Below are 56,016 nucleotides of genomic sequence, written 5' to 3' on the forward strand. Positions count from 1 at the left end.
TTCGCCTTCGGGGTGGACGTGCAGGTAGGCGAGGTCGCCGGAGCGCAGGGCGACGAGGTGGCCGTAGGCGCCGAGGTAGGGCTCTAGGTCGGTGACGGGCTTGCCGTCCTTCACCACGCTCAGCGTCAGGCCGGTCATCGTGCCGGCCGTGAGCTTGCCGTCGAGAGTGACGGCGTAGCCGTCGACTTCGGCCGTGGTCTTCTGGGGCGGCAGCTCACGCGGCTGGTAGGGGCCGGCGACGGCGAGGTCCGCGCCCAGGGTGAGGGGCTTCGCGCCTGGTGCCGCGGGGGTGAAGTCGGCGAAGACCCGGTAGTCGCCTGCCGCGGGCAGGTCGACGGGGGTGCTCCAGGTCCCGTCCGACCCCAGGGTGGGGTGTAGGTGGCGGAAGGTGTTCAGGTCACGTGAGGCGACGATGAGGTGCAGGTCCTTGTCGTGGGCCCTGGCGTAGTCGGTGACGGCTTCGCCGGCCTCGTCCTTGATGGCGAAGCGCAGTGGGGCTTCCTGGCCGGCGGCCAGGCGCGGGGTCAGCAGGGCGAGGGTGTAGCCGTCCTGGGAGATCTGCAGTCCGCCCGGGAGGGGCGGCGTCGCTCCGGTGTGCTGGTCGCCGTGGTTCATCGCGTTGCTCTCCTGGTGTGCGGCGGCGTGCGCGGCGCTGGGGGTCTTGCCGGTGACCGGGTTCGGCTACTGCTCCTATGCCGTAGGCGCTGGTGAACGTCAGGGCGAGGGCTGCACCGTAGAGGCCGATCTTGGCTGTGGTGTTCATGGTGGTCTCCCGTGTCGTGCGTGGGCCGGACGGCGCGCTGAAGGTTCTCGATTGACCAGAGCATACCCCTAGGGGGTATCAGTGCAGCTGAGGGGGTTTGCACAGCCTGCGCCTGCGCTCCTTCCGCGCCGGCAGCTGAGCCCATGCCGCAGACGCCCCCACGCGTCCTATGGGCTCGTGGACGACGTCGTTGCTGTCGAAGGCCAGGAGGTGGTCGGGGCCGGCCGTGGTCAGTACGGAGCCCCGGGTACCGCCTGGGAGGGGGCCCATTCGGTCCAGGATGTCCCGTCGCCACCGGAGAGAACCTTGCCGTCTGCAGTGAGGGCGATCAGCCGGCCGGGAGTCGGCTGCTCCACGGCGGCCAGGGCCGGTGCGCCGGGAACAGGCCGGAAGGCGGCACCGCTGTCGGTGCTGTGCAGCAGCCCGTCGCGGCGGGTCGCCCACACCTCCTGCGGCGGCCCGGCGAGGTCACCGGCCGGGATCTTCGACGCCGCTCCCACGTGGCGCCGGCGTCCCTGCCGGCCCAGATCTGCGAGGTCTGGCTGTCGAGGCGGTACAGCGGTTCCCGGGCCGGCATCGCTCGTCGCGCCAACCTTGCCCTGCGCGGGCGCGGTGTCGGGACTCGAACAGGCGGTCAGCAGCAGGGCGCCGGTCGCCGCGGCGGCCGCGAACGCGGCTGTGCGGAAGTGGATGGTCCTGTGTGAGGTCCAGAGCGCTTGAAGGGGAAGGGCTGGCCGACCCGCGTGCGGGCAGCCGTTGCCGGATGCCCGCACCCGAGGTGTGCTGATGCGGCTCAGCTCTTCCCGAGGAGGGTGTTCATCCGGGCGATCTCCGCGCCCTGGGACGTGATGATCGCCTGGGCCATGTCCTTGGCGGGCTGGTAGGTGCCTTCGGCCTGCTCGGTCTTGGCCATGGCGACGGCGCCTTCGTGGTGCTTGACCATCAGCGTCAGGAAGGCGGTGTCGAACGCCTTGCCCGAGGAGGCTCCCAACTGCTTCATTTCTTCGGCCGTCATCATCCCGGACATGTCGTGCCCCTCGTGGCCGGCGCCCCCGGCCGGGACCTGCTCGCCCCAGGACGTGAGCCAGCCGGAGAGCGTCTTGATCTCCGGATCCTGGGCCTTCTTGATCTCATCGGCCAGCTTCTTCACCTCGGCCGACTCGGCGCGCGTCGCGGCGAGGTCGGCCATCTCGATGGCCTGACGGTGGTGGGGGATCATCCCCTTGGCGAACGCGGTGTCGGCGGCGTTGTGGTCGCCCTGCTGCGCGGGGGCGGAGGCGGACGGGGAGGCGGCGTCGTGCCCGTTGTGGGCCGAGCCGCTGTCACTGCCGCTGCCTCCGCAGGCGGCGAGGACGAGGGCGGCGGTAGCGGCCGCGGTGACGGCGGTGGCGCGGCGGATCAGGGAACACTTGAGGCTCATGGTGCAACTCCTGCTGTGGGGCACGCGCGTCTGCGGGCGTGCGGAGGTAGGGCGGGGCCGGGAGGCTGGCCGGCTCTCCGGGGGCCGGGCATGCCGGGGCCGCCCTATATGCGCAGGAGTTGCAGTTCGCTCAGGGACGGCGGTGCCCGTCCGCAGGCGGTGGCGCCGGGGATGACCCCGTGCGCGAGGACCGTCTCGGCCTCGGCGTGGCCGGGCAGGACGGCGGGCGCGGGCAGAACCGGGGCGCCGGCCGTGCCGGTGGCGGCACACGTCGCATCGGCGTGCTCGGCATGCGCGCCGCCTCCGCTGCCTGCCGGATCGTCGGCATGGACGCATCCGTCCTGGTGTGCGGCCTCGTCGGCGATCGCCCCCTCGTGGCCGGCGGCCGACGCGTGGTGGGAAGTGGCCGCCGCGTGTGCGGCGGCCGACGCGGGGGCCGGCCCCAGGCCGTGCATGGCCACCAGGCCCGTAAGCACGGTCAGGACGAGTAGCAGGTGGGAGCGCAGTCCGAAGGGCTGCACCGCTCGCACCACCTGGCCGTCCATGTCCGCATCGTAAGGCAAAGGCGCCCCATTGGCGGAGGGCGAGCCGAGGGCCGGATGGCTACCCGTTCCGCAGGCACAGGCCGGCCTCGCCTCGGGCATCGTCAACACCACCTACCAGGTCGGCTCCGCCCTCGGCCTCGCCGCCCGGACCGCCCTCGCCACCTCCCAGGGCGCGGGCACACTCGGTGGCCAGGCCGCCCACACCGACGGGTTCAGCGCAGCCTTCCTCGCCGCCGCGGGCGCCCTGGCCCCCCACCCTCATGCGCGGCAAGCGGCAGAGCCCGCCGGTCGAGACGGCCACCACCGAGGGGGGCGGCACAGCCTCGGCACGCCGGCAACTGACCAGAAGGAAAGCGAGGGGGCCCTGTCACGCCCTCGGACCTCCTTCCGGGAACGCGGGCGGGCGGGCGGGCGGGGCGGTGCGTCAGAGGCCCCGACGGAGGATCCACCAACTCTCTTGCAGATACCCCTGGGGGGTATACAGTGGTGATGTGAGCCCGCGGGGGCGGGGTCACACTGGACGGGATTGGGGATGACGGTCATGGATCACAGCGCACACCACACCAGCACCGAACACGACCACGCCGCGTACCAGGCGCACGCGGGTCACGCCGGGCACCAGATGGGCGGGGTGACGTGGGGGGCCGCAGCGAAGGCGACGCTGCACTGCCTGACCGGATGCGCCATCGGCGAGATCCTCGGCATGGTCATCGGCACCGCCCTGATGTGGGGCAACGTCCAGACGATGATTCTGGCGATCACCCTCGCGTTCGTGTTCGGCTACTCGTTCACGCTGTTCGCGGTCCGCCGGGCAGGCCTGGACTGGAAGAGCGCGATCAAGGTGGCGCTGGCCGCGGACACCGTCTCGATCGCGGTGATGGAGCTGGTCGACAACGGCATCATCGCCCTGACGCCCGGCGCGATGGACGCCCACCTGTCGGACGCCCTGTTCTGGACGGCGCTGCTGGGCGGCTTCGTCGTGGCCTTCGTGGTCACGACGCCGGTCAACAAGTGGATGATCGGCCGCGGCAAGGGCCACGCCGTCGTCCACGCCTACCACTGACCACAGCCGTACGGCACCGCGCCCGGCCGCACTCTCACGGTGCGGCCGGGCGCGTTCGCATCCGGGGGCGTTAGCTGGAGATGTACCCGGGGCTTCGACGGCGGCCGCCCGGGATCCGCCGGCCTCGCGGAGAACGGAGGCGCCGACGATGTCCAGCACCGTCAAGGACATGCTCGCCACCTACCCGGCCGACCTCGGCGAAATCGACCAGGCCAAACTCACCACCTGCATCGAGGAGTGCATCGCCTGCGCGCAGGCGTGTACGGCGTGCGCGGACGCCTGCCTGTCCGAGGGCATGGTGGGTGACCTGACCAAGTGCATCCGTACCGACATGGACTGCGCCGACATCTGCACCGCCACCGCCGCGGTCCTCTCGCGGCACACCGGCTACGACGCCAACATCACGGCAGCCATCCTCCGAGCGTGCGCCATGGCCTGCAAGGCGTGCGGCGACGAGTGCGCCAAGCATGCCGACATGCACGAGCACTGCCGCATCTGCGCCGAAGCCTGCCGAAGCTGCGAGCAGGCATGCAACGAACTGTTCTCGGCCCTCGCCTGAGGCTCGCACCGTCATCCGTCCCCCCCCCGGCAGGTCGGGGGCGACGGACCCCTTCGTCCGAGGGGACACAGGCCCCACGGGAGGCCCACGGCCGACGTGACGCCATGCTCCCCGGCAGGGTTGTGGCCCGGGCGACTCGTAGCGCGCCGCAGGCCACGCCCACCCCGGGGCGCCGACCGGCGCGGCAGCCCTGAACGCTCCGGACCGGGCCGCCGAGCACAGCCACGAGGCGCCCGACCCGCCCTCCCGCCCAAAAGCACACCGACGACCACCAGGATGCTCCGGAGCCCGATCACGCGGCTCCCCCGTGTGTGTCGGGCCAGCCCCAACAGGGCGCCGCGCTGCCCGCCCCGTTCGAGGCCCTGACCATCCGCGGGCCTCCGTACCCGTATGCGTCCGCCGCCGCTCACCCTGTCCCGGCCCTCCGGGCATCTACCCCCGTGCCGGACCCAGCGGTCCTCCGGATCTCAGCCTTCACGCCCGCCGACAGGTCGATGACCTGTGGGGCATACACGTGAGCCGACGACGCCATGCACCAGCGGCGGTTCAGCCATGCCGTGCGATGCGCCTTGGTCGACCTGCGATGACGCGCGAACGCGCAGCGATGGCCGGCTCACGTTGCACCGTGCCCGACGGGTCCGATCTTCGGCCCCGTCCTGCCCGCCTGCCTCGTTCGAGAGCCCCAGGCCCCACTGAACTCCCCTTGAAGGGTCCGTTTCGTCTTCCTCGCCCAGTCTCACCACGACGACCCCGCCCGCCGCCCCGGCGCAGCCGACCCGCAGCCGGCGCCGTTCCCGCAGCAGGCGGGAAAGCGCCTCTCTGCCGTGGCGCCATCTCGGCTACGTCCGTTACTGCGTGGGGCCGGCCTCATCAGCGGAGCCGTCGTCCACCACCCCATGGCCCCCGCGCGGCCCCAGGTGTCTGACCAGTCGATGGCCGGATCGATCCGCTGCCAGACCTGATGCGACCCTCTGGGCGCCCACATTGCCTGCGCTCAGGCCAGCCCCTGGCGGGTCAGCGCGGCTGCGGAATCTGGTCCCGCTGGCGGCGGCGCCCGTATCGGGTCACCCCGCGCGGCTTGAACACCGACAGGGCGGCCGCCGTCAGGAGCACCAGCAGAGCGGCGGCCGCGTCCGCGATCAGCTGGATGCGCATGCCCTCCAGCTCACCGCCCGCGAGGGCGGCCCGGGCGGCCGCGTCGGCCAGGTGTCCGACCGGCTGCATGTGGACCAGCAGCAGAACGGTCGCGACCACGGTGATCAGCAGCTTCGCGATGACCCAGTAGTGCCGCAGCAGCCCCCACACCGTGCCGAACGACTGCACCACCCCGGTCAGCAGAGAGGCGACGCTGAACGGGACGATCACATACCAGCCGATCACGTCCATGGCCAGGTATGCGCCCCGCACCGTCTGGGGCGCGCCGCTGGTCAGCCCGGCGACGGCGAGGGCGAGGAAGGCCGCGACCGCGCCCAGCCAGCCGACCGAGGCGGTGACGTGAAGCGTGAGCGTCAGCTTGCGCAGCCGCGGCGGGAGCGGGGTCACGGCGTATGCCCCGTCATGCCGCCGCCCGCCAGGTGCACCATCACGAACACCGCGACCAGCACGATGGCGATCGTCGCGGAGACCTTCACCCAGCGCGGTGTCCCCTCCGCGTCGGGACGGTTCGGTGAGCCTGCCATGACGCCCTCCACGGATGACGGCTGCGGGATGGGATGGCCCCGCGCGGTGTTTTGCGAGACAGTCTGTCTCTGGTCAAGACTGAGTGTATCTCCTGTGGGCGTCCGTATCCTGGGTGGGTGCCGAAGCTGTGGAACGAGACGATCGACGCGCACCGCGCCGCCGTGCGTGAGGCGATCCTGGACACCACCGCGAAGCTGGTGACCGAGGGCGGGCTGCGGTCGGTGACCATGTCACAGATCGCCGAGCGGACCGGCATCGGCCGCGCGACGCTCTACAAGTACTTCTCCGACATCGAAGCTGTCCTGCTGGCCTGGCATGAGCGGCAGGTCGCAGCCCACCTCCAGCAGCTCTCGGACATCCGGGACCAGGACGGCACGGCCGTGGAGCGCCTGACGGCCGTGCTGGAGGCGTTCGCCTCCATCGCTCGGCAGCGGCACGGCGGCGAACTCGCCGCCCTCCTGCACCAGGGCGAACACGTCACCCACGCGGAGCGGCACCTGCAGGGCATGCTCCAGCACCTGATCGCCCAGGCCTCCCAGCCCGGTGACCTGCGCTCAGACGTCCCGCCCGCCGAGCTCGCCCAGTACTGCCTCCACGCCCTGACCGCGGCGGCCGCCCTGCCCTCCCAGGCTGCCGTGACCCGCCTGGTCGCTGTCACCCTCGACGGCCTGCGCCCCAAGAGGGCGGCACCTGATCGCTCCGCAGAGTAGCCACTCGGGCTGAGCCGTGCTGATCGGAGAGCAGCCCTTCGGCCCGCTCCTCCAGGACGGCTGAGCGCGGCGGAGACGTACTCGGGCCGGCCCCGCTGGGGAAGAGCTGCGTCAGCTAGCCGCCGAGTTGGCCGGCGGTCGCCACGACGGGGATCGGGATTTCGAAGTGGACGGTCCCGTAGCCGCCGTGCTCGCCGGTTGCGCGGGCGTCGCAGACTTCGTCGGCCATGCTGCGCCAGAAGGCTTCCGCGCCGGGGATGTCGACGTTGGTGTGCAGGTAGATGGCGTCGTAGCCGGGCACCCCTGCGGCGAACTCGCAGGCTGTCCTGACCATGGCGCGGGCCAGTCCGTGCCTGCGGTGGTCCGGGCGTACGTACACCCGCAGGAGCTGCGCCGTGCGCCCCGAGGGGTAGCGCTCGGTGAGCCAGTGCGGATGCGGGGGGTGCCTGGGACCGCGGGAGTTGAGCGCGGTGGTGCCGACCACCTCTTCGCCCAGGACCGCCACGACGAGGGTGTGGCGCGGATGTGTGAGGTAGGTGCCATCGATGTCGACGACGTCATCGTGCCACTGGGGTACGTACCCGTAGTCGAACTCCCGGTAGAACGTGTCGAGCATGACGCTCCGCGCACCGGGCGCGTCTCCCCGCCGGGCGTGCCGTACCACGTACGGCCCGATCTGCTGCCACTGCTTCAGGTCTCTCACGGCTCGGTGGCTCCCTTCCGTCGCTCCGATCTCGTGAGCGGCAGGCTATCGGAAATCCACCCTATTGGAAATGAAAACGATTTCAGGTAGCTTCCTCCTCGGTTCGGTGCGGTCGCCTTCCGTCAGGCGGTCGCCTCGCTGGTATGCCCACCGGTCGTGACGGCATTTTGAGAGGAAGTCCCTTGGCGCATCTGCTGGTTGTCGAGAGCTGGGTGGGGTCGATGAGCAGGCTGCTGCCCAGGGCGATCGGGGAGGGCGGGCACGAGTTCACCTTCGTCACCCGGGACCTCCACCACTACCTGCGCGGCGCCGGATCCGAGGGCACGCACCCGCTGCTGGCGGCGCGCAACATCATCACCGCGGACACCAACGACATGGAGGTGCTGCTGCCCCACCTGGAGCGCCTGCACGCGGTGCTCGCCTTCGACGGGGTCGTCTCCTCCTGCGACTACTACCTGCCTGCCGTGGCCCGGATCGCCGATCGGCTGGGCCTGCCCGGCCCGGCTGCCGAAGCCGTCGAGGCTGCCTGCCGCAAGGACCTGACTCGCCGGGCGCTGGCCGGGGCCGGGGTGCGTGGCCCCCGCTTCGCGCTCTGCGCGGACACGGGACAGGCCGCGGCCGCCGCCCGGGAGATCGGGTATCCACTGGTGGTCAAGCCAGTGGACCTGTGTGCCGGGATGCTCGTACGAGAGGTTCGCGACGAGAAGGAGCTGGAGGCGGCCTGCCGGGCGCTGGAGGAGTTCCCGGTCAACGCGCGCGGACAGGACCGCATGCCCGTCGTCCTTCTGGAGGAGCTCCTCACCGGGCCCGAAGTCAGCGTCGAGACCGTCACCTTCGGCGGTGTCACGGGCGTGGTCGGGGTCACGGACAAGAGCATCGGCGGGGCGCCCGCCTTCATCGAGACCGGTCACATGTTCCCGGCGGGCATCGCGCCGGAGTCGGAGCGTGGAGCGGTCGACACGGCGGCGGCCGCGATCAAGGCCCTCGGCCTGGACCACGTCGTGTGCCACACCGAGATCAAGCTGACCCCCGAGGGCCCCAAGGTGGTGGAGGTCAACCCCCGGCCCGCAGGCAACCGCATCACCGAACTCGTCCGGCACGTGACCGGCATCGACCTGGCTGCCGCCTGCGTGGACGTGGCCCTCGGCCGCCTGCCCGACCTCACGCCGCGCCCGACCGGCGTGCACAGCGCCGCCATCGCTTTCCTGCTCCCCGACACCACCGGCACGCTCACCGGCATCGAGGGCGCGGACGAGGTCCGCGCACAGCCCGGGGTGCTGGAGTTCACCCTCGCCGAGCCCGGCCGGGCTGTACGGGCCGCGACCAGCAACAACGAGTACCTCGGCCACATCATGACCGCCGACACCCAGGGCGGCGGCGCCCGGGAGGCCGCCGAGCGGCTCCTCGCGCACCTGCACCCCTGTTACGAGTCGACGTCGGCGGTGCCCGCATGACCACGCCCACCCTGCACGAGCCCGCGGTGCGCACCGTCGACCAGCTCATGGAAGCGGTCCGGGCCGGGGCCTACGGCCCCGACCCCGCCCAGGAGCGCATCGCGCTCGCCTTCACCACCGCCCAGGCGGTCCGCCATGCCGGCCGCAGCAGCGGTTACCGCAACGAGGTGCTCAGCCTGCGCCTGGACGCGGCCGTCGGATCCTGCGCCGTGGAGCCGGGCGCCCTGCCTGCCGCAGCACTCGACGACTGCGTCGGTGCCTCGGTGGCCGAGCTCCTCGATCACTCGATGCTCCCCGTGCGGGTCGCCGCGCTCGACGCGTACCTGAGCCATGTGCGCCCCCACACTCCCGACCACGGCGCTCGCCCTTACGCCCTGCCGGCGGGCAGCTCCCTGCACCGGTCCAGAGCCCGCGCTCGCGCCGTGGTGGATCTGCTGCCCACGACCGGGATCCGCCGGGTCCTCGTCATCGGCGTGGTCAACTCCCTGTTGGAACAGCTGCGTGCGCGCGGCCTGGGCTACGTGCCCTGCGACCTCAAGGGCGGCACCACCGAGTGGGACGAGCCCGTACGGAGGGATGCCCTCGCGGAGCTGGAGCACTGCGATGCCGTCCTCGCCTCCGGCATGACCCTCGGGAACGGCACCTTCCAGCCGCTGCTCGACCATGCCGCCGCGAGCGGCAAGCCCCTGGTCATGTTCGCCCAGACGGGCAGCGCGGTTCTCCCGCGCTTCCTGGGTGCCGGGGTGAGCGCCGTGTCCGCCGAGCCCTACCCCTTCTTCTGGCTCGACGGCGGCCCGGGAGTCATCCACCGCTACGGAGGCACCCGGTGACCCTCGCACCCCCGCTGTACCGCCCCCCGGCCCACAGCGCGAACCCGGAGCTGCTGACCCTGGTCGGCCGCACCCCGCTCGCGCGGATCCGTACGGAACTTCCCTACGCCCACCCGGGCTTCTGGGCCAAGCTCGAATGCCTCGGCGCCGGCGGGATGAAGGCACGGTCCGCCATGTCCATGCTGCGCGGTGCCCGGCAGCGCGGCGAACTGCGCCCGGGCGCCACCGTGGTCGAATCCACCTCCGGAACCCTCGGGGTCGGGCTCGCCTTCGCCGGACAGGCCCTCGGCCACCCGGTCGTCCTCGTCGGTGACCGCGAACTCGAACCCTCCATGCGCCAGTTGCTCCGCACCTACGGTGCACAGCTGGAGCTGGTGGAGCAGCCCGCCCAGGAAGGTGGCTGGCAGGCAGCCCGGATCGCCCGGCTCCGCGAGGTCCTGGCCCGGACACCGGATGCCTACTGGCCCGACCAGTACAACAACCCCGACAACGCCGCCGGCTACCTCTCCATGGCCGCCGAACTCTGCGGACAACTGGACCACTTGGACGTCCTGGTGTGCAGCGTCGGCACCGGCGGGCACAGCGCCGGGCTCATCGGCCCGCTGCGCCGCCGCTGGCCGCGGCTGAAGGTGATCGGCGTCGACTCCATCGGCTCCGCGATCTTCGGCCAGCCCGCCCGCCCCCGCCTGATGCGCGGGCTCGGCAGCAGCATCCACCCGCGCAACGTCGCCCACCACGCCTTCGACGAGGTGCACTGGGTGGGCCCCGCCGAAGCGGTCGACGCCTGCCGCAGGCTCGCCCGTACCAGCTTCGTCAGCGGCGGCTGGAGCACCGGCGCCGTCGCCCTCGTCTCCGCCTGGGCCGCCCGCGTGGAAGCGGGCGCGGTCGTCGCGACGGTCTTCCCCGACGGTCCGCACCGCTACCTCGGCACCGTCTACGACGACGACTTCTGCCACGCGCACGGCCTTGACCGGGCCGAACTCGCCCTGCGCCCCTTGGAGATCGCACATCCGCACGCGACCGAGGCGATCGGCTGGACCCGCTGCCGCACCGTCCTCGACCCGCTCGCCGCCGCCCGGCCGCACCTGCCCGCACCGACGCGGGGAGATGCCGCATGAGACTCACCTGGCACACCGCCGAGCTGGAACTGGCCGAGCCGCTGCGCATCTCCCGCTCGGTGATGGCCCGCCGCGACGCGGTCTGGGTCGCGATCGAACACGGCGGCCTGACCGGCTGGGGCGAGGTCGTCAGCAGCGACTACCTCGGCCTGCCCACCGCCCGCATCGTCCGGCACCTCACCACGGCGCGCCCCGGCGTCGAACGCCTGCCCGACCCCGAGACCGCGTGGGACGAACACATGGCCGTTTCGTGGCCCGGCCTGCCGGAGCTGCCGGCCGGTGTGCTCGCCGGGCTGGAGGCGGCCCTGCTCGACCTGGTCGGCAAGCGGTCCGGCCGGCCCGCCCACCAACTACTGGGTACGCACACCGCACCGGCCGCGCAGACCACCCGTACGATCGGCATCACCGCCCCCGTACCGGCCGCCGCGCAGGCGGCCCGGCTCGCCATGAGCGGCTTCACCGCCCTCAAGGTCAAAGCCGGATCCCCTGATCCGGCCGAGGACCTCGCGCGCGTGGAGGCCGTACGCACCGGAGCCCCCGAGGCGAGTCTGCTGCTCGACCCCAACGGAGCGTGGACCGAACGGCAGGCCCTCGACCTGCTCCCGCGCTTCGCCGCCCTCGGCGTCACCGCCGTGGAACAGCCCATCGCGCCGGGCAGCCCCGACGCGCTCGCCCGCGTGGCCAAGGGGTCCCCGATCCCCGTCATCGCCGACGAGGACGCGGTCTCGTACGAGGACGCCGTGGCTCTCGCCGGACTGGTCCACGGCCTCAACGTCAAGCTCGCCAAGTGCGGCGGCGTACGGGCCGCCCTGCGCATCCACGACGCGTTGCGCGGCACCGGCACCGACCTCATGCTCGGCTGCCTCACCGCCAGCTCGCTCGGCATCGCCCCCGCCGTGCACCTCGCCGACCGGGCCCGCTGGGTCGACCTCGACGGACATCTGCTGCTCGCCGACGACCCGTGGACCGGCATCGGGGGCACGGACGGCACCGTACGTGCCGCCGACCGGGCCGGACTCGGCGTCAGCCGTACTCACACGGCGGTCGTCCGGTGAGGATCCTCAGCTCGATGCGGGGCTTCCCGCTCGCCGTACGCCTCCTCCTGGTCAACCAGCTCGGCGTCAACACCGGCTTCTACCTGCTCATCCCGTACCTCGCCACCCACCTCACCGACGACCTGGGGATGTCGGCCGCCGTCGTCGGCATCGTTCTCGGCCTGCGCAACCTCAGCCAGCAGGGCCTGTTCCTGATCGGCGGCTCGGCCGCCGACCGGCTCGGCGCCCGCGGCGTGATCATCGCGGGCTGCGGGCTGCGCACGGTGGGATTCGGCGCGTTCGCCCTCGGCGACAGCCTGCCGCTGCTGATCGCCGCTTCCATACTGAGCGGGCTCGCGGGGGCCCTCTTCAACCCCGCCGTGCGGACGTACGTCGCCCAGGAGGCCGGCGAGCGCAAGGCGGAGGCGTTCGCGCTGTTCAACGTGTTCGCCACGGCCGGGGCGCTGCTCGGCCCGCTGCTGGGCACACTGCTGCTGCTCGTGGACTTCCGGGCCGCCGCAGTCACCGCGGCCGGGGTGTTCGCCGTACTCACGCTCGCGCAGTTCCTGGTGCTCCCGGCACGGGAGGTACCGGCCCCCGATTCGGGTGTCCTCGCCGACTGGCGCGAGGTGGCGGGCAACCGCCGGTTCCTGCTCTTCTCCCTCGCCATGGTCGGCATGTACGGCCTGGAGAACCAGCTCTACCTGCTGCTGCCCCGTGCGGCGACCGACGCCTCCGGCTGGGGCGGCTCGGTCGGCCTGCTGTTCCTCGCCGGGACCGTCGCCAACCTGCTGTTCCAGCTGCGCATCACCCGCGCCCTGAAGGCCCGGGGGAGCAGGGGCCGTTGGATCGCCACCGGGCTGGGCGTCATGGGCCTCGGTTTCCTGCCCCCGATGCTCGTCGCGGGCGCCGCCACCGCGCACCCCCTGCGCCTGCTGCCGGTGCTCGCCGGGGCCCTGCTGCTGCACCTCGGCGTGATGATCGCCTCGCCGTTCGTGATGGAGCTGATACCGGCCTTCGGCCGCGACAGCCTGACCGGCACGTTCTACGGCCTCTTCTACGCGGTCTCCGGGGTCGCGGCCGCCGCCGGCAGCGCGGCCATCGGCTGGTCCATGGACACCGCGGGCCACACCGGCCTGACCTGGCTGCCCTACGGCTGCTGCCTCGCCCTGGGCCTGGCATCCGCAGCGGGCGTCGCACACCTCCAGCGCCGAGGGGTGCTGCCGGCAGGGCAGGCACACGATCCGACGGCCCCCGCTCGCCCCGACCGGCCCCGAAGCGAGACGCGATGACAGTGACGACAAGCAGCAACCTGCTCACCGACCACCCCGAGCTCTACGAGGAACGCTTCCCCGACCCCGAACGGCTCGCCGCCCGCTGGACCGAGGACGTGCTGACCCGCCACGGCGCCGGCCCCCGCGTCCTCGATGTCGGATGCGGCACGGGCCGTGACGCCGCCTGGCTGCACCACATGTCCGGGCGCGAGGTCACCGGCATCGACACCTCGCGGGCCATGCTGGCGCACGCGGGCGCGCACCACCCCGGCCCCGCGTACCGCCTGGCCGACATGCGCGACTTCGACCTCGGAGCGACCTTCGACGCGATCGTCTGTCTGGACAGCGCCCTGCTCTACTGCCACACCAACGAGGACCTCGCCGCCTTCCTCGCCCGCTGCCGCGCCCACCTCACCCCGGGCGGACTCCTCGTCGCGGAGATTCGCAACGGGGCCTTCTTCCTCGGCAACACCGAACTCCTCGACGGCCCGCGCACGAACACTTTTGCCTGGCGCGGTACCACGTACACCTCCCACACCACCCTGTGGATCGATCACGGCGCGCAACTCCTGCGCCGCCGCAGGACCTGGACCGCCGACGACGGCTGCCCGCAGGAAGAGCAGCGCTCCGCCTGGCGGCTCCTCTTCCCGCAGGAAATCCGGTACTTCCTCACCACTGCCGGCTTCGAGGTCCTCGCGCTGCACGACGGCCCCGGCCCCCGCACCGAACCGCCGTGGAGCGAAGGCGAGGCCCCGCGCGGGACCACGAGTTCCGACCGCCTCCACCTCGTCGCCCGGCTCAGGCCCCACCCCAGTAACGGAGACATCCCCGCATGAACGACGCCCGCTCCACCCTCGCCCGCAGAGGATTCCTCGTCGCCACGGGCGCCACCGTCCTCGCCTTCACCGCGGCCTGCGGCACCGGCGCCACCACCCCGGACGACAAGAACGCCGGCGACGGAGCTCCCCAGCAGGGCGGCCGACTGCGCGCCGCCTTCGCCGGTGGTGGCGCCAACGAGACCCTCGACCCGCACGCCGCCAACCTGTTCGTCGACGCCGCCCGCGCCAAGGCCCTGTTCGACAAGCTCGCCGACTTCGGCGCCGACCTCGCCGCCGTCCCCAGGCTCGCCGAGCGCTGGGAGCCCAACGACACCCTCGACACCTGGCGCATCACCCTGCGCAAGGCCGTCTTCCACGACGGCCGGCCCGTCACAGCCGAGGACGTCCTCTACAGCTACCGCCGGATCGCCGACCCCAAGGCCACCTTCCGGGCCAAGGCATCGCTGGAGCCGATCGACCTCGACGCGAGCCGTGCGGTGGACGCCTCCACCATCGAGTTCAAGCTCAAGCGCCCGTACGCCGAATTCCCCAACGTCCTCGCCGCGTTCGGCGCGTACATCGTGCCCAAGGAGGCCACCGCCTTCGACAAGCCCATCGGCTCCGGACCGTTCAGCTTCGTCTCCTTCAAGCCGGGCAGCTCCCTCGTCGTCAAGCGCAACGACGCCTACTGGGACGGCGCCCCCCACCTGGACGAGCTCGAATTCATCGTCGCCGGCGAGGAGTCGGCACGCGTCAGCGCCCTGCTCGGCGGTCAGGTCGAGTACGCCCACGAGCTGAACCCGGCCACCGCCCGCACCCACGAGGGCAAGGGAAAGATCGACATCGTCCGCCTCCCCGGCAGTGCGATGCAGGGCTTCGTCATGAAGACGGACCGACCGCCGTTCAACGATCCCCGGGTCCGCCAGGCCTTCTTCCTCATCGCCGACCGCAAGGAACTCGTCGACGGGGCCCTCTCCGGCGCCGGAGAGATCGGCAACGACCTCTTCGGCAAGGGCTACCAGTACTACCCCGCCGGCCTTCCGCAGCGCGCCCAGGACCTCGACAAGGCCCGCGCCCTGCTCAAGGAGGCCGGGGCCGAGGGGCTCAAGGTCACCCTCGACACCGCGCCCGCCGCCACCGGCTTCGTCGAGGCCGCCGGCATCTTCAAGGAGCAGGCCGCCAAGGCCGGAGTCACCGTCGAGGTGAAGGTCGGCAACAAGGACACGTACTGGAAGGACATCCTGAGCAACGGCACCTTCGCCTCCTACCGCTCGGGCGCCATGCCCATCGAGTCCCACATCTCACAGCGGCTGCTGACCGGCTCCACCACCAACGCCACCAAGTGGCAGCAGAAGGACTTCGACGACCTCTACCAGCAGGCCCAGTCCACCCGCGACGTCACGCAGCGCGGCGCCCTCTACGAGCGGATGCAGCGCCGACTGTACGACGAGGGCGGCTTCCTGATCTGGGGCTTCGCCGACTGGATCATCGCCACCGCCCCCAAGGTGCACGGGGTGTCGAAGCAGGCACCCGCCAACACCCTCGACTGGGCCCGTTTCGACAAGATCTGGATGGCGTGACACCTCACCTGTCATGGATCGGCCGCCGCCTGCTCCTCGGACTGGGACAGACGGCGGCCGTCGTCCTGTTCATCTTCGCCCTCACCGAGGCCCTGCCCGGTGACGCGGCGGTCGCCCTCGCCGGGGACCAGCCCGATCCCGCCCGTATCGCACGCATCCGCGAGACGATGGGCCTGGACCGGCCCGCCGCCGAACGCCTCGCCGACTGGGTCGCCGGCCTCCTGCACGGCGACCTCGGCACTTCCCTGGTCACCGGACGGCCCGTCACCGGCTACCTGGCCGCCGGACTCGGCCCCACCCTCCTCCTCGCCGGCGCCACACTCGCCCTGCTCGTCCCCCTCTCGGTCGGGCTCGGGGTCCTGGCCGCCCGCCGCGAGGGCGGCCGGCTCGACCGGACCGTCAGCGCCTTGACGCTGGCCGTTCATGCCGTCCCGGAATTCGCTGTCGGGGTCCTGCTCGCCACGCTCTTCGGGCTGTGGCTGGCCTGGCTGCCGCCCACCGCCGTCGGCGTCGACCCGTTCACGGAGCCCTCGGTACTGATCCTGCCCGTCATCGTCCTGCTGTCGCGGCCCGTGTGCACCATCAGCCGCCTCGTGCGCGCCGGGATGATCGACGCGATGGCCTCCCCGTACGCCGCCCAGGCCCGCCGCTACGGGATCTCCGCCGCCCGGATCACCTGGACCCACGCCCTGCCCAACGCGCTCGCCCCCGCCACCCAGCAACTGGCCCGGACCTGCGACTGGCTCCTGAGCGGAGTGATCGTCGTGGAGGCACTCTTCGTGATCCCCGGCCTCGGCACCGTACTCATCGAAGCCGTCGCAGCCCGCGACCTCCCCGTCGTCCAGGGCATGGCCGTCGTCTTCGGCACCGTCACCGTCGCCGTCAACCTCGCCGCCGACCTGGCTGCCCGCCGCTTCGCACCCCGGTCCGAGGTGGCGGCATGAAGCAGAAGCAGGCACGGTCCCTCTTCGCGCTCGGACTGATCGTCCTTCCCATCCTTCTCGCGCTGATCGGACCCTTCGTGGCAGGCCCGCCCGGCCCCCGCTCGGTCTCCTTCGCCTCCGGCGAAGGCCACTGGCTCGGCACGGACTTCAGCGGGCGGGACGTATGGCACCAGGTGCTCCTCGGCGGCCGCTCCGTCGTACTCGTGGCGATCGCGGCTACTGCCCTCGCCTACCTCGTCGCCGTCCCCCTGGGCCTCGCCGCGGCCCTCACCCGCCGCACCTGGCTGGAGGAGGCACTGATGCGGCCCCTGGACGTGGTCATCGCGGTCCCCTCCCTCCTCCTGGTCCTGCTCGTCGCGGCCACCCTCACACCGGGTCCCGCGGGCCTGACCGTCCTGGTCGGCCTGGCCGCCGTACCCGACGCCGCCCGCGTCGTCCACGCGGCCGCCGTCGAGATCTCCTCCCGGCCCGCCGTGGAGGCGCTGCGCATGCAGGGCGAATCCTGGTGGCGCACGGCCGTCGGGTACGTGGCCCGCTCCATGCGCCGCACCCTCGCCGCCGACGCCGGAATCCGGCTCACCGGTGCCCTCTACCTGGTCGCGACCGCCGCCTTCCTCGGCGTGGGCGTCCAGCCCGACGCCGCCGACTGGGCGGTCATGGTCGACCGCAACCGCACCGGCCTCTTCCTCCAGCCCTGGGCCGTGGTCGTGCCCGCCCTGCTCATCGCGGCCCTCTCGATGGGCACCAACCTCCTGTTCGACGCCGCCCTCCAACGGCACACCCCCCGGAAGGGAGCGACGCGATGACGCTGGTCGCAGAGGTACGGGACCTACGGGTCACCATCGGCGGACGGGCGATCGTGGACGGTGTGAGCCTCGCTGCCCACGCGGGCAGGATCACCGCCGTCATCGGCCCGTCCGGCAGCGGCAAGACCACCACGGGGCTCGCCCTCCTGGGCGAGTACCCGGCCGGCGCCGCCGTCGACGGCGAGGTCCACACCCCCGCCGGCCCGGTCGGATACATCCCCCAGCACCCCGCCTCCGTCCTCAACCCCGCCCGCCGGGTGGGCGCCCTCCTCGCCGATATCGCAGCGCGCAAGGGAGGAGACCGACTCGCACGCAGGCGCCGAGCCGAAGAGGCCCTGCGCCTCGCCCAGATCCCGGATCCGGAAGCCGTACTGCGCCGATTTCCCCACCAGCTCTCCGGCGGCCAGCAGCAGCGGGTCGTCCTGGCTCAGGCATTGCTGCTGGGCGCCCGGGTCATCGTCGCCGACGAACCCACCACCGGGCAGGACGCCCTCACCAAACAAGGCGTCGTGGCGGAGCTTGCGGCCGTGGCCGCACAAGGCATCGCCGTCATCCTGCTGAGCCACGACCTGGACGTCGTACGGGAGCTGGCCGACGAGGTCGTGGTGATGCGTGCCGGGCGCGTCGCGGAGCGCGGCCCCGCCTCGTCAGTCCTGGAGGGTCTCGAACCGGGACAGCTGTGCACGGCGCGAACGCCAGCACGCCCGCGCGGACCCCTGCGTCTGGAGACGCGCAATCTGACCGCACGGCACCTCACCACCCGGGGGGCGTCCGAGGTGCTGAGCGACATCGCCGTCTCGGTCGCGGCAGGGGAGTGCCTGGCGCTCGTCGGCCGGTCCGGCAGCGGCAAGACCACCCTGGGACGCTGCCTGGCCGGGCTGCACCGCGCGTACGAGGGCGCGGTCCTGCTCGAGGGGACGCCGCTGCCGCGCAGCCTGCGTTCCCGTAGTCGCGCTGAACTCGCCGCCGTGCAGTACGTGTTCCAGGACGCGAAGGCCGCCTTCGACGAGCACCGGCCGGTCCTCGACCAGGTCGCCCGCGGCGCGGTACGGCTCCGCGGCGCCACGCCGGAGGATGCGCGGCGTACGGCCCTGAGCACACTCGGGGAGTTCGGCCTGAGCGAGAGCCTTGCCGGGCGCCGCCCCGGCGAGCTCTCCGGCGGCGAGCTCCAGCGGGCGGCGCTGGCGCGGGCCCTGCTGACCGGGCCACGCGCCTTGATCTGCGACGAGATCACCTCCGGCCTCGACGCGGCCACGCGGACCACGATCCTCGACGCCCTGGCCCGGCTCAGGGATCGCAGCGAACTCAGTCTGGTGTTCATCACCCACGACCTCGCGGCGGCTGGAGCCCTCGCGGACCGGATCGCGGTCCTCGACGCAGGGCGCGTCGTCGAGGCCGGCCCGGCCCATCGGCTGATGGAGATGCCGCAGCACGCTCTCACCAAGGAGCTGCTGTCCGCCTCACTGACGGCGCTGCCAACCCGCCCGCCGAGACGGTGAAGGCGCGGATGGGGCCTGGTCGTCAAGTGGAGGGCGGGGCCACACGGAAAGACAGTGCAACTGATGACCGTTTCGGTTTCCCTCTGGCAGGGAGGACGCCATGCGCGTCCCCTCAGGCCGTGGCGCGGTCGCGCTCGCCGGGGTCACGGTCGCGCTGAGCCTGGCCTGGTCCGGCGTCAGTGCCACCCCCGCAGCGGCGGCGAGTGGCGGCCCAGCCGCTCGACATTTCCGTGGTCGCCTCCACGAACGTGTAAGGGGACATCGTCGAGCGGATCGGCGCTGACCGGGTCGACGTCGTCTCGATCATCAGCGATCCGGCGCAGGACCCCCACCAAGCGTGCGAGGTCGTCCTCGGCGTGGGCATGCGAGCCGAACTCGACGGAACCCGCCTCCTCGTGGGCAGTCCCGCCCTCCTGCGCCAGCACGGCGTCGACCTCACCGACGAGGCCCAGAGCTGGACGGACCGGCTGCTCGCCGGCGGCGAGACGGTCATCTGCCTCGCCCACGACGAGGACCTGATCGGCATGCTCGGAGTCTCCGACGCCGTACGGGCCGGCGCCGAAACCGTCGTCCAACAGCTGCGCGACCTCGGGGTCTCACGCCTGATCCTGCTCACCGCCGACGCGCCGGAGACCGCCCAGGTCGTCGCCGACACCCTGGGGATCACCGAAGTCCGCTCCCAGGCGCTCCCCGAGGCAAACTCCAGCTGATCCGGGATCTCCAGGCGGAGGGGCACAGGGTGGCGATGGTCGGTGACGGGACCAACGACGCCCCCGCCCTGGCAATCGCTGATGTCGGCATCACGATGGGGGAGCACTCCTCCCCTGTGGCCCTGGAGACCGCCGACAGCGCCCTGCGGGCAACGACCTGCGCCAGGTCGCCGCCGTCGTGGAACTGAGCCGCCACACCCTGCGCGTCGTACGCCAGAACCACGGACTCGCGATCGGCGTCAACCTGCTCGGCCTGGTCGCCGGTGCCGGCGGTTCCATGAATCCCGTTCTCGCGGCCCTGCTGCACAGCACGAGCAGCCTCGCGGCGGTCGGCAGCTCGGCACGCTTGGTCAACCACACCCCGCACCTGCCCCGCCCAGGTGACGACATCCTGCGGCGGGCCCCGCTGGAGGAGCGCCGCGTAGCCCACCGGGATCCCCCACGGCGACCCGACGACGAGCCTGAACCGTCAGGTTTGGCCGACCCGGCTGTCCCACGCGACTGCTCGGCCCAACGTGGCCGTGCGCTATCGGCTGGTGTACGGGAGCAGGGCCATCTCGCGGGCGTTCTTGATGGCCAGGGCGAGCTGGCGCTGCTGTTGCGCGGTGACGCGGGTGACCCGTCGGCTGCGGATCTTGCCCCGGTCGGAGATGAACTTCCGGAGCAGGTCGGTGTCCTTGTAGTCGATGTACGTGATCTTTGCCGCGTCCAGCGGGTTGGGGCGGGACTTCAGCGGCTTGCTGGGGGAGGGGCGGCGGGCCATCGGTGTTCCTCAGGGGTGCGGTGTCGGGAATGGGTCGGACGGTCAGGAGACGGAGTCGAGCAACGGGCCGAAGGCGGCGGGGAGCTCCTTCCACGCCTCCCGCCCGGCGGTGTACTCGGCTTCGGTCAGGAGGCAGGAATCCAGGAGCTGTTCGATGCCGTCGCGGTCGAGGCCGGGGGAGGTGAAGACCAGGTGCTGGCAGCAGTCGCCGTGCTCGGGATCCCAGTCGAGGGCGGCTGCGGCCTGACGCATGGCGGGGACCAGGTCCCAGGCGGCGTCGGGCAACGAGGCCAGCCAGGGGCCGGCGCTCTCCACGCACAGCGCGCCACCGGCCGCGTCCCAGGCGAGGAGGGTGTCGGGCCGGTCGGCCAGCCAGAACCGGCCGCGGCTACGGGCCGCGGCGCACGTCAGGTCCTCCAGGGCCTCGTACAGCCGCTCGGGGTGGAACGGCCGGCGGCGCTGCCAGACGAACGTGGCCACTCCGGCCTCGTCGGCTTCCTGGGGGAGGAGCGCGCAGGCGGGGTGCTGGGCAGCGGCAGCCGTCTCCACGTCGAAGCCGGCGAACGCCAGGCGGGTGAGTTCGCTGGAGCCGGTGGGCACCTGGCGGGCCGTCGGGTGCAGCTGGGCGAGCAGGGCGCGGTCCTCGGCGTCGGCCTCCTCGCTGTCGGCGATCGCGAGGACCGGTGCGTATTCGAGCTGGCGGGCCCAGGTGTCCCCGACGGTCCGCTGGTCGCTGGCGGCCGCGGCGAGTCCGGCCTCGGAGAGGTCGTCCCCGTTGCCGAGGCAGGGCAGGACGAGCGCGGGGTCGACGGCGGTGATCACGTTGGTGAGTTCCAGTACGTCACCGGCATGGGCGGCCACGACCTCGGCCATCGCCCTGGGCTCGACCGAGTCCCAGAGTTCCACCACGGCCAGGCGGGTCAGCCCGCCGGCGGCCAGCCGCTCCAGCTCGGGGACGAGGTCCTCGCGCAGTGCGCAGCAGGCGCAGTCGTTGACCAGCGGAGTCTCGTCGGCGGAGACCTCACCCGCCGAGTCGCGCAGCGTGCGCAGTACGTTGCCGCCGGCAGCCGAGGACAGATCGTGGTGCAGGGCGATGCTTCCCGGCACGGCGCGCAGCAGGTGCTCGACGGTCTCCTTGCGCGCGTCGGCGTGCATGCCGCTGACGATCACGACGGGGAGGGTCACTTGGGCCCTCCGTAGCGGCGCTCGAAGCGTTCGACGCGGCCGGCGGTGTCCAGGACGCGTGCGGTGCCGGTGTAGAAGGGGTGGCTCTGCGAGGAGATCTCGACGTCGATGACGGGATAGGTGTTGCCGTCCTCCCACTCGACCGTCTTGTCACTGGAGGCGGTCGAGCGGGTGAGGAACGCGAAGTCGGCGGCCTTGTCGCGGAAGACGACGGGTCCGTAGGCGGGGTGGATTCCAGGCTTCATGGGGTCGCTCTCTCTGGAGGAGGGGTTTGCTCAGCGCTCTTCGCGGAAGTCGACGTGCCGGCGGACGACCGGGTCGAACTTGCGCAGCACCATCCGGTCCGGGTAGTTACGCCGGTTCTTGCGGGTGACGTAGGTGTACCCGGTGCCGGCGGTGGAGCGGAGCTTGATGATCGGGCGTACTTCGTTGCGTGCCATGGCAGCAGTATACGGTAATGGTAATCGTTTTCAATAACTACTCCGGCTCTCCCCTTGGAGGGGAGCAGGAGTCCGCGAGCGATGTGTCCATGGAAGGCCGGGCCGGACGGTGCCGTGGCTGCGACCACCGTCCGGCCCGGAGTTTCAGGCCGCCTGATGAGCGGCGGGCTCGTGCTCGCAGGCGTCGTCGATCCCGTACGTCTCCCAGTCCGGGAAGTCGTCCACGGCGGGCACGGTTTCCCCGGGGCCGAGGAGGCAGGCTTCGAGGGCCGCCCGCAGTGCGTCGGCGCGAAGGCCCGTGCCGATGAAGACGAGCTCCTGGCCCTGCGCGGTGTCCGGTCCGCGGGCGCCCGACGGTTCGAAGCGGGCCACCGCACCGGCCTGGGACCAGAGGCCGGTCACGCGCGGGCGGCTGGCCAGCCAGAAGAAGCCCTTGGAGCGCAGGATCTGCCCGAACGTCCCGCTGTCGAGGCCCTTGGTGACGAAGGTCCACAGCCGTCCGGGGTGGAACGGCAGGTCCGAGCGGAACACGAGCGAGGAGATCCCGTACTCCTCGGTCTCCGGGACGTGGTCGCCGTTCAGCTCCTTGACCCAGCCCGGGGCCTGCTGGGCGCGCTCGACGTCGAACAGGCCGGTGCCCAGCACCTGTTCGAGGGTCACCTGCCCTCGGACGGCGGGAACGATCCTCGCCCCGGGGTTCAGGCGCGAGAGTGTCGCGCGCAGCCTGGCGACCTCGGTCGGCCCGACAAGGTCGAGTTTGTTGAGGACGATGACGTCCGCGAACTCGATCTGGTCCATGAGGAGATCGCTGACGGTGCGCTCGTCGTCCTCGTACTGGTCGAGCCCGCGGGCGGTGAGTTCGTCGCCGCCGGCGAGTTCCGGCAGGAAGTTCGCGGCGTCCACGACGGTGACCATGGTGTCGAGGCGGGCGAGGTCGCCGAGGGTGGCGCCGTCGTCACGCGGGAACGAGAACGTGGCGGCCACGGGCATCGGCTCGGAAATCCCGCTGGATTCGATGAGGAGGTAGTCGAAGCGCCCCTCGCGGGCCAGCCGGTCGACCTCCTCCAGCAGATCGTCGCGCAGGGTGCAGCAGATGCACCCGTTGGTCATCTCGACCAACCGCTCCTCGGTCCGCGACAGTGCGGCCTCACCGCCGCGCACGAGCGCTGCGTCGATGTTGACCTCGCTCATGTCGTTGACGATGACCGCGACGCGCAGGCCCTCGCGGTTGCCGAGCACGTGGTTGAGCAGGGTGGTCTTGCCGGCTCCGAGGAACCCGGACAGAACGGTGACGGGTAGCGGGGTGGGCTTCGTGCCAGTCATCCGGTTCAGCCTTCGGGGCGCAGCAGGCCGCGCTCGTAGGCCTTCACCAGCCGCTGTGGGACCTGGTAAACGGAGCCGTCGACCGTGATCGGGACGAGCTGCGGCGTCGTGGCCTTCCACTGGGCCCGACGGTGGCGGGTGTTGCTGCGGGACATCTTCCGCTTGGGGACGGCCATCGGGATCTCCTGAGGTGTCGAGGGCGTGTGACGCGAAGCTATATGAAAACGACCACCATTTTCAATCTGCGACGGAAGCGAGTGATCTGCAGCGACTCGACGAGTTCTCAGTGCGCGGCAGCTGCGCGACGTACTCAAGCGTGGCGGTGGCTCCGTGGGCCTGACGACCGCCCACCGCACGGCAAAGCGGTGGAGGTCGACGGTCCGGCCGTCGAGAAGTGGACTGCGGCGATCGCGGCCACACATGACGTCGTGGGCATCGCCCATACCGTGGAAGTCTTCGGCACCTGCGCCGACTGCGCAGCGGCCCCAGCTTGAACGGCAGCTGAACCAAACGTCCGCACAGGCCGACGTACCCCACCGGATCCCATGGCGGGGTACGTCGCCGGCGCCGTGTCATCCGGGTGGGCCTACCAGGAGGACTTGGTCACGCCGGGGAGGAAGCCGGCGTGTGCCTGCTGCCGGGCGCGTACGCGGGAGAGTCCGAACTTGCGCAAGTAGCCGCGGGGGCGGCCGTCCACGCTGTCGCGATTGCGCACGCGGGTGGCGCTGGCGTTGCGCGGCTGTCGGCGCAGTTCCGCCAGTGCGCTCCGGCGCTCGTCCTCGGTGGACGAAGGGCGCCGGATGATCTCCTTCAATGCGGCCCGCCGCGCGGCGTACCGCTCGACGACGTCCTTGCGCTTCTCGTTCTGGGCGATCTTGCTCTTCTTGGCCATCAGACCTTCACTCCTCGCGCCCGGATCCGGGCCACGGCGGCCTCGATGCCGATGACGTCGACCGTCTTGATTCCCTTGGTGCTCAGGGTCAGGCGGACATTGCGGCCCTCGCTGGGCAGCCAGTAGCGCTTGTTCTGGATGTTCGGGTCGAAGCGGCGTGACGTGCGCCGGTGCGAGTGGGAGATGCTGTTGCCGAATCCGGGCTTGGCGCCGGTCAGTTGGCAGTGTGCGGACATGGGTGACTCCTGCCTCTCTCTGGCCATCACTTATTGGTAATGGAAACCATGTCCATATACTAGCCTCATGGTCCGTAAGCGCTCCGCACGGCCGTCGGGCTCGGTCCGGCAGGGGCGTCGACTCCCACCGGCACCGACCGTAAGAAGCGTCGACCGCCGACCCGCTCGTGTTCTGCCCGCACGCTCCGACCTGGACGCGGTCGGCCGTGCCGGGCGTCCATCGGCCTCGGGGGGAGCAGGGCGCCGTGGGTGTCCGTCGTCGCCGGGATTCACGCGGACGCCTTCAAGCTGTCTCGGCTTGAGCCCTGGAACGGCGTCGGGTGCAGCCAGGCTGTAATGGTTCTCCGAACGTCCCCCGTGGAGCCCGCGGTGTCCCTTTCGCCGCCTGACCCGGCTTCTCGGGCTGCTGGGCCCGTTGTGCTGCGACAAGAGGCGGGGAGGGAGCGTCAATGTGCTGCGCGTACCGCTCACTCTGCACGTAACGGACGGATCGACCCGGCGATGACGGGCCTTACCCCGCGTCCGACGTGGTCTCCCTTCCCGTTCCGGCGGGCTTCGTTGCGGGAGTCGCCCCGCGGGTCGGCGCATCCTGGGTGTTGTCAGGCGATGCGGATGATGCTCTTTCCGCGGGTCGTGCCCTCGGCGAGGCGCTGCACGGCCGTAGCCAGGTCTTCGAGGGCGTACTCGGCGGTGATGTCCGTGCGGATCTCGCCGTCGGCGACGAGGTCGAGTGCGCGGCGGGCACTGTCGGCGAGCCGTTCGGGATGGGTCCGGCTGAGCAGGTTGCTGTTGTAGGTCAGCAGTGACGTGCCGTGCGTGAGAAGGTCGTTGGTGTCGGCGAGGACGGGTTCGTACGGGGCGAGGTTGCCGTACGCCACGAGTCGGCCGTGTGCCGCCAGTCGCTCCAGCCCTGCGGTGCGCGCCGCGCCGCCGACCGGGTCGAGGACGACGTCCAGCTTCTCGTCGCCGAGCGCGGCCGGGAACTCCTCGCGGAGCAGGAGCTGGTCGTACCCGAACCGCGCGGCGTAGTCGGCCCTGTCGGCGGTGCCGACCACACCGGTGATCCGGCCCGCTCCGGCCCGTCGGGCGAGCTGGGCGGCGAGCGTGCCCACCGAGCCGGCGGCGGCATGGATGAGCACGCTCTCGCCGGGCCGTACTCGTGCGGCGGTGTGGATCAGGTCGTAGGCGGTCGGCCCGCCCCAGCCGAGCCTCGCTGCCGTCCTCAGTGGCAGGCTGCCGGTGCCGAGGGTGAGGGCGGCGGGTGCGAGGACGACCTCGGCGTAGGCCCCCGAGGTGGTCAGCGCGGTGACGGCCTCACCGACACGGAGTGCGTCGACGCCCCCGCCGACCGCGACGATGTGCCCGGACGCCTCGAACCCCGGGACGAAGGGGCGCGGTACGGGGAAGTAGCCGTCCCTGACCATGGTGTCCCCCCACTGGACCCCGGCGTAGGCCACGCGGATCGCCACCTGGCCGGGGCCGGGGGTGGGGTCGTCGAGTTCGGTGAGCCGGTAGTGGTCATCGGGGTCGAGAACGACAGCCTTCATGCTTACAGCTCCCTGTGCTGACTCAGTATCCTTACAGTCGAGACCGTAGGTATATAAGGTTCCTGAGTCAACCCATGAACCTGTCAATGAAGTGGGAGTGCACGCGGTGGAAGCCCCGATCGAGAATGACCTCTGCACCCGGATCAGGCGGTCGGAGCAGGCGTTGATGGCGCACCACGAGGCCGTGCTGCGTACCTACGGGCTGACCATGACGCAGTACACCGTGCTGTTGGTCCTCACGCGCGAAGGCGGCATGTCCGGCGCCCAGCTGGCCCGGTCCTGCGGGGTGACGCAGCAGAGCATGAGCAGCGTGCTGGCCAACATGGAGAGCAAGGGGCTCATCCGCCGCGAGACGTCGCCGGTGCACGCCAAGGTGCAGATCGCCACCCGCACCGATGCGGGGCAGGAGCTGCTGGACCGCGCCTACCAGGAAGTGGTCATCCTGGAGCGCGCGCTCACCGACGCGTTCACACCGTCCGAACACGCGGCACTCTGCGCCCTTCTGGAACGCGCCACCGCCGTCCTGGTCCAGCAGACGCGCAACGCGACGGCCCCGCCCGCCACCTGAACCTGTAAGGCCTCATCCCTGCGTACCCGTTCAGGAAGACTCGGACACCCCGTCTGCGTCCTGCCTGTGGTGCTCACCGCCGCCGGAGCACCGAAGTCTCAGAAGTCGGCTTGCGGCCAGAAGACTTGCGATCGCCCACTACGGGCGGATCGCCAGGACCCCGCACATCGTGCGCCTGGCCGACGAGCCCGGATGTCGCAGGCAGGTCAAGATGCGGGCAGGAATGCCGCCCGGCTCCCACCCGCGCTCTCGTCGCTGACCCAGCCGCACAACATCGGTCAAGCTCGTTGTCAGTCGATGGCCTGGTAGAGCGTGGTCCAGAAGTCGTTCATGGCACGCGGCGAATCCGCGGTGGACAGCCCGACCTGGGTGAGCAGGACTCCGGTGAGCTGATTGGTCCTGTCTGCGTAGGCGGTGGTGCCGGTACCGCCGAACCAGCCGAACTGGCCGATGGGCGCGTAGTCGCCGCGACAGGTGCGTACCGCCATCCCGAAGCCCCAGCCGCCGTTCGACCCCTGGCCGGACGTCAGGTGGGCGACCTTGCTGAACATGGCCTCCCGGGCGGCCAGTTGCCCGGGCGGGAGCCGGTTGCTGGTCATCAGCTCGACGGCGGCCCGGGACAAGATCCGTTCACTCCCGTGCATTCCGTGGTTCAGCAGCATCTGGAAGTAGGCGTGGTAGTCGTCGGCGGTGGAGACCAGCCCGCCGCCGGCGCCCTGGAACGCGGGAGGCACGCTGGACCTTCCCCCCGCCGCCTCGTCCCAAACGAGGAACTCGCCGGTCTGCGGGCCGGGCCCGTACAAGGGCGGCAGTCGGTCGATCTTGTCGGCGGGCACGTGGAAGGCGGTGTCCTTCATCCCCAGCGGATCGAGGATGCGTGTCCGCAGGAACGTCTCCAACGACTGTCCCGTGACTCTGGAGACGAGCACACCGACCACCTCGTTGCTGAGGTCGTACTGCCACCGCACTCCGGGCTGGTACTGCAACGGCAGCTCGCCGAGGCGGCGCATCCACTCGTCCGGCTCCGGGGCCGGCCCGGATGCCACGCTGTAGTCGAGACGCTCGAACGTCGCGGCCCTGATCGGGGAAGCCATCGACTCGAAGTCCACCCCGAGCCCGAACGTGGAGGTCAGCAGGTCCCTTACAGTGATCGGCCGTTGGGCCGGCACGGTGTCGTCCAGGGGTCCGTCGGGCCGCTTCAGCACCTGCCGGTCGGCGAGTTCGGGCAGCCACTGGTCCACGGGGTCGTCCAGCCGCAGCCGGCACTCGTCGAGCAGGATCATCGCCGCCGCCATCGTGACCGGCTTGGACGTGGACGCCATCCGGAAGATCGTGTCCCGGCGCATCGGCGCGCCACCGTCATGACGCATCGTCCCGATCGCTTCGACGTGCGTCCGGCCGCCGCGGCTGACGAGGGCGACAAGGCCGGGAATCTTCTCTGACTCGACGTGCTGTGCCAGCACCTCGCGCAGCCGGCGCAGCCCTGCGTCGGAGAAGCCGCTGTTGCTCGTACCCATGATGAATCTCCTGTTCACGGTGTGGTTCTCACGGCGGCTCCGGTGGCTGCCTGGCCCTTCGAAGGGCCATGTGCAGAGCCTGCAGCCTTGACCCAAGGTCAAGGTCAACCCCCTGTACCGATCAAGGGGTGACCGGCACCGATCGCAGGCTTCCCGGTCCCTCCTGGCAGCAGGGAGTGGGCTGGAACTGGTGCGCGCTATCCTCATCCCGGTGATCATCCGGACTTACCGGCCGTCACCGACGCGGTGCGCGAGACCGCAGCCGCCCACGATCCGGAGGTGCGCCGAGCCGATGACAGACGGGCTCACGATCGGTCAGGCGGCGGCGTTCGTCGGTGTCACGGTCAAAACCGTGCGGCACTATCACCGGCTCGGCCTGCTCGCCGAGCCGGAACGCGACGGCTCCGGCTACCGCCGCTACCGATCGGACGAGCTGTACCGGCTGGTCCAGGTCCGGACCCTGGCCGCGGCGGGCGTGCCGCTGGCCGAGATCGGTGACCTGCTCGACGCCGATCCCACGACGTTCGCCGCCACCCTGGACCACGTCCACCACCAGCTCACCGAACGCATCGAAGACCTGATCGCGCGCCGTGACAGGCTGCACCGTCTCGACCATGGAGACCGGGCCCTGCTGCCCGACCGGGCCTGCGCGGTCTTGGAGCGCCTCGCCGAACTCGGCTTCGGTTCCGACTACGTGGCCGGTCAACGGGAGGCTCTGGTGCTGGCCCGGGCGCTGGTCCCGGAGATCTTCGACAGCTTCCTGACCCGGCTTGAACATTCGCTTGACGATCCCGAGTCCGTCGAGCTGACCAAGCGCGGTTGGGATGCGAGGGCCTGGGATCCGGACGACCCGCGGATCGAGGAGCTGGCGTCCACGCTGGCCGACAAACTGCTGACCCAGCGGGCGCTGCTGGCGATGCCGACCGGGTTTCAAGACCAGTCCGACGCCGCCTCCCGGTATGGAATGGTCAACCACCACCGGGAGGACCAGTCACCGTCCATCGCCCGGTTGAACACGCTGGTCGAGGCGAAGCTGCGCGCGGCCGGCATCGCCGTCCCGAGTCAGTGACGGCCGCCGTACCGGTCTTTCGCCTCAGACCGGCGCGAGCAGGCCGGCGGCCGGGATTCGACCCGAGCCACGGACCCGGTTTCGCTTTTCGGGGCTTGGGGAGGATCGGCGTGCAGCCGGGTGCGGACCACGTTCTCGGCGCTGTCCTTCGAAGGGTTGGGTATGGCTCAGGGGACTGTGAAGTGGTTCAACGGTGAGAAGGGCTTCGGGTTCATCTCACCGGATGAGGGCGGTGCTGACGTCTTCGTTCACTTCAGTGCGATCCAGGGGTCCGGGTTCAGGAACCTGGAAGAGAATCAGCGGGTCGAATTCGAGCTCACCCAGGGACAACGCGGTCCGCAGGCTGACAAGGTGAGGGCCCTTTAGCTGCTGCCGGGGCGGCTGGTCCGCCCGGATGTTGGCGGAGGTCAGAGCTGACCGGGAAGTGGACCGGGGCGGGGCCTGTTCGAGAGAACGGGCCCGCCGGCGTGCTGTGTGCGGTGCCTCAGCTTCCGTTGGGCCGCAGTCGGCCCCGTCTGACCAGGTCCAGGGCTTCTTCGACGTCGGGGGACATCCAGCGGTCCTGCCCCAGGGCCGGGATGTGGTCTCGGAACCGCTGATGGAGTTCGGCGGTCCGCTTCGCCGGCGTCAACTCGCCCATTTTGGGCTTGGCCAGGTCGATGCCCTGGGCTGCGAGGAGGAACTGGACGGCCAGGACGGTCTCGGCCCGGTCGAGATTGTCGTCCAGGTTGCGGGCCGAGGCCATGGCCATGGTGTCGTGGTCCTCCTGGCCGAACTTCTCCGGCCGCGACAGCACCCCGGCCGGCATCGCTCGCGCCTGCATCTCCGGGATCAGAGCCGCACCGACCGACTGGACCTGCACCATGCCCGAGTTCAGCCATACCGGCTCAGCGGCCAGGTTGTCGGGCAGCCCGTAACTCCACTTCGAGGAGATCAACCGCCCCGACAACTCGTGGCTGAGCACCGCCACATCCGTGACCTGCGCGTTCAGAGTGTCCAGGGCATGACCGATCTGCGCCCCGTCCCAGTTCCCACCCATCACGAATTCATATGAGGAACCGGTCTCGAACAGCAGCGGGTTGGACGTCGAGGCGTTCGCCTCACGGCCGATGATCGTCCTGGCCTCTTCCAAGGCCTGGCGGACCGTGCCGACGATGTGCGGGCCGCGCGCACGGAAACCGCGTCCTGCACGCGAGGTGACTTCTCCCCGAAGCGGCTGCGTCCTTTCTCCGTCATCCACTCGCTGTCCTCGGTCAGCTCCCGCAGGAAAGCTGCTTCCGCTTCTTCGGCCGGCACCCCGCGCTCGGCATGCGTACGCGCGTCGAGCGAACCGGCCTCGGCCCGGGTTGCCTCGAGGAACAGACCGAAGGCACCGTCGAACTGGTCCAGAAACCTCTCCGCCCGGACCACCGAAGCCGCGTAGCGTGCCGTCAGCACCCCGCTCCCGCTGATCAGCGGCAACGCCTCACCCGCCTCCAGGGCGAACGTGCTCGGCAGGCCGGCCTGCTCCAGCACCTGCCCGGCCGGGCGCGCGGGACCCCCGCGCAGCCGGGCCATCGCGCCATCTCCGGTCAGGACCATCCCCGCGGCCGCCATGGGCTGCAGATCACCGGTTCCCAGCGATCCGACCGAGGGCATCACCGGGGTCACCCCGGCGTTCACCAGGTCCGGCATCCGCCGCACCATCTCCGGCCGCACGCCCATGTGACCGCGAGCCATGGCGTTGGCCCGCAACACCAAAGCCAACCGGGCCACCCCGGCCGGCACCTCCTCACCCACCCCTGCCGCGTGGGAGCGCAGAATCCTGCGCTGGAAATCCCGCTGCTGCTCCGTTGTCAGCGGATGGTCTTTCAGCGGGCCTCGCATGCCCTGCCGCCCGGCAGCGGTCCGGGTCGCCCGTCCAGGAGCGCGGGACGTACAGCTCCCGGTCCACCGCGTGTGTCCCCGGGCGCCGGCGTAGACGAGGTAGACGGCGACCTGGGAGTTCTCGATCCGTCCCGCGGTGCCTGTGTACTGGCGTTGGACCCCGACGGTGTGGGTGCCCTTCTTCACGTCGCCGGTCTCGTCGACGGCCAGCACCGCTGCATCGTCGTGGAGGTGTTCGACGACGTATTCGCGGACGTCGTCGCGGACGGCATCGGCGTTCCAGGACGCCCGGCACAGCAGGTGCTGCATGCCGTGCGGGGTTGCCTCGCCGGCCCACTCCGCGATCGTCCAGCAGTTCTTGCGCGGCCGGTCCGACAGCAGGCCCAGCACCAACCGCCCGGCCTGTAGGCGAGGTTCATAGCGGGCGAACCGGCCCGCGATGCGCCCCATGGCCGCCTCAAACGCCTCCCGCCAGCGTGCGGGATTTGTGCTGTGACCAGTGGCCACCGTCTCGTCGTCAGTCCACACACCCACGTGATCAACGGCGGCCGCATCTGTTCCCGTAACGGCCCCACCAGCAAGATCACGATCCACACAGCTGGAGCACTACTGTCCGCTTAGGGCCCCCCTTGGGCCTTTGAGGGCGCTCTGCATCGTCCCGCGAACCCCCCCCCTTCAAGGGGCGCGTAAATCCGTGGACGGACCCGCGGAAGATCACGTAATGTGTGGCTTCACGCCCTGAGATGGATGGAAGGAGGCGAGTGCCGTGCAGTTCACACCTTTCCAGCGCTCCCTCTTCCGCTATCCCGGCGTAGTTCGTCAGTTCTGACCGGGAGCGCTCCAAGCAGCCTGTATCCCGGAGGAATCCATGACCGATACGGTCATCCGCGCGCTCTCCGCGAGCGACGCACATCTTTTCGACGCACACCCCGACCCCCTCGGCGCCGGTGAAGGCCACCGGCGTACCCGGTTCCGCCCCGACTGGAAGCGCGTCGCCCTGCGCGACGGCGAGGTCGTCGCACGCGGTGCGTGGTGGGGCGGCCCCGACGACTCGGAGCCCGTCAACATCAACTGGTTCGACGTGGCCGAGGGCGAGGAGGAGGCCGGGGCCGAACTCCTGCGCTCCGCTCCCTGGCAGGTCGAACTCGAGATCAACCTGCCCGGCGGCTGGCGGGAAAAGACCTACCTGTGCGCCGGAGCAGAGGCGCGCTTCGCCGCCGCACGAGCCGCAGGGTACGAACTCCTGGCGGAACGCTTCCTGTACCGCTGGACCCCCGAGCGAGGTATGCCCGAGCGGCCCGGACGCCTGCGCTTCAGCGCCGAACCCGACGACACCGTGTTCTTCGACGCGTTGCGCCGCATCCACTCGGCCACCCTGGACGCCCACGCGCTCAGGGCCATCGAGGAGGGCGGCCTCGACCAGGCCGCCCAGGAGGAACTCGACTTCTTCCACTGGTGCCCCTCCCCACGGGAATGGTGGCAGATCGCACACACGCCGGAGGGCGACCTGGCCGGCATCCACATCCCGGCCCACAACCCCTCCGGCCCGACGATCGGCTTCATCGGAGTCGTCCCGGAACAGCGCGGTCGCGGCTACGCCTACGACCTCCTCGCGGAGTGCACCCACCTCCTCGTCGAGCAGGGCGCGGAGTTCGTCAGCGGAGCGACGGACCAGGCCAACTTCCCCATGGCCGCGAACTTCGCCAAGGCTGGCTTCCCCGTCATCCGTGAACGCATCAACTTCCACCCCGCGGGCCAAGCGACCTAGCGAGGAGTAGCACGCGGTGAGCGGTCCGGTCCGAGGGCAGGTCCGGACCGCTTGCTGGTGCCCGGCGGCATGCCGGCCGACAGTGAACGTGCAGGATCTACGCTGCGGAGTGGCCACCGTCTCGTCGTCAGTCCACACCGACGATGATCAACGGCGGCCGCGCCCGTTCCCTTACCGGCTCCACCAGCAAGATCATGATCTGCAGCTGGAGTACTAGTGAGCTGAGTCTGAGGTTTGTCGTTGGTTTGGGTATGAGTCGTCCTGGTCCGAAGATTCCGCCTTTGTTGGTGACTGATGCCCAGCGTGTCGTGCTGGAGGGTTGGTTACGTCGTCGCTCGACGGCTCAGGCTTTGGCTCAGCGGTCGCGGATCGTGTTGGAGTGCGCGGAGGGGCACTCGGTGATGGAGGTGTCGCGTCGGCTGCGGCTCGCGCCGGATACGGTGCGGACCTGGCGGCGGCGCTTCATCGAGCACGGTCTGGACGGGCTGGGCGACGAACCGCGGCCGGGTGTCCCGTCGGAAGATCACCGACGCGGACGTCGAGCGGGTGATCGTGGCAACCCTGGAAGAGACGCCGAAGAACGCGACGCACTGGTCGACGAGGTCGATGGCCGCGGCGACCGGGATGTCGCAGTCGACGGTCTCGAGGATCTGGCGGGCGTTCGCGCTGGCGCCGCACCGGTCGCAGACGTTCAAGCTGACGACGGATTCGCTGTTCATCGACAAGGTCCGTGCTGTTGTCGGGCTTTACCTGGACCGGCCGGAGAAGGCTCTGGTCCTCTGCGTGGACGAGAAGTCGCAGATCCAGGCCCTGGACCGGTCCCAGCCGGTCCTGCCGATGATGCCCGGTGTTCCCGAGCGCCGCAGCCACGACTGCATCCGGGCCGGCACGACCACCCTCTTCGCGGCCCTGGAGGTGGCGACCGGCAAGGTGATCGGCTCCCTCCACCGCCGTCACCGGGCCGTCGAGTTCAGGAAGTTCCTGGCGAAGGTCGACAAGGAGGTCCCGGGGGACCTTCAGGTCCATCTGATCCTGGACAACTACGCGACCCACAAGACGCCGGACGTGAAGAAGTGGCTGCTGGCGCACCCGCGGTTCCATCTGCACTTCACGCCGACCAGCGCGTCATGGCGGAACCTGGTTGAGCGGTGGTTCGCCGAGCTCACGCAGAAGAAGCTCAAGCGGGGCGTCCACCGCTCCGGCCAGGCACTCGAACGCGATATCCGGGCCTGGCTGACCGACTGGAACGACCAGCCCAGACCCTTCGTCTGGACGAAGACCGCCGACGAGATCCTCGACCTCTCGCTGCGGGGCGAGGAGGCGACGGCGCGTTTCGTCCGGGGGATGCCGGTGGGGCAGCTGCATTCTCGTCCGAACACCTCAGGTGGGGTATGCAAGGTCGATACCAGGCCAGGGCAGCTCCCATGCCGCCCGGCTGGAACCGGGCTTGTGCCGTCCCGGCCTCAATGGGTGCAGGACAGCCCGGCACGCGGGGGTGGGTGGGCCAGGAACCGGTCACCACCCCGTCGGTTTGCCCGGGACCGCAATCCCACAGGTCGGGCTGCGTCTTCTCAATCAGCCACTTAGCGGGAGAGATAGACGACTTGGTGGAATCCATGGTCCCTCTCGACTACACCGACCGCGAGGACGGAGTCACCGCCAACCGACCCGTAGAGAAAATTGCCCCGCGGGTCTGGCGACGTCACTGCGCACAATCTGCCCCCCCGCCTCGCTCGTGCTGCGGAGATGTGGGCGATGTCGCCTTTGTGTCACGCGCACCTCTCCTGACACCGCGGTCGTCGACGGCATCGGCCATGCCACGGACGCGGTCACGCAGGCCGCCGCCACGCGCGGCGCGTACGGGATTTCCCAGCAGTCGGTGTGCGGTCACCCTTCGGATCTCCGGAATCGCTGCACTCGATCAGCTCATCCACCTTCGGTGAACTCCCTCCCCTCGATCACTCTCCTGATGGTGGCTGTCAGAGAGTTGTCAGGCTGGAAGAGATGCGGGGCGCCGCGGCTGGTGGATGTTCCACTCATTGCACGGATCGTAGGCCCGCCGGGAAATGGTCCTCCGCAATGACGACGGGGCTGACGAACGTCCGGTAGTGCTCCACTACCCTGGCAGGCGTGTACGCCGCGAGGTGTTCCCCGCACTCCGGGCCTTCGCACGTGAAGGTGACTCGGTTGGCTTCATGGTCGGCGGTGGGGCTGATGCTCCACTCGCCGTTGAGATCCGCATCGACCCGACCGCGCCCCACCCCCTGGAAGGGGAAGAGGGCGGGTACGGACGGACGCTGCGAGTAGCTGCCGTGTGCCTACCGGATGGACAGGATCTGTCGGCCACCGTCCGTCCGCCCCAGCCTCATGTCACCCGTTCCCCGGAGGGGCAGCACCCCTCTCCACAGCAGGTCGTCGGCCGAGCGGCCCACCATGATCTGGTAGGTCCCGGGCTCCGTGTTCCAGGTCTTGTCGGCTTCGGACCAGTACCGCAGCGCGTGCGCCGGAACCTCCACGACGGCGGTCACCGAAGCACCGGGTTCCGCGTGTACCGCGGCGTAGCCGGCGAACCAGCGGACGGGCCGCTCGATGGTGGATTCCGGACGGGCGAGGTATACCTGCACGACCTCACGGCCGGGACGGCTGCCCGTGTTGCGGACCTGTACGTGGACCGTGAACGGGGCCCCTTCCACCGCTTCGGCCGGGACTTGGACCGTCGTGTACTCCCAGCTGGTGTATCCGAGGCCGTGGCCGAACCAGTAGGCGGGCTCCCTTTCCGCGCGGAGCCAGGCCCGGTGTCCGATGTGGATGCCGTCGTCGTAGGGGAGCCGACCGTCGACCGGCAGTGCGTGGGTGACGGGTGCGTCGGTCAGTGACGCGGCCCAGGTGGTGGGGAGCCGGCCGCCCGGCTCGGCGTCCCCGAAGAGGATGTCGGCGAGCCCTGCTCCGGCCTCCTGTCCGGGGAACCAGGTGAGCAGCAGCGCGCCCACCTCGTCGCGCCAGGGCAGTTCGACCGGGCCGCCGCTGTTGACCACGGCGACCGTGTGCCGGTTGACGGCTGCCACGGCGCGGACCAGCACGTCCTGGTGGCCGCCCAGGGAAAGGTTGCTGCGGTCGTGGCCCTCGGTCTCGCTGTGCTCGCTGGTGCCGACGACCACGATCACGGCATCCGCGTCACGTGCCGCCTCGACCGCTTCCGCGAGGGCGTCCACCGCTTCGGGCTCCGGCGGCGCCGCCGCGACGATCGTGGCGCGCCCGGCTCCGGGAACCAGTTCACGCCGAGCCGTCAGAAGAACGGGTTCCGTCGTGTCCACGGTCGCCCGCACCGTGTGGAGGGGCGGGTTCACATGGACGACGGCCGGGTCGTCGGTGGTGCACGGGAACTCGCCGTCCCACACGGTCCGGCCGTCGAGAGTGAGGTTCATCAGGCCGAAGCCGGCGATGCCGAAGGTCCATTCCCCCGTCGTCCGAGGCCGGATGAGCGCGCTGATCTCCACGGTCCGTGCGGAGGGACCCACGGGCGGCTCAAGCTGTGTCCCCGACAGCCGGTGCTCCGCGTGGAGCTCCTGGCCCGCCTCGTCCAGCAGGCGCAGCAGCACACCCGGTTCCCCTGACCGCGGGTCGCTGCACCAGCCGGTGCCGAGAGGCGCCGGGGGAACGCCCAGTCCCGGACCCGGTACGTGCACGACCTCGGCCAGGCCGTCCAGCCGGGCGCGGATCCCTTCCAGGGGAGTGACCACGCGCGAGGGGAAGAGCCCCGCGCTGCCGCCGCCCTGCACCCGCGGGGAGTCGGCGTGCACGCCGATGACGGCGACCTTCGACAAGGAGGACGGGGCGAGCGGGAGCACCTCATGGTTGGTCAGCAGTACGGATCCCGCGGCCACGGTGCGGCGCAGCAGCGTCCGCGTCTCGTCCGAACTGAACGCCGGGGTCCGCGGGCCGCGGTTCGATCCGAGTGCCCCCACGCGTCCGGCCAGTCGCAGCAGGCGCCGCACCTTCTCGTCGATGGATTCCTCGGGGACGTGGCCGTCCTTCACGGCCTGGACGAGGGACTCCTCCCACGGGCCCTGCGGTCCCGGCATCGCCAGGTCGAGCGCGGCGAGCGCCGGTTCCCGGGTCGAACGCAGGGCGCCCCAGTCGGAAACCACCACCCCGTCGAAGCCCCAATCACCTTTCAGCGGTTCGGCGAGCAGTGGATTGGCGGTCATGGTCGTGCCGTTCACGCCGTTGTAGCCGGCCATCACCAGCCACGCGCCCGCCTCGACAGCGGCCTCGAACGGTGCCAGGTAGACCTCTCGCAGCACCCGCTCGGAAGCTCGCACGTCCACGTGCATCCGCCCCGACTCGGAGTCGTTGGCCACGTAGTGTTTGGCCGTGGCCGCCACCCCCGCCGCCTGAATGCCCCGGATCAGCGCGGCGCCCGTACGGCCCGTCAGTACGGGATCCTCCGAGAAGCACTCGAAGTGCCGGCCGCCCAGGGGAGTGCGGTGCAGGTTGAGCGTGGGCGCCAGGACGACGTCCACGCCCTTGCGGACCGCTTCGGAAGCGAGCAGACCCCCCAGCTCCTCGGTCAGGTCCTCGTCCCACAGCGCGCCGATCGCGGAGGCGGAGGGAAGCAGCGCCGAGGTGCGCCGCTCGTCCCAGGCCTCTCCCCGCACCCCCGCGGGCCCATCGGAGGTCACCATCTCGCACAGACCGATGGCCGGTTCGCCGGCCGTCCGCCACGTCGTGGCACCGGACAGCAGTCGCACCTTCTGCGCGAGATCGAGCTTCTCCAGCAGTCGATCGAACATGTCCTCGCTCATCCCCACCCCATTCACGTCAGGCGCTCCCCACATGAGGGAGAGCGCTCTCCCAAGCGTTGGTGCCTACGACGCCCGCCGTCAAGTCCCCTTTGAATCCCCATCCTTGGCAAGAGGAGAGGGCCCGGCCCGCCCCGTGGTCCAGAAGGGGCGAGCCGGGCCCGTACGGAGGGCCGACCGGGTCAGGGCAGCCGGTACTCCGTGTTCAGCACCGCGCCGCGGTCGGGGCGGTTCTGGTCGTAGCCGCGCGGGTCGCATTGCAGGCCGCCCACGATGCAGTGGTCGACCATGGCCTTGAGAGTGCGTTCCTCCCAGGCGTTGAAGAAGTCGTAGTGGAAGGAGTAGCCGCGGCCGCTGGCGAGGCGGACCTGGCTCATGTCGCCGTTGACCGGGAAGGCCATCTTGAACTCGACCATCGGCAGGGCGACGGGATGAGAGGCCGGGCACATGTTGTCGTTGGTGCCGGGCTTGACGACCGGGTACGTCATGTGGCTCTGGTGGTCGGGGGTGTCGAGGTACTTGCCGTCCCAGCAACTCGGGGCCTGGAAACGGATGTTGAGCTGGACGTCAGGTCGGCTCGGGCAGCTGGCCGGAATGTCGCTGTTGAAGAAGCTGTCGCCGCATTCCCAGCCCTCGACGAAGCCCTTGTGGTCGCGGAACTGCTGGGCGGTCTGCAGCGGGTTGCCGACGACGAACCGCAGGCCCTTGGGGAAGGGACGCACGCTGGTGTAGTCGGTGACGCCGGCCTTGTAGTAGATCACTTGCGGTCCGGTGGGCAGGATCTTCTGGTCACCCTTGAACAGCGAGGGCATCCAGTACGCCGAGGCGTCGGCGGGCGCCTTGCACGCGGTCGCACCTCCGTACAGCGAATCGGTGGTGCTGTGCGCGTTGGTGGAGGTGTTGCCCATGAACGTGTGGTCGTGGGACCTGCCGGCCTGGCCGGGGTAGACGATCGGGTCGTCGGGCGCGGTGTGCGTGACCGAGCAGTTGGCCTGGAACTCGTGGAAGTAGGCGGGCGGCGGCGTCCTGTCGGACGGCGTGACGCCGGTGACCTGCGGGACCGCCGGGATGTAGCCGTCCCCGTCGGCGTCGTCACCCGACGCCTGGGTGGATGCGGCCATGGAATGACCGGTGTGGACGCTCGCGGCCGACGAGGGGGAGGCGCTGCCCGGATCCGCCGCTGTGGCGATCGCGCCGACGCCCAGGACGCCGGCGACGAGGGCCGAGCTGATGAGAAGCCCGCTGAGCCGTTTGGAAGTCAGTCTCATGAAGATCTCCTGCCGGAGGGGAGAGGAGGAGTGGCGCTGCGGTGGGCGGGTGGGGGGAGGGGCTCCCTCCCCCCACCACGCGACCGGCCGCTCGGCGCGGCCGGGGCAGCACGCGGCGGCACGCCCGCCGCGGTCAGCGGACCGGTCTCGGTCGCGCAGTCATGGGGTGGTGGATCAGTTGTAGATCCCGAACTCGTGGAGCGAGTAGCCCCAGCCGGTGCCGCGGGCGGTCAGGTGCAGCCGTACGTGGCGGGCCGTCGCCGACACGTCGACCGTGTCGATGTCACCGTTGCCGGTCGTCGTGGTGTGCACCGTGCGCCAATTGGTGCCGTCATCGGAGACCCGCACTTCGTAGGACTTGGCGTAGGCGGGGTCCCAGACCAGCTGCAGCTTGCGGATCGCGGTGGGAGCACCGAGGTCGACGTTGATCCACTGGGGGTCGCTCCAGTCGCTGGCCCAGCGGGTGCCGGTGTTGCCGTCGGTGGCGTTGCCGGCGGGGCAGGGGCAGTCGCCGTAGGAGGCCTGCGCGGAGGAGGCGGTGGCGGGCTTGTTCAGGGCGAGGTTGGTGCCGGTCACCGGCGGGGCGACGACCTTGACGGACTTGGTCTCGATGCCCGCGTTGCCACGGCCGTCCTCAGCCTGGATGTACACCTTCCAGACGCCGAGCTTCTCGGGAGCGGTGACCGCGAAGGTCCCGTGGCCCGTGGAGCGCCACTGCGCCTCCACCAGCCGCTTGTCGCCGTTCGCGTAGTTGCCGCTGAGGAAGATCTTGTACGTCAGGGGATCGTTCTGCGGGTCCCGGATGGTGGCGCTGACGGTGAACTCGCCTCCGGCCGGGGCCTGCGAGGCCTGGTTGACGACCATGTTGCTGATGACCGGCGGAGTGTTGTCACCCGCCGTCGACCCGGTGTAGGCCTGCTTCACGGCGTAGTACGACAGCCGCTTGAGCCCGTCGGGCAGCAGGTTGAACCAGATGCCGCCGAAGTCGTGTTCGAGACCGTAGTGGAACATGGTGGCGCCCAGGGCCACCCCCTGGTGACCGGTGATGCAGTTCCAGGCGGCCGTGTATCCCTCGGCGTTCTGGACGTCGGTCTTCTGCTCGGGGACGCCGTTGGCGTCGTTCGGCACCTCCCACTCACCGGCCGGTCCGGTCTCGGTGATGATGTAGGGCTTGGTGTAGCCGCCCTCCACCCAGTCCTGGCGTACGCCGCAGATGTCGCCGTAGGCGTTCATCGAGTACAGGTCGAGGTCCGGGGCGTTGCGCTTGTAGTACGGCCACGCGCCCGTCCAGGCATCGGTCGAGGTGACCGGGTGGTCCGGGTCGATGCTGTGGATCTTCTTGGCGACGTCGTTCACGAAGGTGGTGTAGGCATTGCGCTGCGCCTCCAGTTCGGCGCCGCTGTAGCAGTTCTGCAGGCCGAGGACGGATTCGTTGCCGACGTTCCACATGAGCGTGGCCGGGTGCGACTTGTAGGTGTCCACCCACTTCGCGAACTCCGTGAGCATGGTGCTCTTGTACGCGGCGTCGGTCACGTAGTTGACGCAGCCGCCGGAGCCGGGGCCCCCGCCGGGCTGCAGCCAGAAACCGTTGATGATCCGGATGCCGTTCGCCGCGGCGGTGTCGAGGAGCGGCTTGGTCGAGCCGTCGGTACCCCACGTCCGGATGGTGTTGACGCCCATGGACTTCACGTCGGGCATGTACTTCGGGGCGTCCGCGACGGACGGACCCCAGGTGAGGCCCTTGACGGTGTACGGCTGTCCGCCGACGGTCAGCTGCCAGTTGCCCTGGGAGCCGGCCACGCGTACGGCGCCCCCGGGGCCCGGGGGTTCGCCCTGGGCCGATCCGTAGACCTGGAACTCCCAGAGGGAATAGCCGTAGCCGCCGGAGCGGACCAGGCCCATCATCCGTACGTGGCGGCCACTGCCGGAGATGGCGATCTCGTCGGTGCCGCCGTCGCTTCCGGTGACGGATTCGGCGGTGCGCCAGTTCGTCCCGTCGTCCGAGACCTGGATCTCGTAGTTCTTGCCGAACGCGCCCTCCCAGGTGAGGACGACGCGGCTGAGGTCGCGACTCGCGCCGAGGTCGACCTGGATCCATTCGGTGTCGCGCCACTGGCTGGCCCAGCGGGTGCCGGTGAGGTTCCCGTCGAACGCGGCGGCCGCGGAATAGGCCTCGCCCTCGGTCGAGGAGGCGGTGGCCGCCTTGCCCTGGGAGAGCAGGGACTCCGCGGCGGCCGCGCCGGGTGCACCGGCCAGCGCGAGTGACGATGCGAGCAGTGCTCCGAGCGTGAGCAGGGCCGCCGCGCCGCGCGTGCGGCGAGGTGGGGTGCTGGCGGAGGGGGGAGGGAACATTGCGGCTCCTGGTGTCAATGACGGCGGGGATTGACCGGCTGTCCCGCAGGGGGCGCCTCCCCCGCGGGACGGCTCGGGGCCGGGGAGGCGGCCTGGTCGAGTGGTGCTCGCGTCCCCCGGGCCGCGGCGGCAGGGCGGAAACAGGGCCCGGGGGAGTCGGAACCGGCTCCGACGGGTGAGCGGAGCCGGTGGGGAGGAAGCGGACTCAGGGGAAGGAGACCACGGTGGAGGGAACGGTCGAGGTGCCGGCCGGGACGGTGGAGGGCCCGGTGTCGTTGATGACGTGGGCGTAGTGGCCGTTGCCGCCGAGCGAGACGGTGAGCAGGCTGTGGAACTTCACTCCCGGCTTGACCGGGGCCCGGAATCCGTGGTCCTGGATGATCGTCGGATCGACGTTGTAGTTGCTGTAGGAGCCAAGGCCCCAGGCTTCGTGGGTGTTGACGGAGTCGTCCACCCGGTAGGCGGCGTATCCGCGGGTGCTGCCGTTCTGGATGGCGGCCTGGTCGGGGGCGTCGTACGCCTTCTCGTTCTGGTAGAAGACCGTGCGGCCGCGCTCGCCGTACCACTCGACGTCGTACTTGTTGAAGTGCTCGACGAACAAGCCGGTGGCCAGGACGTCGTCGCCGCTGACGCGGACGCCGTAGTCGGCTCGGTTGGTCTCCCACCCCACGCCCTCACCGTGGTCGGCACGCCAGACCCAGGTGTGGTCGATGACGGCGTCGTCGCTGTTCACGACCATGCTGGTGGTGGCCTTGCCCGGGCCGGCGCCACCGACGCGGATGTAGACGTCCTGCACGGTGGTGGGGTTGGCGGCATGGTCGGCGGAGGAGTTCTGCGGTCCGAGCTCCAGCAGGGTCGGGGAGTTGACCGGTCCGGCGTCGATCAGGAAGCCGGCGAGGCGGACACCGTCGACGTCCGCGACCTTCATCGCGGTGACGCCGTTGTCCGGGATGATCGTGGCGAGGCCGAGGCCGAGCACGATGGTGTTCGCGCGGTTCACGTTGATGGTCTGGTCGACGTGGTACACGCCGGGCGTGAACAGCAGGTGCAGGCCCTGAGCCAGCGCCTGGTTGATCGTGGCGGCGGTGGTGCCGGGCTTGACCACGTAGAACTTGCTGAGCGGGACGGACTCGCCCTGCGGGGTGCCGGTGGCCCAGCTGGTGCCGCGGGCGTTCACGCGCTTGGCCGGCGCGAACACCTTGTACTCGTTGCCGTCGACGTAGAGATAGGGCTTCTCGCGGGAGAGGGGCGTGGTGTCGAGCGTGGTGTAACGGGGCTCGGGGAACGCGTTGGCCGGAGCGCCCTCGACACCCGAGAAGGTCTGGTTCCAGACGCTGTTGGACCAGCCGCCGATGGAGCTGTCCCGGGTGTACCACTGCTGCTGCGAGTAGTTGCCGACCTGGCCATCGACCTTGGAGTCGGCGATGTAGCCACCGCTCGCCCAGCCGTATCCGTTCGGCGCCAGGTTGAGCCCGCCCTTGACGTGCATGCGGCGGAAGGAGGACGCCTGCGAGACCGCCCACCGGTTGGTGCCGCTGACCGGGTTGACGGTCAGACCCTCCGCACCGCGCCAGAAGTTCTGGGTCGCGTTGCCGTTGAACCAGCCCGCATCGACCCTCACGTCACCGTTGATGACGGTGTCGCCCGGGCGCAGCCCGAGACCGGCGATCTGGGTGTAGAAGCCGACCTGCGCATTGAGGTTGTCGTACGTACCGGGCTTGAAGAGGAAGGCGTGCCGGCCGGAACCGAACTGGGCCGACTCCTGCTCCCGGAAGACCCGGTCCAGCTCGGCCTGGATGCCGGGGGTGGACGGGTCCACGACGTGCACGTTGGGGCCGAGGTCACCGCCGCCGGGCAGGACGGGGCCTCCGCCGCCGGCGCCGAACACCTGGAACTCCCACAGTGAGTAGCCGTATCCGGTGGCGCGGGTGACGCCCTGCATCCGGACGTGGCGGGCGGTGCCCGTCAGGTTCACGGTCTCGGTGCCGCCGGCGCCGGTGGTCGTGGAGTGGGCCGTGGTCCAGTGGGTGCCGTCGGTCGACAGTTCGATCCGGTAGGCCTTGGCGTAGGCGGCCTCCCAGCGGAGCACGACCTTGGAGAGTTCGGCCGTGGCCCCGAGGTCGACCTGCAGCCACTGGGCGTCGGAGGCCGCGCTGGCCCACCGGGAACCGTTGTCGCCGTCGACGGCGTCGGTGGCCGGGGTGCCGTAGTGCTCCTGGCTGGAGGCCGTCACCGCCTTGCCCTGGGAGAGCAGTTCCGACTCGGCCGGTGCGGCGGGGGCCGGAGGTGCCAGCGCGAGCAGGGTGCCGAAGAGGGCGGTGGTGACGGCCCCGGCGATCCCCCTTCGGGTTACTGCGGGACGACGTCTGCGCGGCGATGCGCCGACGGATATGCCAGTAGGCATGGGTGCTCCTTTGACGAGCCTGGAACGGGAGAGCGCTCTCCAGACCTTGCCCGTCACGCAATTGGCCGGTCAAGGACCGTGACGTTCTTTTCTTTCGTCTTTCATTAAGTTCCGAGGTGGAAGGGGGTGGGCGGGTGGGGTGCGTCTCATGGATCGTCACCATTCCTTCACAGAGGGGAAGTTGGCGGCGTAGGTTGGTTCTGCGAGGGATGGCTGTCGATCCCGTACGGCGGACATCCGGACATCCGGACACCCGCACCGCAGGGCCGGGCCACCGTGACGAGGCGGCGCGTTAGGGTTCCGGGTATGAGCAGACGGGGGCCGACGCTGGAGGACGTGGCACGCGAGGCCGGGGTGTCCCGGGCGACGGTGTCGCGGGTGGTCAACGGGATCCGCAACGTCGACCCCGACATTCAGGAACTCGTCCGTCAAGCGGTCGAACAGACGGGGTACAGGCCCAACCGGGCCGCACGGTCCCTGGTGACCCAACGGACGGAAACGGTCGCGCTGATCATCTCCGGCGCCGGGGACACCTTCGCCTCGCGCGTCTTCGCCGACCCGTTCTTCGGGCGGGTGGTCAGCGGGGTCGTGGGGTACCTGCGGGCGCACGCGATGCACCCGGTCATCCTGGTCGCCGAGTCCGAGGCCGCCAGGGAACAGGCGGTGGACTATCTGAGCCAGGGCACCGTGGACGGTGCCCTGGTCGTGTCCATCCAGGCCGGCGATCCCCTGCCCGCGATGCTCGTCGCCGCGCGGATCCCGGTGGTGCTCTTCGCCCGCCCGGATCGCGAGCAAGCGGTCAGCTACGTCGATCTTGCCCACGCCGACGGAAGCCGGCTGGCCGCCGAACACCTCCTGGCCCGCGGCTGCCGGCGGATCGCGACGATTTCCGCCCCCCAGTCGATCCTGGCGGCCAAGGACAGGCTCGACGGGTTCCGTGCGGCTCTGGCCTCGGCGGGGATCACCGAGGTTCCCGTCGCCGAGGGAACCTTCACGGTGGACAGCGGCTCGGCTGCCATGGCCCGACTGCTGATCGAGCATCCGGACGTGGACGGAGTGTTCGCCGCGAACGACCTGATGGCCCAGGGCGCGTGCCAGGTCCTGCGCGAACAGGGCAAACGGGTGCCTCAGGATGTCGCTGTCGTCGGCTTCGACGACTCGAGTGTGGCCGCGACGTGCCGACCTGCGCTGACCACGGTCCGCCAGCCCGTGGAGAAGATGGCCGCGGAAATGGCGCGCCTCTTGTCGGAGCACATCCAGGGCACACGCACGGAACCCGCCTCGATCGTCTTCGGGGCCGAGCTGGTCGTACGCGATTCGGCCTGACCCGGTTCGCCCAGCGGTGGGAGGGGCCTGCCCGGACACGTGCAGGCCGTACGGGGGCCCGGTTGAACCCGGACGCGCGGCGACCCTCCCGTGGGGAGCCGGGAGGGCGCTGGGCGGGGACGAGAACCAGTCAGGGGCCGGGCAGCTGCCGGTCTACGCGTGGAGCCGGCGGTGGCTGCGGACGATGTCCGCGTAGCGGCGGCCGCTGGTCTTCACGGTGCGCTGCTGGGTCGTGTAGTCGACGTGGACGAGGCCGAACCGCTTGTCGTAGCCGTAGGCCCACTCGAAGTTGTCCAACAGGGACCAGGCGTAGTAACCGGCCAGCGGAGCGCCCCGGCGGACGGCGCGGGCACAGGCTGCCAGGTGCTGCTCGAGGTAGGCGGTGCGCCCGGGGTCGTCGACCGCCCCGTCGGGGCCGACGGTGTCGGGGAACGCGGAGCCGTTCTCGGTGACGTAGAGCTTGCGCACGCCGTAGTCGTCGGTGAGGCGCAGCAGCAGGGACTCGATGCCGCCCGCGTCGATCTGCCAGTCCAGGCCGGTGCGCGGTACGTCCGGGAGGCGGACCTCGCGGGCGAAGGGGACCGGGCCCGTGGCGTCGTTGGCGACGGTGGCGGGGAAGTAGTAGTTGAGGCCGTGCCAGTCGAGGGGCGCGGCGATGGTGTCCAGGTCGCCCGGGCGCTCGGGCAGCTCCACGCCGTACAGGGCCTGCATGTCGGTGGGGAAGCCGCGTCCGTAGACGGGGTCGAGCCACCAGCGGTTGGTGTGTCCGTCCATGCGGGCGGCGGCGGCGACATCCTCGGGGTGGTCCGTGGCGGGGACCACCGTGGAGTGGTTGGTGACCAGGCCGATCTGCGCGCCGGGTGCTGCGGCACGGAGGGCCTGGGCGGCCAGGCCGTGGCCCAGCAGGAGGTGGTAGGAGGCGCGGACGGCGGCGGTCAGGTCGGTCAGGCCGGGGGCCATGCGGCCTTCGAGGTGGCCGATCCAGCCGGAGCAGAGCGGCTCGTTGAGGGTGGCCCACTGGGTGACGCGGTCGCCCAGGCGCTCCGCGACGGCGGTGGTGTAGGTGGCGAGGTGTTCGGCGGTCTCGCGGACGGTCCAGCCGCCGCGGTCCTGCAGGGCCTGGGGAAGGTCCCAGTGGTAGAGGGTCACCGAGGGGGTGATGCCGGCTTCCAGGAGCCCGTCGATCACCTTGTCATAGAAGTCGAGGCCCCGGGCGTTGACCGGTCCGGAGCCGTCGGGGACGATCCGCGGCCAGGCGATCGACATGCGGTAGGCGTTGGTGCCCAACTGCTTCATGAGGGAGATGTCTTGCGGCCAGCGGTGGTAGTGGTCGCAGGCCTCGTCACCGGTGTCGCCGTTGTCGACCTTGCCGGGGGTGTGCGAGAACGCGTCCCAGATGGAGGGGCCGCGGCCGTCCTCCTTGACGGCCCCCTCTATCTGGTACGCGGAAGTGGCCGTGCCCCAGGCGAAGTCCTGGGGGAAGGCGCCGAGGTCAATGGAATCCGACACAGCAGACCTTTCGGAGATCAATGGGAGGAGGGGGCTACTTGACCGCGCCGGCGGTCAGCCCGGTGACGAGATAGCGCTGGAGGAGGAGGAAGCCGCCGACGACGGGCAGGCTCACGACGAGCGAGGCGGCCATGACCTGGTTCCAGTACACGTCGTTCTGCGTCGAGTAGCCCTGCAGGCCCACCGCGAGGGTGCGGGTGGCGTCGTTGGTCATGACCGAAGCGAACAGCACTTCGCCCCAGGCCGTCATGAAGGCGTAGACGGCGACGGCGACGATGCCGGGGATCGCGGCGGGCACGATGACGCGGAAGAGCGCGCCGATGGGGCCGCAGCCGTCGACCTTGGCGGCCTCGTCCAGGTCCCTGGGGACCGAGTCGAAGTAGCCGATCAGCATCCAGATCGAGAACGGCAGCGAGAACGTCAGGTAGGTGAGGATCAGCCCGGCGCGTGAGCCGAACAGCGCGATCCCGGTGACGTTGCCGATGTTGACGTAGATGAGGAAGAGCGGCAGCAGGAAGAGGATGCCGGGGAACATCTGCGTCGACAGCACCGTGACGGTGAAGACGCGCTTGCCCCGGAAGGAGTAGCGGCTGACGGCGTAGGCCGCGAAGATCGCGATCACGACGGAGAAGACGGTCGCCGAACCGGCCACGATCAGCGAGTTCATGAAGTAGTCGCCGAGGGGGACGGTCTTCCAGATGTCGAAGTACGGCTGGACGGTCAGGCCCGAGGGGATCCACTGGAACTTCCCCGACACGTCCTGCAGCGGCTTCAGCGAACTGGAGATCATGACGTACACCGGCAGCAGGACGAAGCCGGTCAGGAGCGTCAGGAACACCAGCCGGCTCACGAGGAACGACTTGGGGGGCGCCATGGGGGACCGGGACCGCACCATGTGACTGTGCTCAGGCATCGGTGGCGCTCCTTCCTCGGGAGGTGAACAGGAGGTAGAGGCCGGTCACGACGAGGAGGAACAGCAGCAGCAGGACGGACATCGCGGAACCGGTTCCGAAGTTCCAGGTCTGGAACGAGGACTGGTAGATGTGGAGGGAGATGAGGTCGGCCGAGGCCGGCGCCGATTTCCCGAAGAGGACGAACGGCGTGTTGAAGTCGTTGAACGTCCACAGGAACAGCACCAGGATCAGAACCTGGTTGACCGGGCGCAGCGAGGGGAGCGTGATGCGGCGGATCTGCTGCCAGACGCCCGCCCCGTCCAGGGCTGCGGCCTCGTAGATCTCGCGGGGGATGTTCTGCAGGCCGGCCATCATGATGAGGAAGGCGAAGGGCCAGCCCTTCCAGACCGAGACGATCAGCAGGGTGATGAAGCTGTTGTCGCCGATGAGCCAGAACGGCGGGCTGTCGGTGAGGCCGAGCTGGTCGTGGATGACGTGGTTCACGAGGCCGTTGTCGCGCTGGAACATGAAGGCCCACGTGATGACGGCGGCGTAGACGGGCAGCGCGTACGGCACCAGGAAGATGGTGCGCAGAATGCCCCGGCCCTTGAACGTCTCCTGCATGAAGATCGCGGCCGCTGTGCCGATCAGCCAGCACAGGCCCACGGAGGAGAAGGTGAACAGGCACGTGGTGAAGAAGGAGCTCAGCAGTGCCTCGCCGACCGGTGCGTCGAAGTCGACGGTCAGGGAGTAGTTGTCCAGGCCGGCCCAGGGCGCGCTGCCCCAGTCGCGGAGGTAGAACTGGGTGAGCTCCTTGAAGCTGACGACGATGCCGATGAGCATGGGCGCCAGGTGGACCAGGATCTCGAGGACGAGTGCGGGGAGCAGGAGGAGGTACGGAAGGGAGATGCGGCGGAGCCGCCCGGAGCGGCGTGTGCGGGGCGCCGCTCCGGGGTGGTTCTTCCGTACCGTCCGCCGGCCCGTACGAGGGGGCGCGGTGGTGGTCATCAGATGTCCGTGCCTACTTCTTGGGCATCTGCTGCTGGGCCTTCTCGAGCTTGGCCTTCACCGACTCCGGCGTCACCGGCCGGCCGGCCGCCGCGTCGGCGAAGAGCTCCTTGACCGCGGTGCCCACCACCGTCTCGAACTGCGACTCCTCGGGGACCTGCGGGAGGGCGGCGGCGCTCTTGGCGAGGGTGTCGCGCAGGACCGCGAGACCGGGGGTGTTGAACGCGGGGTCCGCCTGCGCGGACTTCACCGGCGGGATGGAGCCGTAGGCCTTGTTGAGGATCTTCTGCTCCTCGTCACCGGTCATGAAGTTCACGAACTTCGTGGCGCCGTCGATGTTCTTGGTGTTCTTGAAGACGGCCATGTTGATGCCGGCGACCATGGAGTTGGTGGAGGTGCCCTGTCCCGGCGCGCCGGACTGCACGGGCGCGGGGACCACACCCCACTCCTCCTCCTTCATGCCCTGCGCGGCGAAGGTGGCCGACGCGGTCTGCCACAGCAGCATGGCGGTCTTGCCCTTGGCGAAGTCGCTCAGCGACTGGTTCTGGGAGTACTCGGCGTTGCCCTTGGCGACGATCTGCGCGTCGGCCATCAAGTCGACGTACTGCTTCACGGCCTTGACCGCGCCGTCGGAAGTGAAGTCGGCCTTGCCGTCCGCGGTGAAGAAGTCCGCGCCGTGCTGCTTGCCCAGGACGAAGACCTGGTGGATGTTGTTCGAAAGGTTGGAGCCTTCGACACCGAACCCGGCCTTGCCGTCCTTGGTCAGCTGCTTGCCGGTGGCGGTCAGCTCGTCCCAGGTGGTCGGCGGCTTGGTGACGCCGGCGTCGGCGAACATCTTCTTGTTGTAGTAGAGCGCGTAGGACATGGAGTACAGCGGGACGGCGGCCGGGTCCTGGCCCTGGGCGCCGGTGGAGCCGAGCGCCGACTCGACGAACCGGTCCTTGCCGCCGATCTTCTCGAAGTTCTTGTCGTCCCAGGGCAGCAGCGCGCCACTGGCCTGCAGTGAGGCGCTCCAGGTGTTTCCGATGTTCAGGACATCGGGGCCCTGACCGGAGGTGGTCGCGGTCAGGATGCGGTTGAGGAGGTCACCCCACGGCACGACCTCCAGCTTGACCTTGATGCCCGTCTGCTTCTCGAACTTGTCGAGCTCCGGCTGGAGGACCTGCTTGTCGACCTCCAGGCTCGATCCCTGGTTGGAGGCCCAGTAGGTCAGCGTCTTCGGCTGCTCGTTGGACCCGCTCCCGCTCGTGGAGCCGCCACCACCACAGGCGGCCGCCCCGAGAACGAGGGAGAGGGTGACGGCGCCGACCGCTGCGACTCTGATTCTGCGCATGGCTCCATGGGCCTTTCAGGAAGGAACGGGATGCCGACTGCGGGGCGGGGGCGGACGTTCGTTCCGCAGGGGACGCCCCCAAAACCACATGGCTTAATTTAGAATGTGAGTTAAACCTCAAGCGAAGGGCTCGTCAAGAGCGTTCACCCAGGTATCTTGCAGGTATGGGCATCCACGACAGGGGTGAGAGTGCGAGTGAGTAGCGGTCGGACAGTGCGTGACCTGCGGCGGGAGAATCGATCCGCTGTTCTGCAACGGTTGTATTTCGACGGTCCTCTGAGTCGCTTCTCGCTGGGCCCCGCCACCGGGCTGAGCTCCGGGTCGATCAGCAACGTGGTCGCGGAGCTGGTCAGCGAAGGCCTGGTGGAGGAAGCCGGGAGTGTGGAGTCGGCCGGCGGGCGCCCGCGCATTCTGCTCCGCGTCAGCCCCGCCAGCGGCTACATGATCGGCGTGGACGTCGGTGAGACCCGTATCCGCATCGAGCTCTTCGACCTGACCCTGACCGAGATCGCACGCGTGGAGCGCCCTCTGGAGGCGTCCGGGCCCCGCCGCGTCGACCGCTACGACGTCGCCGTCGTCGTGCGACACCTCCGCGAGGGCATCACCGAGGTCCTGCACAGGGCCGGCATCGCACCCGAGCGGCTCCTCGGCGTCGGCATCGGTGTTCCCGGCATCGTCGCCAGGACCTCGGACGGCACCGTCGTCCACGGCCAGACCATCGGCTGGGACGCCGTCCCCCTGGAGCGGATGCTGCGCGACTCCCACCTGCTGCCCGACACCGTCCCGTACTTCATCGACAACGGGGCCAAAACACTCGGCCAGGCCGAAATGTGGTTCGGCGCCGGCCGCGGAGCGCGCAACGCAGTCGTCGTGCTCTTCGGCTCCGGTGTCGGCGCCTGCGTGGTCAGCGAGGACAGCCGGACCGGCCGTGCCATCGAGTGGGGCCACCTGACCGTGCGTGTCCGCGGGCGCCGCTGCCGCTGCGGTGCCCAGGGCTGCCTGGAGGCGTACGCGGGGGCCGAGGCCCTGCTGGAGCGCTGGGTCGAGGCCGGTGGACGCCCGCCGTCCGACACCGACGAGGAGACCGCTCTGACCGCGATGCTCGCCGCCGCCTACCCGACACCGGGCCCCGACGGCACCGCTCCCAGGGCCGACGCGACGGCCCTGGCCGTCCTGGAGGAGACCGCCGAGTACCTCGGCGCGGGATTCTCCGACCTGATCAACCTCTTCCAGCCCGAACGGATCCTCGTCGGCGGCTGGGCCGGCCTGCAGCTCGGCACCCGCTTCCTGGACTCCGTACGGTCCTACGCCACCTCCTACGCCCTGTCGTACCCGGCCGCCAACGTCCGCATCGACCTCGGAACCTTCGGTCCCGACGCCGTCACCGTCGGTGCGGGAATCCTGCCCCTCGCCGACTTCTTCGCCCACGGCGGCCACCGCACGGAACCCGAACGCGAGGAGCCGCTTCCGGCCTGGCGCATCACGCTGCAGGAGCGGGCAGCACACTGAAGGTGCGGCCCACCCCGCAGCCTGCGAGGTGGGCCGGCCGGCGCGAGGGAACCACCTCTCCGGCGGCGCAAGCCCGTCCGGGGCGGGCGCGCACTCGGTTCGGCCCGGCGAGGGGCGGAGCCGGGGACCGCGGCGCGATGCCACGGTTCGTACCCACGAACCCTGGCAGGCAGCTGTCTTTACGGGGCCTGGCCGTCGATGGCGGGAACCGCTGCCTCGTTGGGCGGCGAGTTGAGCTTCCGGGGCGTCGCGTGCTGTTCCGCTCCGGGGCTGGAGCGGTAACGTCGCTTGCCGCCCGGACGGATGGGTCAGGGCCGGTCGTACCGCACGCACGTGAGTGGCTTCGCGTTCGCATCGTCGACACAGACGATGACATACGCGGCCCCGCCGGCCACATTCGCAGGGATGACGAGATCCTTGATCGGATACGTCACGTTGCATTTGGTGCTGGTGCTCCTGGCGCCGAGCTCGTTGCCAGAGGCACCGTACGTGCCGAACCACGCCCTGCGGCAGCCGACGGCCCGGAGGGTTCCATCGAATTCGACCGACCGGTTGTACCACGTCAGGGTGCCGTCCACGTAGCTGGCCCCGTATGGAACATGGACCGGGCTGGTCGGGTAGGCGGCGCTCTGCGCGCTGGCGGCGGGAACGCCCAGCGAGGTGCCCGCGGTCAGCACGACGGAACCGACGGCGGCGGCGAGATGAGTCTTCATGCGATCTCCAGGATGGGATGAGCCGGTTGCCGCTTCACATCCTGGGCGGGCCGGCCACCTGCGGCCCAGCTCTTAAGTCACGGCTTAAAGGGGGGCGGGACGGCAGGCATGCGCCTCGCGCACCCCGGCACGAGTGTCCGGTGGCACCCGGGCGGGGCGGCACTTGCGCCCACCGGTCTGACGCCGCGGTGCCCCCGGGCCTCACGGTTCCGTCAGGGCACCGGTCCGCAGCAGGGCCAGCCCGAGGGGGGTGATGAGGTGCAGCACGGACCTGCCTCGGCGGCTGGTGGTGATGAGCCCCGTGTTCCGCAGCACGGTCGCATGCTGACTGGCCGCTGCGGCCGTGACGTTGAGCCGGCGGGCCAGTTCGCTCGTCGTGCAGCCTGCTGCTGTCACATGCAGAGCGGCGGCTCGCGTGCGGCCGAGCAGAGACTCCAGGTTCCGCGCGGCGGAGCCGTCCGCTTCCGCCGGGCCGGTACCGGTCAACGGCCGACGGAGAGCCGGCACGGTCAGCCGGGGTGGCTGGGCGGTATCGAGCGGATCCCACAGAAAGCTCACCGGGTGCTTCGCGAAGACCGTGGGCGTGATGATCAGTCCCCTGCCCTGGAGACGCACCTCGACTCGGCGCGGGTAGGGAGCTTCGAGCACCGGCGGACGCCAGCGGACCAGTGGTGCGCAGATCGAACGCAGCAGCAGATCGACGCCTCCCTCCAACACCAGGTTCGCGCAACGGGAGGACAGCACGACCAGTTCGGACCGCGCTCGATGCCAGTAGGGCTCCACGGTCAGCCGATGGCAGGCGCGCACGGCCTCGGCGAGCTCCCGCCGCGCATCGCGGTCGCCCTCGGACACCCGCCTGGCCCATGGCAGGTGCCCCGGGTGGAAGTCGAGACCCTCGAACTCGCGTCGCAACCGGGACACCGGGGCGTGCAACAGGTTGTCCACGGCGTGGTCCACAGAGGGCACATCACCCATCAGGGCCAGCAGATCAAGCCCGGGACCGCGCACCGGAACCAGGGACGTCAAGGGGCGCGTGTCTGCACCCATCCGGCCCGCGACCGCTGACCGCCACGAGCGGAAGTGAGGAAGCTCCCGCTTCTCTCTCAGCAGCTCCAGGCTGTAGTAGACCTCCGCTGCGACGCCGATCGTCGCGGCCACCCGTGTCCGGGCGAGGTCTTCCGTCGTGAAGTGAATGCGTAACACCGACCGGCCCCCTGCCACCGAAGGAGAGCGCGTGAGCGCACCCCCAGCATGCCCCAAGCCGCCGCGTCCGATCCGGCATCCGAGGACATGTCGGTGGCGCGCATCGCCGTGATGAGGCCCGCGTCCGCGCCGTCTTCTTCGACTGCCGTACAGGCCGCGCCGGCCAGCATGCGCCCGCTGGGCACGGCCGTACCGAGGGACTCGTAGCCGTGGTCGGCCGCTGTTGACCAGACCGGCCCGGTCCGGCTCGGTCCGGCCCTTCTGCAGCCGCGCAGGTACCGCCGGAGCGGGGCAGGTGGTGGGCCTCGGCTCAGCCGTCTGAGCATGCAGAAGCCCCCGTGACGAGGCGCGGACTCGTCCCGAGGCGGTGTCAGTGGGGGCGTTTATGCTGGTTGGACGGGGTGCGGAGAAGGTGTCTGGGGGGACGTCCTGCCTGAATGGCTGCTCGCTGTGCTGATTCCGGTCGGTCTGCTGGGGGTGGGTGCGTGCGCGTTCCTGATCTGGGCCGCGCTGGGTACGGACAGGCCACAGCGTCTGCGGCAGCCATGCCCGGCCGCCACGGGCGCGTGCGGTCGAGGACAGTGACGGCAACGGCCTGCGCGGCGGAGGTCGGTATGCACGCGGGACAGGGGGCCCCGGCGCCCGTGCGTTCACCTTCGGGCGCTCACCGCTGAGGCTGCCGCGGGGTGGACGCGTGCGGTGGGAGACGGACCGGGCGAACGGCCCGGACGGTTACGCGTCGCCGCGCCGCGGCCACCGCAGCGTTCTCATCAGACGGTTGGCGGCCGCCGCGTAGGCGATGCCGAAGACGAGAGAGGCAAGGAACGCCAGGTGCCGGGAGAACCCCTCGATGAGGGGAAAGATCTGCCAGTGGGTCAGGTAGATGTAGAGCGAGCTCGTCGCCAGGAGACCGGCCAGCCGGTTGACGCGCTCCCGGCTGGGCAGGGTGGGGACCCACACCAGGAGGGCGAAGGCGGCGATGACGATCGCCTCCCGGCCGGGGTCGCCGGGGAAGAAGCCGGGCACCGTTGCCACCGCCGCGGCGGTGACCAGCAGCCGCTGGCGCGAAGTGGTGGCCTTCGCGGCCGCCCAGCCCAGCGCGAACAGCCAGAAGACCGTGATCGCGTCCGGGATCCGGGAACGGTCCGGGAGGCCGAGGAGGTCGTAGCGGGTGAGCAGGCCCACGGCCGCGATCATCAGGGGCAGGGCGTACGGGAAGCGCCGCTCGGCCCGGTCCACCGCGGGGACGGCCAGCACGGCGACGGTAGCCACCAGGATGTAGACCAGCGCCTCGATGAACCAGAACTGCATGCCCGTCTTGCTGTCCTCGGGGCCGAAGACGCTGTCGAGCAGGGCGAGGTTGGCCAAGGTGTAGTCGTCGTTGAGGAGCAGCATGCAGCCGATCCAGGCCATGCTCGGCACCGCGATGCGGGCGATGCTGATCCCGATCCGGCGTACGCGCTCGCGGCGTTCGGCGCCGGTCAGGTGGAAGCGTGCGAAGTTGAACCCCGCGAGCGCGAGCAGCAGGTGTGCCCCGCCCTTGATCCCGAACACCTGGATGTGGGAACCGACGATGCAGAAGATCGCCATGGCGCGCAGGGCGACGCCGGTCTCCAACGCGCGCCGGTGCGAGGGGGGCCTGCGCTCCGGCGGCCTGAGGTCCCGGATCGGGGTCGTGTGCCAGTCGGCCGGCAGATGACCGAGCCGCTCCTCGAGGTGGAGCGACATCTCGACGTACGACAGCGAGTCGCCCCCGAGGCCGACGAAGGAGCTGTCCCGCGTCACCTCCGCCAGGGGTTTGTCCAGGATCGCCGCGTAGAGGGCGCGCAGGTCCTCGGGGCCCGCGCCCCGGCCGGGACCGGACCGATCTGACCCGGACGGGCCTTCGGAGGCCGGACGGCACAGTTCGCGGACCGCCTGGTAATCGGGTTTCCCGGTGGTGAGGCGGGGGAGTGCGGGCAGCACGGCGACCCGTACCGCGCGCGCCGGCAGGCCGCACGCCTCGGTCACCAGCCCCCGGATCCGCCGGGTGTCGGAGGCGTGCGTACCGGTGGCGGCGACGGCGAGGGCCTCGTCGTCACCCGCGCACAGGGCGGTGACGCCGTGCCGTGCGAGCATCGCCTCGACCTGCGCGGGGTCGATGCGCAGGCCGAGGATCTTCAAGAAGCGGCTGCGGCGCCCGACGATCTCGTAGAGCCCGTCGGGGGTGAGCCGCGCGATGTCGCCGGTGTGCAGCTCCGCCGTGGTCCGGCCCAGCGCGAGGTCCTGCGGGGTGTGCGCGTAGCCGAGCATGACGTTGGGGCCCGCGTACACCAGCTCGCCGGTGTCCTCCTCGGGCCAGTCCGGCAGTGGCTGGAGCCGGAAGGAGCCGCCGGGGACGGCGATGCCGGCCGCTTCGGGGCGGGTCTCGGCGAGGGCGGGGGGCAGGTAGGCCATGCGGGCCGTCGCCTCGGTCTGGCCGTACATCACGAACAGCTCCCAGCCGGCGGCGCGGCCCAGCGCTGCGTACCGCTCGACCCGGTCGGGAGCCAGCCGCCCGCCCGCCTGGGTCACGTAGCGCAGGTGGGGCAGTTCCATCGAGGCGAAGCCGACCCGGTCGAGCAGGTCGAAGGTGTACGGGACGCCCGCGAAGGTCGTACCGCGGCCGGTGCGGAACAGTTCCCAGAAACAGGTGTCGGCGACCGAGAGGTCGGTGAGGATCAGCCCGGCGCCGCGCAACAGGTGGCTGTGGATGACGGAGAGGCCGTAGCAGTAGTGCGGGGGCAGGGTGGTCGCGGCCCGGTCCGTGTCCCGTATGTCCAGGTACTCGGCGATCGACTCGGCATTGGACTGCAGGTTCTCGTGCGACAGCCGGACGAGCTTGGGCGACCCGGTGGAGCCGGAGGTGCTCAGCAGCAGTGCGAGGTCCGGGTGCAGGGTGTGGGCGGAGACCGGGCGTCGCTCGTCGAGCACCCACCGACCGCCGTCCGGGTGGGCCACGACGTCCGGGTCGTACGCGTCGATCAGTGACTG

At 70.4% G+C, this 56,016-nt stretch carries 49 protein-coding genes and 4 pseudogenes (2 of these 53 cut by a window edge); 23 read left to right on the forward strand and 30 right to left on the reverse strand.

Annotated features, from left to right (window positions below; all coding sequences use genetic code 11):
* The 4 genes from ACFWUZ_RS02745 to ACFWUZ_RS02760 all read right to left on the reverse strand — a co-directional run.
* Window positions 1-615 carry the 5' portion of a hypothetical protein gene (locus tag ACFWUZ_RS02745; protein ID WP_384365828.1) on the reverse strand. 201 nt of this gene lie to the left of the window's left edge, so the window shows 615 of its 816 coding nt (coding positions 1-615); its start codon is at window positions 613-615; the stop codon falls past the left edge of the window.
* A 378-nt stretch (window positions 616-993) separates the two neighbouring features.
* Window positions 994-1,263, reverse strand: a complete 270-nt coding sequence (locus tag ACFWUZ_RS02750; protein ID WP_384365831.1) for a hypothetical protein — start codon at window positions 1,261-1,263, stop codon at window positions 994-996.
* 293 nt (window positions 1,264-1,556) lie between these two features.
* Entirely contained in the window at window positions 1,557-2,183 is a 627-nt protein-coding gene (locus ACFWUZ_RS02755) for a DUF305 domain-containing protein (RefSeq protein WP_384365834.1), read from the reverse strand.
* A gap of 104 nt (window positions 2,184-2,287) precedes the next feature.
* Window positions 2,288-2,728, reverse strand: coding sequence for a DUF6153 family protein (locus ACFWUZ_RS02760; protein ID WP_384365837.1), 441 nt, complete (start codon window positions 2,726-2,728; stop codon window positions 2,288-2,290).
* Window positions 2,729-2,795: 67 nt separating this feature from the next.
* Between ACFWUZ_RS02760 and ACFWUZ_RS02765 the strand changes: the two are divergent.
* The 3 genes and pseudogenes from ACFWUZ_RS02765 to ACFWUZ_RS02775 all read left to right on the forward strand — a co-directional run.
* Window positions 2,796-2,966 (forward strand): annotated as a pseudogene (locus ACFWUZ_RS02765) (MFS transporter); the annotation flags it as partial.
* Window positions 2,967-3,269: 303 nt separating this feature from the next.
* Window positions 3,270-3,791, forward strand: a complete 522-nt coding sequence (locus ACFWUZ_RS02770; RefSeq protein ID WP_384365840.1) for a DUF4396 domain-containing protein — start codon at window positions 3,270-3,272, stop codon at window positions 3,789-3,791.
* Window positions 3,792-3,939: 148 nt separating this feature from the next.
* Complete coding sequence (locus ACFWUZ_RS02775) at window positions 3,940-4,350, forward strand: four-helix bundle copper-binding protein (protein WP_384365843.1); 411 nt, start codon at window positions 3,940-3,942, stop codon at window positions 4,348-4,350.
* Window positions 4,351-5,364: 1,014 nt separating this feature from the next.
* Here ACFWUZ_RS02775 and ACFWUZ_RS02780 read toward each other — a convergent pair.
* Together ACFWUZ_RS02780 and ACFWUZ_RS02785 are read right to left on the reverse strand one after the other, a co-directional pair.
* Window positions 5,365-5,892, reverse strand: coding sequence for a hypothetical protein (locus tag ACFWUZ_RS02780; RefSeq protein ID WP_384365846.1), 528 nt, complete (start codon window positions 5,890-5,892; stop codon window positions 5,365-5,367).
* Window positions 5,889-6,029 carry a hypothetical protein gene (locus ACFWUZ_RS02785; protein ID WP_384365849.1) on the reverse strand — a complete coding sequence of 47 codons (141 nt, stop codon included), beginning with the start codon at window positions 6,027-6,029 and terminating at the stop codon, window positions 5,889-5,891. Before ACFWUZ_RS02785 ends, ACFWUZ_RS02780 begins: the two co-directional genes overlap by 4 nt.
* Window positions 6,030-6,146: 117 nt before the next feature.
* On the opposite strand from ACFWUZ_RS02785, the gene ACFWUZ_RS02790 reads away from it, so the two are divergent.
* Window positions 6,147-6,740, forward strand: a complete 594-nt coding sequence (locus ACFWUZ_RS02790; protein ID WP_384365852.1) for a TetR/AcrR family transcriptional regulator — start codon at window positions 6,147-6,149, stop codon at window positions 6,738-6,740.
* A 115-nt stretch (window positions 6,741-6,855) separates the two neighbouring features.
* Here ACFWUZ_RS02790 and ACFWUZ_RS02795 read toward each other — a convergent pair whose 3' ends face one another.
* Window positions 6,856-7,443 carry a GNAT family N-acetyltransferase gene (locus ACFWUZ_RS02795; protein WP_384365855.1) on the reverse strand — a complete coding sequence of 196 codons (588 nt, stop codon included), beginning with the start codon at window positions 7,441-7,443 and terminating at the stop codon, window positions 6,856-6,858.
* Window positions 7,444-7,625: 182 nt separating this feature from the next.
* Between ACFWUZ_RS02795 and ACFWUZ_RS02800 the strand changes: the two genes are divergently transcribed.
* From ACFWUZ_RS02800 to ACFWUZ_RS02855, 12 genes are all read left to right on the forward strand, one after another.
* Window positions 7,626-8,897 carry an ATP-grasp domain-containing protein gene (locus ACFWUZ_RS02800; protein WP_384365858.1) on the forward strand — a complete coding sequence of 424 codons (1,272 nt, stop codon included), beginning with the start codon at window positions 7,626-7,628 and terminating at the stop codon, window positions 8,895-8,897.
* Window positions 8,894-9,727: a Rossmann-like domain-containing protein gene (locus ACFWUZ_RS02805; protein WP_384365861.1), complete on the forward strand. Its 834-nt coding sequence runs from the start codon at window positions 8,894-8,896 to the stop codon at window positions 9,725-9,727. The genes ACFWUZ_RS02800 and ACFWUZ_RS02805 overlap by 4 nt, the downstream gene beginning before the upstream one ends.
* Entirely contained in the window at window positions 9,724-10,845 is a 1,122-nt protein-coding gene (locus ACFWUZ_RS02810) for a PLP-dependent cysteine synthase family protein (protein WP_384365864.1), read from the forward strand. Before ACFWUZ_RS02805 ends, ACFWUZ_RS02810 begins: the two co-directional genes overlap by 4 nt.
* Window positions 10,842-11,900, forward strand: a complete 1,059-nt coding sequence (locus ACFWUZ_RS02815; RefSeq protein ID WP_384365867.1) for a dipeptide epimerase — start codon at window positions 10,842-10,844, stop codon at window positions 11,898-11,900. The genes ACFWUZ_RS02810 and ACFWUZ_RS02815 overlap by 4 nt, the downstream gene beginning before the upstream one ends.
* A complete protein-coding gene (locus tag ACFWUZ_RS02820; RefSeq protein WP_384365870.1) occupies window positions 11,897-13,171 on the forward strand; it encodes an MFS transporter in 1,275 nt (424 codons plus the stop codon). Before ACFWUZ_RS02815 ends, ACFWUZ_RS02820 begins: the two co-directional genes overlap by 4 nt.
* Complete coding sequence (locus ACFWUZ_RS02825; RefSeq protein WP_384365873.1) at window positions 13,168-13,989, forward strand: class I SAM-dependent methyltransferase; 822 nt, start codon at window positions 13,168-13,170, stop codon at window positions 13,987-13,989. Before ACFWUZ_RS02820 ends, ACFWUZ_RS02825 begins: the two co-directional genes overlap by 4 nt.
* Window positions 13,986-15,551, forward strand: a complete 1,566-nt coding sequence (locus tag ACFWUZ_RS02830) for an ABC transporter substrate-binding protein (RefSeq protein WP_384365876.1) — start codon at window positions 13,986-13,988, stop codon at window positions 15,549-15,551. The genes ACFWUZ_RS02825 and ACFWUZ_RS02830 overlap by 4 nt, the downstream gene beginning before the upstream one ends.
* Window positions 15,539-16,495, forward strand: coding sequence for an ABC transporter permease (locus ACFWUZ_RS02835; protein ID WP_384366316.1), 957 nt, complete (start codon window positions 15,539-15,541; stop codon window positions 16,493-16,495). Before ACFWUZ_RS02830 ends, ACFWUZ_RS02835 begins: the two co-directional genes overlap by 13 nt.
* The gene (locus ACFWUZ_RS02840; RefSeq protein ID WP_384365879.1) at window positions 16,492-17,301 is read left to right on the forward strand and encodes an ABC transporter permease; all 810 of its coding nucleotides are present in this window, start codon (window positions 16,492-16,494) and stop codon (window positions 17,299-17,301) included. The genes ACFWUZ_RS02835 and ACFWUZ_RS02840 overlap by 4 nt, the downstream gene beginning before the upstream one ends.
* Window positions 17,298-18,800 carry an ABC transporter ATP-binding protein gene (locus ACFWUZ_RS02845; protein ID WP_384365882.1) on the forward strand — a complete coding sequence of 501 codons (1,503 nt, stop codon included), beginning with the start codon at window positions 17,298-17,300 and terminating at the stop codon, window positions 18,798-18,800. Before ACFWUZ_RS02840 ends, ACFWUZ_RS02845 begins: the two co-directional genes overlap by 4 nt.
* A gap of 362 nt (window positions 18,801-19,162) precedes the next feature.
* Complete coding sequence (locus ACFWUZ_RS02850) at window positions 19,163-19,510, forward strand: HAD family hydrolase (protein WP_384366319.1); 348 nt, start codon at window positions 19,163-19,165, stop codon at window positions 19,508-19,510.
* Window positions 19,510-19,698, forward strand: coding sequence for a hypothetical protein (locus ACFWUZ_RS02855; protein WP_384366322.1), 189 nt, complete (start codon window positions 19,510-19,512; stop codon window positions 19,696-19,698). The genes ACFWUZ_RS02850 and ACFWUZ_RS02855 overlap by 1 nt, the downstream gene beginning before the upstream one ends.
* 338 nt (window positions 19,699-20,036) lie before the next feature.
* Here ACFWUZ_RS02855 and rpsR read toward each other — a convergent pair whose 3' ends face one another.
* From rpsR to ACFWUZ_RS02900, 9 genes are all read right to left on the reverse strand, one after another.
* Window positions 20,037-20,273: a 30S ribosomal protein S18 gene (gene rpsR, locus ACFWUZ_RS02860; RefSeq protein WP_384365885.1), complete on the reverse strand. Its 237-nt coding sequence runs from the start codon at window positions 20,271-20,273 to the stop codon at window positions 20,037-20,039.
* A 42-nt stretch (window positions 20,274-20,315) separates the two neighbouring features.
* Entirely contained in the window at window positions 20,316-21,428 is a 1,113-nt protein-coding gene (locus ACFWUZ_RS02865; RefSeq protein WP_384366325.1) for a CobW family GTP-binding protein, read from the reverse strand.
* Window positions 21,429-21,454: 26 nt separating this feature from the next.
* Window positions 21,455-21,703 (reverse strand): type B 50S ribosomal protein L31, encoded by a 249-nt coding sequence (locus ACFWUZ_RS02870; RefSeq protein WP_031149134.1) that lies wholly within the window; start codon window positions 21,701-21,703, stop codon window positions 21,455-21,457.
* A 30-nt stretch (window positions 21,704-21,733) separates the two neighbouring features.
* Complete coding sequence (rpmG, locus tag ACFWUZ_RS02875) at window positions 21,734-21,898, reverse strand: 50S ribosomal protein L33 (protein WP_384365890.1); 165 nt, start codon at window positions 21,896-21,898, stop codon at window positions 21,734-21,736.
* Window positions 21,899-22,042: 144 nt separating this feature from the next.
* The gene (locus tag ACFWUZ_RS02880) at window positions 22,043-23,221 is read right to left on the reverse strand and encodes a GTP-binding protein (protein WP_384365893.1); all 1,179 of its coding nucleotides are present in this window, start codon (window positions 23,219-23,221) and stop codon (window positions 22,043-22,045) included.
* 5 nt (window positions 23,222-23,226) lie between these two features.
* Window positions 23,227-23,397 (reverse strand): 50S ribosomal protein L32, encoded by a 171-nt coding sequence (gene rpmF / locus ACFWUZ_RS02885; RefSeq protein WP_007267665.1) that lies wholly within the window; start codon window positions 23,395-23,397, stop codon window positions 23,227-23,229.
* A gap of 410 nt (window positions 23,398-23,807) precedes the next feature.
* On the reverse strand, window positions 23,808-24,113 hold the full coding sequence (gene rpsN, locus ACFWUZ_RS02890) for a 30S ribosomal protein S14 (protein WP_384365898.1): 306 nt from the start codon (window positions 24,111-24,113) through the stop codon (window positions 23,808-23,810).
* Window positions 24,113-24,349, reverse strand: coding sequence for a 50S ribosomal protein L28 (gene rpmB / locus ACFWUZ_RS02895; RefSeq protein ID WP_243338869.1), 237 nt, complete (start codon window positions 24,347-24,349; stop codon window positions 24,113-24,115). The genes rpsN and rpmB overlap by 1 nt, the downstream gene beginning before the upstream one ends.
* Window positions 24,350-24,948: 599 nt before the next feature.
* Window positions 24,949-25,896, reverse strand: a complete 948-nt coding sequence (locus ACFWUZ_RS02900) for a zinc-binding alcohol dehydrogenase family protein (RefSeq protein WP_384365901.1) — start codon at window positions 25,894-25,896, stop codon at window positions 24,949-24,951.
* 166 nt (window positions 25,897-26,062) lie between these two features.
* Between ACFWUZ_RS02900 and ACFWUZ_RS02905 the strand changes: the two genes are divergently transcribed.
* Window positions 26,063-26,464 (forward strand): MarR family winged helix-turn-helix transcriptional regulator, encoded by a 402-nt coding sequence (locus tag ACFWUZ_RS02905; protein WP_384365904.1) that lies wholly within the window; start codon window positions 26,063-26,065, stop codon window positions 26,462-26,464.
* Between the two features lie 290 nt (window positions 26,465-26,754).
* On the opposite strand, the gene ACFWUZ_RS02910 is transcribed toward ACFWUZ_RS02905, so the two are convergent.
* Window positions 26,755-27,981, reverse strand: coding sequence for a serine hydrolase domain-containing protein (locus ACFWUZ_RS02910; protein ID WP_384365908.1), 1,227 nt, complete (start codon window positions 27,979-27,981; stop codon window positions 26,755-26,757).
* Between the two features lie 292 nt (window positions 27,982-28,273).
* Between ACFWUZ_RS02910 and ACFWUZ_RS02915 the strand changes: the two genes are divergently transcribed.
* Together ACFWUZ_RS02915 and ACFWUZ_RS02920 are read left to right on the forward strand one after the other, a co-directional pair.
* On the forward strand, window positions 28,274-29,050 hold the full coding sequence (locus tag ACFWUZ_RS02915) for a MerR family transcriptional regulator (protein ID WP_384365911.1): 777 nt from the start codon (window positions 28,274-28,276) through the stop codon (window positions 29,048-29,050).
* A gap of 162 nt (window positions 29,051-29,212) precedes the next feature.
* Window positions 29,213-29,416, forward strand: a complete 204-nt coding sequence (locus ACFWUZ_RS02920; RefSeq protein ID WP_384366328.1) for a cold-shock protein — start codon at window positions 29,213-29,215, stop codon at window positions 29,414-29,416.
* 118 nt (window positions 29,417-29,534) lie between these two features.
* Here the strand turns inward: ACFWUZ_RS02920 and hutH are convergent.
* Together hutH and ACFWUZ_RS02930 are read right to left on the reverse strand one after the other, a co-directional pair.
* Window positions 29,535-30,916: pseudogene (gene hutH, locus ACFWUZ_RS02925) on the reverse strand (histidine ammonia-lyase).
* Window position 30,917: 1 nt separating this feature from the next.
* A pseudogene (locus tag ACFWUZ_RS02930) lies at window positions 30,918-31,366 on the reverse strand (IS701 family transposase); the annotation flags it as partial.
* A gap of 418 nt (window positions 31,367-31,784) precedes the next feature.
* Between ACFWUZ_RS02930 and ACFWUZ_RS02935 the strand changes: the two are divergent.
* Together ACFWUZ_RS02935 and ACFWUZ_RS02940 are read left to right on the forward strand one after the other, a co-directional pair.
* Window positions 31,785-32,684, forward strand: coding sequence for a GNAT family N-acetyltransferase (locus ACFWUZ_RS02935; protein WP_384365914.1), 900 nt, complete (start codon window positions 31,785-31,787; stop codon window positions 32,682-32,684).
* Window positions 32,685-32,935: 251 nt separating this feature from the next.
* Window positions 32,936-33,980 (forward strand): annotated as a pseudogene (locus ACFWUZ_RS02940) (IS630 family transposase); the annotation flags it as partial.
* Window positions 33,981-35,002: 1,022 nt separating this feature from the next.
* Here ACFWUZ_RS02940 and ACFWUZ_RS02945 read toward each other — a convergent pair.
* The 4 genes from ACFWUZ_RS02945 to ACFWUZ_RS02960 form a co-directional block, all read right to left on the reverse strand.
* Window positions 35,003-37,489, reverse strand: coding sequence for a glycoside hydrolase family 3 C-terminal domain-containing protein (locus ACFWUZ_RS02945; RefSeq protein ID WP_384365917.1), 2,487 nt, complete (start codon window positions 37,487-37,489; stop codon window positions 35,003-35,005).
* A 179-nt stretch (window positions 37,490-37,668) separates the two neighbouring features.
* Window positions 37,669-38,754 (reverse strand): DUF1996 domain-containing protein, encoded by a 1,086-nt coding sequence (locus tag ACFWUZ_RS02950; protein ID WP_384365920.1) that lies wholly within the window; start codon window positions 38,752-38,754, stop codon window positions 37,669-37,671.
* A gap of 174 nt (window positions 38,755-38,928) precedes the next feature.
* Entirely contained in the window at window positions 38,929-41,106 is a 2,178-nt protein-coding gene (locus tag ACFWUZ_RS02955; protein WP_384365923.1) for a discoidin domain-containing protein, read from the reverse strand.
* Window positions 41,107-41,311: 205 nt separating this feature from the next.
* Window positions 41,312-43,510 carry a discoidin domain-containing protein gene (locus ACFWUZ_RS02960; RefSeq protein ID WP_384365926.1) on the reverse strand — a complete coding sequence of 733 codons (2,199 nt, stop codon included), beginning with the start codon at window positions 43,508-43,510 and terminating at the stop codon, window positions 41,312-41,314.
* Window positions 43,511-43,816: 306 nt separating this feature from the next.
* Here ACFWUZ_RS02960 and ACFWUZ_RS02965 point away from each other — a divergent pair, with 306 nt between their 5' ends.
* A complete protein-coding gene (locus ACFWUZ_RS02965) occupies window positions 43,817-44,836 on the forward strand; it encodes a LacI family DNA-binding transcriptional regulator (RefSeq protein WP_384365929.1) in 1,020 nt (339 codons plus the stop codon).
* Between the two features lie 153 nt (window positions 44,837-44,989).
* Here the strand turns inward: ACFWUZ_RS02965 and ACFWUZ_RS02970 are convergent, their stop codons facing one another.
* Genes ACFWUZ_RS02970 through ACFWUZ_RS02985 form a run of 4 tightly spaced genes read right to left on the reverse strand, consistent with a single transcriptional unit; the run spans window position 44,990 to window position 49,579 of the window.
* Window positions 44,990-46,345, reverse strand: coding sequence for a GH1 family beta-glucosidase (locus ACFWUZ_RS02970; RefSeq protein ID WP_384365932.1), 1,356 nt, complete (start codon window positions 46,343-46,345; stop codon window positions 44,990-44,992).
* Window positions 46,346-46,379: 34 nt separating this feature from the next.
* Window positions 46,380-47,219, reverse strand: coding sequence for a carbohydrate ABC transporter permease (locus ACFWUZ_RS02975; protein WP_384366331.1), 840 nt, complete (start codon window positions 47,217-47,219; stop codon window positions 46,380-46,382).
* Window positions 47,220-47,250: 31 nt separating this feature from the next.
* The gene (locus ACFWUZ_RS02980; protein WP_384365935.1) at window positions 47,251-48,246 is read right to left on the reverse strand and encodes a carbohydrate ABC transporter permease; all 996 of its coding nucleotides are present in this window, start codon (window positions 48,244-48,246) and stop codon (window positions 47,251-47,253) included.
* A gap of 13 nt (window positions 48,247-48,259) precedes the next feature.
* On the reverse strand, window positions 48,260-49,579 hold the full coding sequence (locus tag ACFWUZ_RS02985) for an ABC transporter substrate-binding protein (RefSeq protein ID WP_384365938.1): 1,320 nt from the start codon (window positions 49,577-49,579) through the stop codon (window positions 48,260-48,262).
* A 189-nt stretch (window positions 49,580-49,768) separates the two neighbouring features.
* Here ACFWUZ_RS02985 and ACFWUZ_RS02990 point away from each other — a divergent pair, with 189 nt between their 5' ends.
* On the forward strand, window positions 49,769-51,088 hold the full coding sequence (locus tag ACFWUZ_RS02990) for an ROK family protein (protein ID WP_384365941.1): 1,320 nt from the start codon (window positions 49,769-49,771) through the stop codon (window positions 51,086-51,088).
* Between the two features lie 308 nt (window positions 51,089-51,396).
* Here the strand turns inward: ACFWUZ_RS02990 and ACFWUZ_RS02995 are convergent, their stop codons facing one another.
* From ACFWUZ_RS02995 to ACFWUZ_RS03005, 3 genes are all read right to left on the reverse strand, one after another.
* Window positions 51,397-51,801, reverse strand: coding sequence for a hypothetical protein (locus ACFWUZ_RS02995; protein ID WP_384365944.1), 405 nt, complete (start codon window positions 51,799-51,801; stop codon window positions 51,397-51,399).
* A gap of 201 nt (window positions 51,802-52,002) precedes the next feature.
* Window positions 52,003-53,004, reverse strand: a complete 1,002-nt coding sequence (locus ACFWUZ_RS03000) for an ArsR/SmtB family transcription factor (protein WP_384365947.1) — start codon at window positions 53,002-53,004, stop codon at window positions 52,003-52,005.
* Between the two features lie 732 nt (window positions 53,005-53,736).
* Window positions 53,737-56,016, reverse strand: partial view of an AMP-binding protein gene (locus ACFWUZ_RS03005; RefSeq protein ID WP_384366334.1) — the 3' portion only. Its footprint extends 279 nt past the window's final position; 2,280 of the gene's 2,559 nt are visible here — the last part of the coding sequence; its start codon lies off the right edge, out of view; its stop codon occupies window positions 53,737-53,739.

It is taken from the genome of Streptomyces sp. NPDC058646, assembly GCF_042716875.1.
GTDB lineage: Bacteria > Actinomycetota > Actinomycetes > Streptomycetales > Streptomycetaceae > Streptomyces.

Bases quoted from the DNA above. Each gene is read 5' to 3' on its own strand.
- ACFWUZ_RS02755 (WP_384365834.1), bottom strand. From the start codon at position 2,183: ATGAGCCTCAAGTGTTCCCTGATCCGCCGCGCCACCGCCGTCACCGCG.
- ACFWUZ_RS02760 (WP_384365837.1), bottom strand. From the start codon at position 2,728: ATGGACGGCCAGGTGGTGCGAGCGGTGCAGCCCTTCGGACTGCGCTCC.
- ACFWUZ_RS02770 (WP_384365840.1), top strand. From the start codon at position 3,270: ATGGATCACAGCGCACACCACACCAGCACCGAACACGACCACGCCGCG.
- ACFWUZ_RS02775 (WP_384365843.1), top strand. From the start codon at position 3,940: ATGTCCAGCACCGTCAAGGACATGCTCGCCACCTACCCGGCCGACCTC.
- ACFWUZ_RS02785 (WP_384365849.1), bottom strand. From the start codon at position 6,029: ATGGCAGGCTCACCGAACCGTCCCGACGCGGAGGGGACACCGCGCTGG.
- ACFWUZ_RS02805 (WP_384365861.1), top strand. From the start codon at position 8,894: ATGACCACGCCCACCCTGCACGAGCCCGCGGTGCGCACCGTCGACCAG.
- ACFWUZ_RS02815 (WP_384365867.1), top strand. From the start codon at position 10,842: ATGAGACTCACCTGGCACACCGCCGAGCTGGAACTGGCCGAGCCGCTG.
- ACFWUZ_RS02825 (WP_384365873.1), top strand. From the start codon at position 13,168: ATGACAGTGACGACAAGCAGCAACCTGCTCACCGACCACCCCGAGCTC.
- ACFWUZ_RS02830 (WP_384365876.1), top strand. From the start codon at position 13,986: ATGAACGACGCCCGCTCCACCCTCGCCCGCAGAGGATTCCTCGTCGCC.
- ACFWUZ_RS02840 (WP_384365879.1), top strand. From the start codon at position 16,492: ATGAAGCAGAAGCAGGCACGGTCCCTCTTCGCGCTCGGACTGATCGTC.
- ACFWUZ_RS02845 (WP_384365882.1), top strand. From the start codon at position 17,298: ATGACGCTGGTCGCAGAGGTACGGGACCTACGGGTCACCATCGGCGGA.
- ACFWUZ_RS02850 (WP_384366319.1), top strand. From the start codon at position 19,163: ATGCGAGCCGAACTCGACGGAACCCGCCTCCTCGTGGGCAGTCCCGCC.
- rpsR (WP_384365885.1), bottom strand. From the start codon at position 20,273: ATGGCCCGCCGCCCCTCCCCCAGCAAGCCGCTGAAGTCCCGCCCCAAC.
- ACFWUZ_RS02865 (WP_384366325.1), bottom strand. From the start codon at position 21,428: ATGCACGCCGACGCGCGCAAGGAGACCGTCGAGCACCTGCTGCGCGCC.
- ACFWUZ_RS02870 (WP_031149134.1), bottom strand. From the start codon at position 21,703: ATGAAGCCTGGAATCCACCCCGCCTACGGACCCGTCGTCTTCCGCGAC.
- rpmG (WP_384365890.1), bottom strand. From the start codon at position 21,898: ATGGCACGCAACGAAGTACGCCCGATCATCAAGCTCCGCTCCACCGCC.
- ACFWUZ_RS02880 (WP_384365893.1), bottom strand. From the start codon at position 23,221: ATGACTGGCACGAAGCCCACCCCGCTACCCGTCACCGTTCTGTCCGGG.
- rpmF (WP_007267665.1), bottom strand. From the start codon at position 23,397: ATGGCCGTCCCCAAGCGGAAGATGTCCCGCAGCAACACCCGCCACCGT.
- rpsN (WP_384365898.1), bottom strand. From the start codon at position 24,113: ATGGCCAAGAAGAGCAAGATCGCCCAGAACGAGAAGCGCAAGGACGTC.
- rpmB (WP_243338869.1), bottom strand. From the start codon at position 24,349: ATGTCCGCACACTGCCAACTGACCGGCGCCAAGCCCGGATTCGGCAAC.
- ACFWUZ_RS02900 (WP_384365901.1), bottom strand. From the start codon at position 25,896: ATGAAGGCTGTCGTTCTCGACCCCGATGACCACTACCGGCTCACCGAA.
- ACFWUZ_RS02905 (WP_384365904.1), top strand. From the start codon at position 26,063: ATGGCGCACCACGAGGCCGTGCTGCGTACCTACGGGCTGACCATGACG.
- ACFWUZ_RS02910 (WP_384365908.1), bottom strand. From the start codon at position 27,981: ATGGGTACGAGCAACAGCGGCTTCTCCGACGCAGGGCTGCGCCGGCTG.
- ACFWUZ_RS02915 (WP_384365911.1), top strand. From the start codon at position 28,274: ATGACAGACGGGCTCACGATCGGTCAGGCGGCGGCGTTCGTCGGTGTC.
- ACFWUZ_RS02920 (WP_384366328.1), top strand. From the start codon at position 29,213: ATGGCTCAGGGGACTGTGAAGTGGTTCAACGGTGAGAAGGGCTTCGGG.
- ACFWUZ_RS02935 (WP_384365914.1), top strand. From the start codon at position 31,785: ATGACCGATACGGTCATCCGCGCGCTCTCCGCGAGCGACGCACATCTT.
- ACFWUZ_RS02945 (WP_384365917.1), bottom strand. From the start codon at position 37,489: ATGAGCGAGGACATGTTCGATCGACTGCTGGAGAAGCTCGATCTCGCG.
- ACFWUZ_RS02950 (WP_384365920.1), bottom strand. From the start codon at position 38,754: ATGAGACTGACTTCCAAACGGCTCAGCGGGCTTCTCATCAGCTCGGCC.
- ACFWUZ_RS02955 (WP_384365923.1), bottom strand. From the start codon at position 41,106: ATGTTCCCTCCCCCCTCCGCCAGCACCCCACCTCGCCGCACGCGCGGC.
- ACFWUZ_RS02960 (WP_384365926.1), bottom strand. From the start codon at position 43,510: ATGCCTACTGGCATATCCGTCGGCGCATCGCCGCGCAGACGTCGTCCC.
- ACFWUZ_RS02965 (WP_384365929.1), top strand. From the start codon at position 43,817: ATGAGCAGACGGGGGCCGACGCTGGAGGACGTGGCACGCGAGGCCGGG.
- ACFWUZ_RS02975 (WP_384366331.1), bottom strand. From the start codon at position 47,219: ATGGCGCCCCCCAAGTCGTTCCTCGTGAGCCGGCTGGTGTTCCTGACG.
- ACFWUZ_RS02980 (WP_384365935.1), bottom strand. From the start codon at position 48,246: ATGACCACCACCGCGCCCCCTCGTACGGGCCGGCGGACGGTACGGAAG.
- ACFWUZ_RS02985 (WP_384365938.1), bottom strand. From the start codon at position 49,579: ATGCGCAGAATCAGAGTCGCAGCGGTCGGCGCCGTCACCCTCTCCCTC.
- ACFWUZ_RS02995 (WP_384365944.1), bottom strand. From the start codon at position 51,801: ATGAAGACTCATCTCGCCGCCGCCGTCGGTTCCGTCGTGCTGACCGCG.